60 protein-coding genes, 1 tRNA gene and 1 pseudogene (2 of these 62 cut by a window edge) are annotated in these 54,429 nt (G+C 62.9%); 19 read left to right on the top strand and 43 right to left on the bottom strand.

What is annotated here, in order from left to right:
• A protein-coding gene (gene mepA / locus AC27VQ_RS17955) for a penicillin-insensitive murein endopeptidase (RefSeq protein ID WP_488717341.1) crosses the window boundary here: on the bottom strand, nt 1-338 show its 5' end (the start). 733 nt of this gene lie to the left of the window's left edge; only the first 338 of its 1,071 coding nucleotides appear in the window; it begins with the start codon at nt 336-338; its stop codon lies beyond the left edge, outside the window.
• Nucleotides 339-520: 182 nt separating this feature from the next.
• On the opposite strand from mepA, the gene AC27VQ_RS17950 reads away from it, so the two are divergent.
• The 5 genes from AC27VQ_RS17950 (at nt 521) to AC27VQ_RS17930 (ending at nt 7,343) form a co-directional block, all read left to right on the top strand.
• On the top strand, nt 521-2,365 hold the full coding sequence (locus AC27VQ_RS17950) for an extracellular solute-binding protein (RefSeq protein ID WP_488717340.1): 1,845 nt from the start codon (nt 521-523) through the stop codon (nt 2,363-2,365).
• Between the two features lie 160 nt (nt 2,366-2,525).
• Complete coding sequence (locus tag AC27VQ_RS17945; protein WP_488717339.1) at nt 2,526-3,602, top strand: microcin C ABC transporter permease YejB; 1,077 nt, start codon at nt 2,526-2,528, stop codon at nt 3,600-3,602.
• Nucleotides 3,602-4,741 carry an ABC transporter permease gene (locus AC27VQ_RS17940; protein ID WP_488717338.1) on the top strand — a complete coding sequence of 380 codons (1,140 nt, stop codon included), beginning with the start codon at nt 3,602-3,604 and terminating at the stop codon, nt 4,739-4,741. The genes AC27VQ_RS17945 and AC27VQ_RS17940 overlap by 1 nt, the downstream gene beginning before the upstream one ends.
• Nucleotides 4,738-6,372, top strand: coding sequence for an ABC transporter ATP-binding protein (locus AC27VQ_RS17935; protein ID WP_313526529.1), 1,635 nt, complete (start codon nt 4,738-4,740; stop codon nt 6,370-6,372). The genes AC27VQ_RS17940 and AC27VQ_RS17935 overlap by 4 nt, the downstream gene beginning before the upstream one ends.
• Before the next feature lie 11 nt (nt 6,373-6,383).
• Nucleotides 6,384-7,343 (top strand): 2-hydroxyacid dehydrogenase, encoded by a 960-nt coding sequence (locus tag AC27VQ_RS17930; protein ID WP_488717431.1) that lies wholly within the window; start codon nt 6,384-6,386, stop codon nt 7,341-7,343.
• A 3-nt stretch (nt 7,344-7,346) separates the two neighbouring features.
• Here the strand turns inward: AC27VQ_RS17930 and AC27VQ_RS17925 are convergent, their stop codons facing one another.
• From AC27VQ_RS17925 to AC27VQ_RS17915, 3 genes are all read right to left on the bottom strand, one after another.
• The gene (locus AC27VQ_RS17925) at nt 7,347-8,201 is read right to left on the bottom strand and encodes a C40 family peptidase (protein ID WP_488717337.1); all 855 of its coding nucleotides are present in this window, start codon (nt 8,199-8,201) and stop codon (nt 7,347-7,349) included.
• A gap of 7 nt (nt 8,202-8,208) precedes the next feature.
• Complete coding sequence (locus AC27VQ_RS17920) at nt 8,209-8,559, bottom strand: MarR family transcriptional regulator (protein WP_298100124.1); 351 nt, start codon at nt 8,557-8,559, stop codon at nt 8,209-8,211.
• Nucleotides 8,560-8,670: 111 nt separating this feature from the next.
• Nucleotides 8,671-10,062 carry a leucyl aminopeptidase family protein gene (locus AC27VQ_RS17915; protein WP_488717336.1) on the bottom strand — a complete coding sequence of 464 codons (1,392 nt, stop codon included), beginning with the start codon at nt 10,060-10,062 and terminating at the stop codon, nt 8,671-8,673.
• 135 nt (nt 10,063-10,197) lie between these two features.
• On the opposite strand from AC27VQ_RS17915, the gene AC27VQ_RS17910 reads away from it, so the two are divergent.
• Complete coding sequence (locus AC27VQ_RS17910) at nt 10,198-11,013, top strand: tetratricopeptide repeat protein (protein WP_488717335.1); 816 nt, start codon at nt 10,198-10,200, stop codon at nt 11,011-11,013.
• A 99-nt stretch (nt 11,014-11,112) separates the two neighbouring features.
• Here the strand turns inward: AC27VQ_RS17910 and AC27VQ_RS17905 are convergent, their stop codons facing one another.
• The 9 genes from AC27VQ_RS17905 to AC27VQ_RS17865 form a co-directional block, all read right to left on the bottom strand.
• The gene (locus AC27VQ_RS17905; RefSeq protein ID WP_313526544.1) at nt 11,113-12,099 is read right to left on the bottom strand and encodes a type II secretion system F family protein; all 987 of its coding nucleotides are present in this window, start codon (nt 12,097-12,099) and stop codon (nt 11,113-11,115) included.
• Nucleotides 12,100-12,111: 12 nt separating this feature from the next.
• On the bottom strand, nt 12,112-13,122 hold the full coding sequence (locus AC27VQ_RS17900; protein ID WP_313526547.1) for a type II secretion system F family protein: 1,011 nt from the start codon (nt 13,120-13,122) through the stop codon (nt 12,112-12,114).
• A 9-nt stretch (nt 13,123-13,131) separates the two neighbouring features.
• Nucleotides 13,132-14,604, bottom strand: coding sequence for a TadA family conjugal transfer-associated ATPase (locus AC27VQ_RS17895; protein ID WP_488717334.1), 1,473 nt, complete (start codon nt 14,602-14,604; stop codon nt 13,132-13,134).
• A 34-nt stretch (nt 14,605-14,638) separates the two neighbouring features.
• A complete protein-coding gene (locus tag AC27VQ_RS17890; protein WP_421593182.1) occupies nt 14,639-15,922 on the bottom strand; it encodes a CpaE/TadZ family protein in 1,284 nt (427 codons plus the stop codon).
• A gap of 58 nt (nt 15,923-15,980) precedes the next feature.
• On the bottom strand, nt 15,981-16,679 hold the full coding sequence (locus AC27VQ_RS17885) for a CpaD family pilus assembly protein (RefSeq protein WP_488717333.1): 699 nt from the start codon (nt 16,677-16,679) through the stop codon (nt 15,981-15,983).
• Nucleotides 16,680-16,690: 11 nt separating this feature from the next.
• Nucleotides 16,691-18,265, bottom strand: a complete 1,575-nt coding sequence (locus tag AC27VQ_RS17880; protein WP_488717332.1) for a type II and III secretion system protein family protein — start codon at nt 18,263-18,265, stop codon at nt 16,691-16,693.
• Nucleotides 18,249-19,058: a Flp pilus assembly protein CpaB gene (cpaB, locus tag AC27VQ_RS17875; protein WP_488717331.1), complete on the bottom strand. Its 810-nt coding sequence runs from the start codon at nt 19,056-19,058 to the stop codon at nt 18,249-18,251. The genes AC27VQ_RS17880 and cpaB overlap by 17 nt, the downstream gene beginning before the upstream one ends.
• Before the next feature lie 194 nt (nt 19,059-19,252).
• Nucleotides 19,253-19,756 carry an A24 family peptidase gene (locus AC27VQ_RS17870; RefSeq protein ID WP_488717330.1) on the bottom strand — a complete coding sequence of 168 codons (504 nt, stop codon included), beginning with the start codon at nt 19,754-19,756 and terminating at the stop codon, nt 19,253-19,255.
• A gap of 108 nt (nt 19,757-19,864) precedes the next feature.
• Nucleotides 19,865-20,047 carry a Flp family type IVb pilin gene (locus AC27VQ_RS17865; RefSeq protein WP_488717329.1) on the bottom strand — a complete coding sequence of 61 codons (183 nt, stop codon included), beginning with the start codon at nt 20,045-20,047 and terminating at the stop codon, nt 19,865-19,867.
• Between the two features lie 390 nt (nt 20,048-20,437).
• Between AC27VQ_RS17865 and AC27VQ_RS17860 the strand changes: the two genes are divergently transcribed.
• From AC27VQ_RS17860 to AC27VQ_RS17830, 7 genes are all read left to right on the top strand, one after another.
• Complete coding sequence (locus tag AC27VQ_RS17860) at nt 20,438-20,782, top strand: pilus assembly protein N-terminal domain-containing protein (protein ID WP_488717430.1); 345 nt, start codon at nt 20,438-20,440, stop codon at nt 20,780-20,782.
• A gap of 123 nt (nt 20,783-20,905) precedes the next feature.
• Nucleotides 20,906-21,514, top strand: a complete 609-nt coding sequence (locus AC27VQ_RS17855; RefSeq protein WP_488717328.1) for a TadE/TadG family type IV pilus assembly protein — start codon at nt 20,906-20,908, stop codon at nt 21,512-21,514.
• Nucleotides 21,515-21,531: 17 nt separating this feature from the next.
• On the top strand, nt 21,532-22,125 hold the full coding sequence (locus AC27VQ_RS17850; protein WP_488717327.1) for a TadE/TadG family type IV pilus assembly protein: 594 nt from the start codon (nt 21,532-21,534) through the stop codon (nt 22,123-22,125).
• Nucleotides 22,126-22,236: 111 nt separating this feature from the next.
• A complete protein-coding gene (locus AC27VQ_RS17845; RefSeq protein ID WP_488717326.1) occupies nt 22,237-23,466 on the top strand; it encodes a phosphopentomutase in 1,230 nt (409 codons plus the stop codon).
• Between the two features lie 8 nt (nt 23,467-23,474).
• The gene (locus tag AC27VQ_RS17840) at nt 23,475-24,431 is read left to right on the top strand and encodes an adenosine deaminase (protein ID WP_488717429.1); all 957 of its coding nucleotides are present in this window, start codon (nt 23,475-23,477) and stop codon (nt 24,429-24,431) included.
• Between the two features lie 106 nt (nt 24,432-24,537).
• Nucleotides 24,538-25,167: a uracil phosphoribosyltransferase gene (gene upp, locus AC27VQ_RS17835; RefSeq protein WP_117367370.1), complete on the top strand. Its 630-nt coding sequence runs from the start codon at nt 24,538-24,540 to the stop codon at nt 25,165-25,167.
• A gap of 125 nt (nt 25,168-25,292) precedes the next feature.
• A complete protein-coding gene (locus tag AC27VQ_RS17830) occupies nt 25,293-25,832 on the top strand; it encodes a TIGR02281 family clan AA aspartic protease (protein WP_488717325.1) in 540 nt (179 codons plus the stop codon).
• Here the strand turns inward: AC27VQ_RS17830 and deoA are convergent.
• Genes deoA through AC27VQ_RS17795 form a run of 7 tightly spaced genes read right to left on the bottom strand, consistent with a single transcriptional unit; the run spans nt 25,822 to nt 32,739 of the window.
• Complete coding sequence (gene deoA, locus AC27VQ_RS17825; RefSeq protein ID WP_488717324.1) at nt 25,822-27,135, bottom strand: thymidine phosphorylase; 1,314 nt, start codon at nt 27,133-27,135, stop codon at nt 25,822-25,824. The genes AC27VQ_RS17830 and deoA overlap by 11 nt on opposite strands.
• 3 nt (nt 27,136-27,138) lie before the next feature.
• Nucleotides 27,139-27,900: a deoxyribose-phosphate aldolase gene (gene deoC / locus AC27VQ_RS17820; protein ID WP_421593112.1), complete on the bottom strand. Its 762-nt coding sequence runs from the start codon at nt 27,898-27,900 to the stop codon at nt 27,139-27,141.
• On the bottom strand, nt 27,893-28,705 hold the full coding sequence (locus tag AC27VQ_RS17815) for a purine-nucleoside phosphorylase (RefSeq protein ID WP_488717323.1): 813 nt from the start codon (nt 28,703-28,705) through the stop codon (nt 27,893-27,895). Before AC27VQ_RS17815 ends, deoC begins: the two co-directional genes overlap by 8 nt.
• Nucleotides 28,702-29,094, bottom strand: a complete 393-nt coding sequence (locus tag AC27VQ_RS17810) for a cytidine deaminase (RefSeq protein WP_117367381.1) — start codon at nt 29,092-29,094, stop codon at nt 28,702-28,704. Before AC27VQ_RS17810 ends, AC27VQ_RS17815 begins: the two co-directional genes overlap by 4 nt.
• A 4-nt stretch (nt 29,095-29,098) precedes the next feature.
• Nucleotides 29,099-30,070 (bottom strand): ABC transporter permease, encoded by a 972-nt coding sequence (locus tag AC27VQ_RS17805; RefSeq protein WP_313526592.1) that lies wholly within the window; start codon nt 30,068-30,070, stop codon nt 29,099-29,101.
• A gap of 3 nt (nt 30,071-30,073) precedes the next feature.
• Nucleotides 30,074-31,207: an ABC transporter permease gene (locus AC27VQ_RS17800; protein ID WP_488717322.1), complete on the bottom strand. Its 1,134-nt coding sequence runs from the start codon at nt 31,205-31,207 to the stop codon at nt 30,074-30,076.
• A complete protein-coding gene (locus AC27VQ_RS17795) occupies nt 31,204-32,739 on the bottom strand; it encodes an ABC transporter ATP-binding protein (RefSeq protein WP_488717321.1) in 1,536 nt (511 codons plus the stop codon). Before AC27VQ_RS17795 ends, AC27VQ_RS17800 begins: the two co-directional genes overlap by 4 nt.
• Before the next feature lie 152 nt (nt 32,740-32,891).
• Between AC27VQ_RS17795 and AC27VQ_RS17790 the strand changes: the two genes are divergently transcribed.
• Nucleotides 32,892-33,116 (top strand): SlyX family protein, encoded by a 225-nt coding sequence (locus AC27VQ_RS17790; RefSeq protein WP_313526601.1) that lies wholly within the window; start codon nt 32,892-32,894, stop codon nt 33,114-33,116.
• An 87-nt stretch (nt 33,117-33,203) separates the two neighbouring features.
• Here the strand turns inward: AC27VQ_RS17790 and AC27VQ_RS17785 are convergent, their stop codons facing one another.
• From AC27VQ_RS17785 to AC27VQ_RS17775, 3 genes are all read right to left on the bottom strand, one after another.
• Entirely contained in the window at nt 33,204-34,196 is a 993-nt protein-coding gene (locus tag AC27VQ_RS17785) for a BMP family lipoprotein (RefSeq protein WP_313526603.1), read from the bottom strand.
• 230 nt (nt 34,197-34,426) lie between these two features.
• Complete coding sequence (msrA, locus tag AC27VQ_RS17780; protein WP_488717320.1) at nt 34,427-35,077, bottom strand: peptide-methionine (S)-S-oxide reductase MsrA; 651 nt, start codon at nt 35,075-35,077, stop codon at nt 34,427-34,429.
• An 83-nt stretch (nt 35,078-35,160) separates the two neighbouring features.
• Nucleotides 35,161-35,478, bottom strand: a complete 318-nt coding sequence (locus AC27VQ_RS17775) for a hypothetical protein (RefSeq protein WP_313526609.1) — start codon at nt 35,476-35,478, stop codon at nt 35,161-35,163.
• A 231-nt stretch (nt 35,479-35,709) separates the two neighbouring features.
• On the opposite strand from AC27VQ_RS17775, the gene AC27VQ_RS17770 reads away from it, so the two are divergent.
• A tRNA-Ser gene (locus AC27VQ_RS17770) sits at nt 35,710-35,799 on the top strand.
• Nucleotides 35,800-35,829: 30 nt separating this feature from the next.
• On the opposite strand, the gene AC27VQ_RS17765 is transcribed toward AC27VQ_RS17770, so the two are convergent.
• The 9 genes from AC27VQ_RS17765 to AC27VQ_RS17725 form a co-directional block, all read right to left on the bottom strand.
• Nucleotides 35,830-36,831, bottom strand: a complete 1,002-nt coding sequence (locus AC27VQ_RS17765; RefSeq protein WP_488717319.1) for a tyrosine-type recombinase/integrase — start codon at nt 36,829-36,831, stop codon at nt 35,830-35,832.
• An 89-nt stretch (nt 36,832-36,920) separates the two neighbouring features.
• Nucleotides 36,921-37,109: a hypothetical protein gene (locus tag AC27VQ_RS17760; RefSeq protein ID WP_488717318.1), complete on the bottom strand. Its 189-nt coding sequence runs from the start codon at nt 37,107-37,109 to the stop codon at nt 36,921-36,923.
• Nucleotides 37,110-37,113: 4 nt separating this feature from the next.
• The gene (locus tag AC27VQ_RS17755) at nt 37,114-37,446 is read right to left on the bottom strand and encodes a phage head closure protein (RefSeq protein ID WP_488717317.1); all 333 of its coding nucleotides are present in this window, start codon (nt 37,444-37,446) and stop codon (nt 37,114-37,116) included.
• Nucleotides 37,443-38,651 carry a phage portal protein gene (locus AC27VQ_RS17750; RefSeq protein ID WP_488717316.1) on the bottom strand — a complete coding sequence of 403 codons (1,209 nt, stop codon included), beginning with the start codon at nt 38,649-38,651 and terminating at the stop codon, nt 37,443-37,445. The genes AC27VQ_RS17755 and AC27VQ_RS17750 overlap by 4 nt, the downstream gene beginning before the upstream one ends.
• Nucleotides 38,648-39,184: an HK97 family phage prohead protease gene (locus tag AC27VQ_RS17745; RefSeq protein WP_488717315.1), complete on the bottom strand. Its 537-nt coding sequence runs from the start codon at nt 39,182-39,184 to the stop codon at nt 38,648-38,650. The genes AC27VQ_RS17750 and AC27VQ_RS17745 overlap by 4 nt, the downstream gene beginning before the upstream one ends.
• On the bottom strand, nt 39,181-39,456 hold the full coding sequence (locus tag AC27VQ_RS17740; RefSeq protein WP_488717314.1) for a head-tail connector protein: 276 nt from the start codon (nt 39,454-39,456) through the stop codon (nt 39,181-39,183). The genes AC27VQ_RS17745 and AC27VQ_RS17740 overlap by 4 nt, the downstream gene beginning before the upstream one ends.
• Nucleotides 39,457-39,459: 3 nt before the next feature.
• Nucleotides 39,460-40,698, bottom strand: coding sequence for a phage major capsid protein (locus AC27VQ_RS17735; RefSeq protein ID WP_488717313.1), 1,239 nt, complete (start codon nt 40,696-40,698; stop codon nt 39,460-39,462).
• A gap of 197 nt (nt 40,699-40,895) precedes the next feature.
• Nucleotides 40,896-41,690 carry a hypothetical protein gene (locus tag AC27VQ_RS17730; RefSeq protein ID WP_488717312.1) on the bottom strand — a complete coding sequence of 265 codons (795 nt, stop codon included), beginning with the start codon at nt 41,688-41,690 and terminating at the stop codon, nt 40,896-40,898.
• Between the two features lie 151 nt (nt 41,691-41,841).
• Entirely contained in the window at nt 41,842-42,183 is a 342-nt protein-coding gene (locus tag AC27VQ_RS17725; protein ID WP_488717311.1) for a hypothetical protein, read from the bottom strand.
• A gap of 152 nt (nt 42,184-42,335) precedes the next feature.
• On the opposite strand from AC27VQ_RS17725, the gene AC27VQ_RS17720 reads away from it, so the two are divergent.
• Nucleotides 42,336-42,566: a helix-turn-helix domain-containing protein gene (locus tag AC27VQ_RS17720; RefSeq protein WP_488717310.1), complete on the top strand. Its 231-nt coding sequence runs from the start codon at nt 42,336-42,338 to the stop codon at nt 42,564-42,566.
• 3 nt (nt 42,567-42,569) lie between these two features.
• Complete coding sequence (locus AC27VQ_RS17715) at nt 42,570-43,010, top strand: type II toxin-antitoxin system PemK/MazF family toxin (RefSeq protein ID WP_488717309.1); 441 nt, start codon at nt 42,570-42,572, stop codon at nt 43,008-43,010.
• Between the two features lie 126 nt (nt 43,011-43,136).
• On the opposite strand, the gene AC27VQ_RS17710 is transcribed toward AC27VQ_RS17715, so the two are convergent.
• From AC27VQ_RS17710 to AC27VQ_RS17700, 3 genes are read right to left on the bottom strand one after another with little or no spacing between them, the layout of a single operon-like run.
• A complete protein-coding gene (locus AC27VQ_RS17710) occupies nt 43,137-44,762 on the bottom strand; it encodes a terminase large subunit (protein ID WP_488717308.1) in 1,626 nt (541 codons plus the stop codon).
• Entirely contained in the window at nt 44,762-45,193 is a 432-nt protein-coding gene (locus AC27VQ_RS17705; RefSeq protein WP_488717307.1) for an HNH endonuclease, read from the bottom strand. The genes AC27VQ_RS17710 and AC27VQ_RS17705 overlap by 1 nt, the downstream gene beginning before the upstream one ends.
• Complete coding sequence (locus tag AC27VQ_RS17700; RefSeq protein ID WP_488717306.1) at nt 45,186-46,010, bottom strand: helix-turn-helix domain-containing protein; 825 nt, start codon at nt 46,008-46,010, stop codon at nt 45,186-45,188. Before AC27VQ_RS17700 ends, AC27VQ_RS17705 begins: the two co-directional genes overlap by 8 nt.
• A gap of 13 nt (nt 46,011-46,023) precedes the next feature.
• Here AC27VQ_RS17700 and AC27VQ_RS17695 point away from each other — a divergent pair, with 13 nt between their 5' ends.
• Both AC27VQ_RS17695 and AC27VQ_RS17690 read left to right on the top strand, forming a co-directional pair.
• The gene (locus AC27VQ_RS17695; protein WP_488717305.1) at nt 46,024-46,350 is read left to right on the top strand and encodes a hypothetical protein; all 327 of its coding nucleotides are present in this window, start codon (nt 46,024-46,026) and stop codon (nt 46,348-46,350) included.
• Between the two features lie 93 nt (nt 46,351-46,443).
• The gene (locus AC27VQ_RS17690; RefSeq protein WP_488717304.1) at nt 46,444-47,613 is read left to right on the top strand and encodes a nucleotide sugar dehydrogenase; all 1,170 of its coding nucleotides are present in this window, start codon (nt 46,444-46,446) and stop codon (nt 47,611-47,613) included.
• Between the two features lie 4 nt (nt 47,614-47,617).
• Here AC27VQ_RS17690 and lhpI read toward each other — a convergent pair whose 3' ends face one another.
• The 8 genes and pseudogenes from lhpI to AC27VQ_RS17650 form a co-directional block, all read right to left on the bottom strand.
• Nucleotides 47,618-49,300, bottom strand: a complete 1,683-nt coding sequence (gene lhpI / locus AC27VQ_RS17685; protein WP_488717303.1) for a cis-3-hydroxy-L-proline dehydratase — start codon at nt 49,298-49,300, stop codon at nt 47,618-47,620.
• Nucleotides 49,301-49,344: 44 nt separating this feature from the next.
• Nucleotides 49,345-49,482 (bottom strand): annotated as a pseudogene (locus AC27VQ_RS17680) (aconitase X swivel domain-containing protein); the annotation flags it as partial.
• Nucleotides 49,483-49,492: 10 nt separating this feature from the next.
• Nucleotides 49,493-50,743 (bottom strand): NAD(P)/FAD-dependent oxidoreductase, encoded by a 1,251-nt coding sequence (locus AC27VQ_RS17675; RefSeq protein WP_488717302.1) that lies wholly within the window; start codon nt 50,741-50,743, stop codon nt 49,493-49,495.
• Between the two features lie 7 nt (nt 50,744-50,750).
• Entirely contained in the window at nt 50,751-51,473 is a 723-nt protein-coding gene (locus AC27VQ_RS17670) for an amino acid ABC transporter ATP-binding protein (RefSeq protein ID WP_488717301.1), read from the bottom strand.
• The gene (locus tag AC27VQ_RS17665) at nt 51,466-52,116 is read right to left on the bottom strand and encodes an amino acid ABC transporter permease (protein WP_313526623.1); all 651 of its coding nucleotides are present in this window, start codon (nt 52,114-52,116) and stop codon (nt 51,466-51,468) included. Before AC27VQ_RS17665 ends, AC27VQ_RS17670 begins: the two co-directional genes overlap by 8 nt.
• Before the next feature lie 11 nt (nt 52,117-52,127).
• Nucleotides 52,128-52,793 (bottom strand): amino acid ABC transporter permease, encoded by a 666-nt coding sequence (locus tag AC27VQ_RS17660; RefSeq protein ID WP_421593180.1) that lies wholly within the window; start codon nt 52,791-52,793, stop codon nt 52,128-52,130.
• Nucleotides 52,794-52,862: 69 nt separating this feature from the next.
• On the bottom strand, nt 52,863-53,672 hold the full coding sequence (locus AC27VQ_RS17655; protein WP_313526629.1) for an ABC transporter substrate-binding protein: 810 nt from the start codon (nt 53,670-53,672) through the stop codon (nt 52,863-52,865).
• A gap of 176 nt (nt 53,673-53,848) precedes the next feature.
• A protein-coding gene (locus AC27VQ_RS17650) for an aldehyde dehydrogenase (NADP(+)) (protein ID WP_488717300.1) crosses the window boundary here: on the bottom strand, nt 53,849-54,429 show its 3' end. 937 nt of this gene lie beyond the right edge of the window; the window shows 581 of its 1,518 coding nt (coding positions 938-1,518); its start codon lies beyond the right edge, outside the window; its stop codon occupies nt 53,849-53,851.

The following is a 54,429-nucleotide window of genomic DNA, read 5'->3' as shown; positions in this document are numbered from 1 at the left end:
TCGCCGAGCAGCAGGCCCGGCCAGCCGAGTTTCTGGGCATCCTGCGAGAACTGCTCCAAGAGCGCGATCATCTGCGGATGGCCCCAGCGCCGGTTGCGCGACAGGCGCATCGCCTGCCACGCCGGACCGTCCGTCGGGATCGCCACGGCGCCGGCGATGCAGCCCTTGGCATAGGAACCATAGGGGTTGGTCGCCATCTTCGCCGGCAGGCGCTTGGCGCCGAACAGCTCCTTGGCCGGCCGGTCCTCGGCGGCGGAGGGTGCGGCAAGGGCGGTCAAAGCGAGGCCGGCGGCCATCAGGCACGGGATGAGGCGGGTAAGCTTGGAAGGCAGGGGCATTGGCAGGTCTCGAAGTCGCAATCGCTCACGAAAGGTTAAAGGATCATCCTTTCGCGGAAATGAATCGTCGTGCCGGATAGGGGCGGCAAAAACCGCCGCTTTCATGGCAGGCCTGTCAATTGCCCGGATTTTGCCTATTCTCCGCTGCATGCTTCGGCAAACGCATCGGAAAGGGAATTGGCATGCAGGCAGCCTTCGGGAAAACTCTGGTCACGGCGGTTTTGGCGCTCGCGCTTGCAACGGGAGCCGCCGCTCAGGATGCCGCAAGCCCGGTCTGGCGCAGCGGCATTTCCACCATCGGCGAACTGAAGCATCCCAACGGCTTCGAACGTTTCGACTATGTCAATCCCGATGCGCCGAAGGGTGGCGAGCTGAAACTCTCCGAAACCGGCACCTATGACACGTTCAACCTCATCCTTTCCAAGGGCGAGGCGGCGACGGGCGTCGGCTCGCTCGTCTTCGATACGCTGCTGAAATCGGCCGAGGACGAGATCACCGCCTCCTACGGCCTGCTCGCCGAAGGCGTCTCCTATCCCGACGATTTCTCGTCCGCGACCTTCCGCCTGCGCGCGGAAGCGAAATGGGCGGATGGAAAGCCCGTGACGCCGGAGGACGTCGTCTATTCCTTCGAAAAGCTGAAGGAGCACAATCCGCTTTATGCCAACTATTACCGCCATGTGATCTCGGCGGAAAAGACCGGCGAGCGCGACATCACCTTCCGCTTCGACGAGAAGAACAACCGCGAACTGCCGAACATTCTCGGCCAGTTTCCGGTCATCCCCAAACATTGGTGGGAGGGAACGGACGACAAGGGTAACAAGCGCGACATCAGCCGCACAACGCTGGAGCCGGTGATGGGCTCCGGGCCGTACAAGATCGGCGCATTCCAGGCCGGCGCCTCCATCCGCTTCGAGCGGCGCGACGACTATTGGGGCAAGAACCTCAACGTAAATGTCGGCCAGAACAATTTCGGCACGATCATCTACACGTTCTTCGGCGACAGGACCGTCGAATTCGAAGCCTTCCGCACCGGCAATGTCCAGTTCTACCAGGACAACAGCGCGAGCCACTGGGCGACGGCATACGATTTCCCGGCCGCCAAGGACGGGCGCGTGGTGCGGGAGGAGATCGAGAACCCGCTGCGCGCCACCGGCATCATGCAGGCCTTCGTGCCGAACCTGCGCCGCGACAAGTTCAAGGATCAGAAGGTGCGCGAGGCGCTGAACTATGCCTTCGATTTCGAGGACCTGAACCGCAGCCTCGCCTATAACGCCTTCCAGCGCGTCGACAGCTATTTCTGGGGTACGGAGCTCGCCTCCTCCGGCCTGCCGGAAGGGCGCGAGAAGCAAATCCTCGAAGAATTGAAGGACAAGGTTCCGCCAGAAGTCTTCACCACGCCCTATACCAATCCCGTCAACGGCGACCCGCAGAAGGTGCGCACCAACCTGCGCAAGGCGTTGGATCTCTTCAAGGAGGCTGGCTACGAACTGAAGGACCGCAAGCTCGTCAATGTGAAGACGGGTGAGCCCTTCGGCTTCGAAATCCTGCTCTCCAATCCCTCCTTCGAGCGCACGGTCACGCCCTTCGTCAACAGCGTGAAGAAGATCGGCGTCGATGCGCGCATCCGCACCGTCGATGCCTCGCAATACACCAACCGTACCCGCAGCTTCGATTATGACATGATCTACGGCATCTGGGCGCAGACGCTGGTGCCGGGCAACGAGCAGAGCGACTATTGGGGCTCGGCCTCGGCCAACCAGCAGGGCTCGAAGAACTATGCCGGCATTTCCGATCCGGCGATCGACGACCTCATCCGCCGCATCATCTTCGCGCCGAACCGCGATGAGCTGATCGCCGCCACCCACGCGCTCGACCGCGTTCTGCTTGCCCATCACTATGTCGTGCCGCTGTTCTATGCCAAGGCGCAGCGCATCGCCTATTGGAACAATCTCGCCCGTCCGCAGGAGCTGCCCTACTACGGGCTCGGTTTCCCGCAGGTCTGGTGGTCGAAGACCGCTGCGAAATGAGGCGGGGCTTGCGCCGCAAAGCCGGCTGGGCTCCATATAGCGGCAGCGAATCACCGCTGCCGGCAGTGGCGGCTAAACGAGAAGGTCTGGGTTTGATCGACTGGATATCGAAGCGGCGGCGTGCCGCGGATGCGCACGTCCTTCCGGCGAGGCGTCGCTGATGGGCGCCTATATCCTGCGTCGTCTCCTGCTGATGATCCCGACCATCTTCGGCATCATGGCGATTTCCTTCGCCATCGTGCAGTTCGCACCGGGCGGCCCGGTGGAGCAGGTCATTTCCGACCTCACCAACCAGGGCGCGGGCGACCGTCTCTCCGGCGGCAGCGACATGCTGCAGAATGCCGGCGGCGAGGGCGCCTATCGCGGCTCGCAGGGGTTGGATCCCGAATTCATCGCCAAGCTGGAAAAACAGTTCGGCTTCGACAAGCCGCCGCTCGAGCGCTTCTTCACGATGATGTGGGATTACATGCGCTTCGATTTCGGCGAGAGCTTCTTCCGCAACACCTCGGTCGTCGATCTCATCGCCGAGAAGATGCCGGTCTCCATCTCGCTCGGCGTGTGGATCCTGATCTTCTCCTACGCCATCTCCATCCCGCTCGGCATCAAGAAGGCGGTGTCGGACGGATCGGCCTTCGACGTCTGGACCTCGGGCATCATCATCATCGGCTATGCGGTGCCGAGCTTCCTGTTCGGCATCCTGCTCATCGTGCTCTTCGCCGGCGGATCCTTCCTCGACTGGTTCCCGCTGCGCGGCATCGTCTCCGACAATTTCGACAGCCTCGCCTGGTGGCAGAAGCCGCTCGACTACATGTGGCACATGACCCTGCCGCTGATCACGCTGCTGCTCTCGGCCTTCGCGACCACGACGCTTTTGACCAAGAACTCGTTCATCGACGAGATCAAGAAGCAATATGTCACGACGGCCCGCGCCAAGGGCCTGAACGAGCGCCAGGTGCTCTACGGCCACGTCTTCCGCAATGCCATGCTGATCATCATCGCCGGCTTCCCCGGCGCCTTCATCTCGGCCTTCTTCACGGGATCGCTGCTCATCGAATATATCTTCTCGCTCGATGGCCTCGGCCGCCTCGGCTACGATTCCATCGTGCGGCGCGACTATCCGATCGTCTTCGCCACGCTCTTCATCTTCTCGCTGATGGGCCTCGTCGTCAGCCTCATCTCCGACCTCATCTACACCTGGGTCGACCCCCGCATCGATTTCGACCGGAGGGACGTGTGATGAGCGCCGTGACGGATGCAAAGCCGGTCGCGCCCCCGCGCAAGGGGCTGCTCAATCCGACCAATCTTCGGCGCTGGGAGAATTTCAAGGCGAACCGGCGCGGTTACTGGTCGCTGTGGATATTCCTCGTCATCTTCGTTCTCTCGCTCTTTGCCGAGGGCATCGCCAACGACCGGCCGATCATCGCCTCCTACAAAGGCGAACTGCTGTTCCCCGTCGTGGTCGATTACCCGGAAGAAAAGTTCGGCGGCTTCCTGGCCGAGACCGATTACCGCTCGGATTTCATTCAGGAAGAGGTCAACGCCAACGGCTGGATGATCTGGCCGCCGATCCGCTATTCCTACAGTTCGACCAATTCCAACATCCCGCATTCCGCCCCGACGAAACCCTTCTGGCTGATGTCGAAGGAAGAGCGCTGCGCCGGTTATCCCGGCGGCGTGAACGATCCGAACTGCACGATCAGTAACCTTAACTGGCTCGGTACCGACGATCAGGCGCGCGACGTGCTCGCCCGCGCCATCTACGGCTTCCGTATCTCGGTGCTGTTCGGTCTGGCGCTCACCATCGCATCCGCCATTGTCGGCGTGACGGCGGGGGCCGTGCAGGGCTATTTCGGTGGGTGGACCGATCTTCTGATGCAGCGCTTCATCGAAATCTGGTCGTCGATGCCGGTGCTCTATATCCTGCTGATCATCGCCGCCATCCTGCCGCCCGGCTTCTGGATTCTGCTCAGCATCATGCTGCTGTTCTCCTGGGTCGGTTTCGTCGGCGTGGTGCGCGCCGAATTTCTGCGCGCCCGCAATTTCGAATATGTCCGGGCGGCGCGCGCGCTCGGCGTCGGCAATGCCACGATCATGTATCGGCACCTGCTGCCCAACGCGATGGTGGCGACGCTGACCTTCCTGCCCTTCATCCTCTCGGGCTCGATCACCACGCTCACCTCGCTCGACTTCTTAGGGTTCGGCATGCCGCCGGGCTCGCCGTCGCTGGGCGAACTGATCGCGCAGGGCAAGAACAACCTTCAGGCGCCGTGGCTCGGCATCACCGCCTTCGTCGTCATGTCCGTCATGCTGTCGCTTCTGATCTTCGTCGGTGAAGCGACGCGCGACGCCTTCGATCCGAGGAAGACCTTCCGGTGAGCGCTCGCGAAATCCTCCTGTCCGTCAAGGATCTCTCCGTCGCCTTCCACCAGGGCGGCAAGACATCGCTTGCCGTCGACCGGGTGTCCTTCGACATCCACCGCGGCGAGGTCGTGGCGCTGGTCGGCGAATCCGGCTCCGGCAAGTCGGTGACGGCCAACTCCATCCTGAAGCTGCTGCCCTATCCGGCCGCCAGCCACCCCTCCGGCGAAATCCATTTCAATGGCAAGGACCTCTTGAACGCGTCGGATGCGACGTTGCGCAATGTGCGCGGCAACGACATCACGATGATCTTCCAGGAGCCGATGACCTCGCTCAATCCGCTGCATTCGATCGAGCGGCAGATCGGCGAGATCCTGAAGCTGCACCAGGGCATCGAAGGTGTGGCCGCGCGGGCAAAAATCCTGGAGCTGCTCAATCAGGTCGGCATCCGCGAGCCGGAAAAGCGCTTGGCCGCCTATCCGCATGAACTCTCCGGCGGCCAGCGCCAGCGCGTCATGATCGCCATGGCGCTCGCCAACCGCCCGGAACTGCTGATCGCCGACGAGCCGACGACGGCGCTTGATGTGACCGTGCAGGCGCAGATCCTCGAACTCCTGAAAAAACTCAAGGAAGAGCACGGCATGTCCATGCTCTTCATCACCCATGATCTCGGCATCGTGCGAAAATTCGCCGACCGGGTCTGCGTGATGACCAAGGGCAAGATCGTCGAGACCGGTCCGGTCGAGGAAATCTTCTCTAATCCGCAGCATGCCTATACGCGCCACCTGCTCGCCTCCGAGCCGAAGGGCGAGCCGCGGCCGGGCGATGCCGGCCAGCCCGTCATCATGGAGGCTGACGACGTCAAGGTCTGGTTCCCGATCAAGGCGGGCTTCATGCGCCGTGTGGTCGATCATGTGAAGGCGGTCGACGGCATCGACCTGACGCTGCGCGCCGGCCATACGCTCGGCGTCGTCGGCGAATCCGGTTCTGGCAAGACGACGCTTGGTCTCGCGCTGACGCGGCTCATCGCCTCGCAGGGCCGCATCGCCTTCATCGGGCAGGACATTGCCGGCCACTCCTTCGCAGAAATGCGTCCGCTGCGCCGGCGCATGCAGATCGTCTTCCAGGATCCCTTTGGCTCGCTGTCGCCGCGCATGTCGGTCGCCGATATCGTCGCGGAGGGGTTGAAGATCCACGAGCCCGCGCTGTCGGAAGCCGAGCGCGACCATCGTGTGGCCTCGGCGCTTGAGGAAACCGGTCTCGATGCGTCGACCCGCTGGCGCTATCCGCATGAATTTTCCGGCGGCCAGCGCCAGCGCATCGCGATTGCCCGCGCCATGGTGCTCAAACCCGAATTCGTCATGCTCGACGAGCCCACCTCCGCGCTCGACATGAGCGTGCAGGCACAGGTGGTCGAGCTTTTGCGCGATCTTCAGGCCAAACACAATCTCGCCTATCTCTTCATCAGCCACGACCTCAAAGTCGTGCGGGCGCTTGCCAATGACATCATCGTCATGCGCGCCGGGCGCGTCGTGGAGAAGGGGCCGGCGAAAGACATCATCGAGCGTCCGACGGAAGCCTATACCAAGGCTCTCATGGCCGCCGCCTTCAATCTCGAAGCCGTCAGGGCCGAGAGCATCCATCAGTAGCCAAGAAGAGACTGCCCATGAAAAGCCCTGTGATCATCGATCTGAAATTCGATCAGGAGGAGGTCGCGGCGGCGTTGAAGGGTGCCTTTCCGGACCGCGAGGTCGTCAACCTCCTGCATCCGGGCAATCGCAAGCGCGATCTCTCCGGCATCGACTATGCCGTGGTCTGGAAGCCGGGCGCCGATCTCTTTTCGCGGGCGAAGAATCTCAAGGTCGTATTTTCAGGCGGCGCGGGGGTCGATCACGTGCTGACACTGCCGGGCCTGCCGGATGTGCCGCTCGTCCGCTTCGTCGACGAGACGCTGACGACCCGCATGAGCGAATGGGTCGTCATGCAGTGCCTCCTGCACATGCGCCAGCACCGTCTCTACGAGGCACAGCGCGACAAGCGCATCTGGCGCGAGCTTTCCCAGCCCGAGGCGAAGGATTTTACCGTCGGCGTCATGGGCTTCGGCGTGCTCGGGCAGGATTCGGCGAAAAAGCTGAAGACACTCGGCTTCAACGTCATCGGCTGGTCGAAGAGCGGCCGCAAGGTCGAGGGTTTCGAGACCTTCGGCGACAGCGGTCTCGATGCCTTCCTCGGCAGGAGCGACATCCTGGTCGGCCTGCTGCCGCTGACGCCGGATACGAAGGGCATCTTCAACACCGGCCTCTTCACCCGTCTCAGCCGCAAGGGCCCGTTCGGCGCGCCCGTCTTCATCAATGCCGGGCGCGGTGGCAGCCAGGTCGAAGCCGATATCGTCGCGAGCCTCAACGACGGCACGCTCCACGGCGCCTCGCTCGACGTGTTCGAGCAGGAGCCGCTGCCGCTCGAAAGCCCGCTCTGGTCGATGGACAAGGCCTTTTTGACGCCGCACGCCGCGGCGGCTTCGGACGTCGCAGCGCTCTTCCGCCATGTCGAGCAGCAGGTCGAGCGCCTCGAAAGCGGCAAGCCGCTGGAGCATCTCGTCGATCGAAACGCGGGCTACTAAGGTTCAGGGCCGGCGGTAGCCCGTCGGCCGCTCATAGAGCCAGCCGATGCGTTCGATGGCGGCATCCAGCCCCTCGCGGGCCACGCTCATCGTGTGGCCATTGGCGTGGATGATGGCCGCATCGTCTTCCATGATCGCCACATGGCCCTTCCAGAAGACGAGATCGCCGCGGCGCAACTCCTCGCGAGTGATCGACGTGCCGAGGCCGGTGGCCTGCATGTCGGAATCACGCGGGGCCGTGCGGCCGGCCATCATCATCGAGAGCTGCACCAGCGCCGAGCAATCTAGCCCGAAGCCGGAGCGGCCGCCCCAGAGATAGGGCGCTTCGAGGAAGCGGGTGGCGATGGCGACATAGTCGTCGCTGGCGGCCTCTCCAATGGGCAGGCAATGGCCGGCGACGACGGATTGCCCGCCCGCCAGCGTCAGGTAGCGCGTGCCGCGCGTTTCGTTCTCGCCGACGACCGTTAGCCGGCTTCCGATCGAAAGCGCAAAGGCGGCGGGTGTTCTGAGATCCGCGCCGCTATAGGCGAAGGTGCGGGGCACGGCGACGATATGGGTGGGGGCGGGCACGTCCGAAGACAGTGCTATCTCCCCGATATAGCCGACATAGCCGTCGAAACCGGATTTCACCCAGGCCCAGCCATCTGCCCGGTCGAGCACCTGCACGGTCTCGCCGAACAGCACCTGCGTATCGATGCCGGCGGCCGCGTCCGGCCGGGGCCGGAGCGACGCGACGGGCACGGCGACATGCGCGGGCGTGCCGGACACGTAATGCGGCGCCTCCACGCTGCCGCGCAGCGCTTCCTCGGCGAGGTCGGGACGATAGGCATTGAGGCGGCGATCGGGCAGGGCGTTCATGGGTGTCTCACGGAACGAGCGTATGGCCCCTGGCGATGATGAGGTCGCCGAGCCGTTCGAGATAAAGCGCACCCTCGACGGTGCGCTTGATGATGACATTGCGGCGGTCGCGGTCGTCGCGCATGCGGGTAACGAGACCCTGTTCGCCCATCGTGTCAAGAGCGCGCGTAATGACGGGCTTGGTCACGCCGAGCTTGGCGGCAAGCCCGCGCACGGTGTGCGGCGGCGGCACGAGATAAATTTCGAGCAGGATAGCGAGCTGGCGCAGCGTCAGGTCGCGACCATCGGCATGCACCTGCTGCACGGTCACCTCGTGCCAGAGGCCGAGCGCCTGCGATGGGGTCAAGTCTACCGGCACGGCGCCTCCGGGGATGAGCCTGTCCGCCCGGTAAAAGGGCGGCTCAGGCAGTTGTCCCGCATTTGCGTTAGCGTTTCGTTACGCTACCGTATCGGTTCCCCAAAAAGGAAGTTAGGCGGTGCTCGTGCGCAGGTGGTGATAGAGCGCGCGAATGGCCTGCGCCTCGCCGCCGACGGGTGAATGCGGTCGCTCGGCCTGCGCCCACGCATAGATGTCGAAATGCGCCCAATGCTTGTTGCGGGTGACGAAGCGCTTGAGGAAGAGGGCGGCCGTGATCGAGCCCGCCATGCCGCCCGAGGGGGCATTGGTGAGATCGGCGATGCGGGCGGAGACGTCCTTGTCATAGCCCATATAGAGCGGCATGCGCCACATCGGGTCGTCCACCGTCAGGCTCGCTTCGGTGAGATCCTGCGCCAGATCCTCGTCGTCGGTGAAGAAGGGCGGTAGGTCGGGGCCGAGCGCCACGCGGGCCGCTCCCGTCAGCGTCGCCATGTCGACGATCAGATCGGCCTCTTCCTCGTCGGCATAGGCCAGCGCGTCGGCCAGGATCAGCCGGCCCTCGGCGTCGGTGTTGTCGATCTGGACGGTCAGGCCCTTGCGGCTCCTATAGATATCGCCGGGGCGGAAGGCGTTGGACGAGATCGAGTTCTCGACGACGGGCAACAGCACGCGCAGGTCGACCTTCAGCTTGGCGTCCATGATCATCAGCGCGAGGCCCATGACATTGGCCGCACCGCCCATGTCCTTCTTCATCAAGAGCATGGAAGAGGCCGGCTTGATGTCGAGGCCGCCGGTATCGAAAGTCACGCCCTTGCCGACCAGCGTCACGCGCTTGTGGCCCTTCTTGCCCCAGCGCAGTTCGAGCAGGCGCGGCGCCTGTTCGGAGGCGCGGCCGACCGTATGCACGAGCGGGAAATTTTCCTTGAGCAGGTCGTCGCCCGAAATGACCGACACCTTCGCCTTGTAGTGTTCTCCAAGCGCGCGGAAAACGTCTTCCAGCGCGTCCGGTCCCATGTCGTTGGTGGGCGTGTTGATCAGGTCGCGCGCGAGGAACACGCCGGCGAGCTGGCGTTTGATATCGGTGGCGTCGGCATCGGAGGGGATGAGCAGCGTCGGCGCTTCGGAGGCGGAGGCCTTGTAACGCTCGAAGCGGTAGCTGCCGAGACCGTAGCCGAGCGCCAGGCGGTTTGCCGTCAGCGGCGCGGTCTCGACATGCCAGTCGCCGGCCGGCAGTGCGCGGGCGAGCTTGCCCGCCAGGAAGGGCGCGTCGGACGGGTTCTTGCCCAGCCCGAACAGCGCGCCGCCGAGATGGCCGTCCGCGGTCGGTACCATCAGGAGCGCGCCCGAATCCGCCTTGAAGCCCGCCTTCTTCGCCCAGTCCAAGGCAATCGGGTCGATCGTGCCGGTCTCGATATGAGCAGGCGTGATCGCAAAGATCGGCAGCGTCTTTCCGTTCTTCGTGTTGAAGGGAGAGGGCCGGTCGATGAACTGGAAGGGGGCCATGGGGAACCTTTGGAGAAAGCCGGGAGAATCGGCCAATTAACACTCTGTTAGGGTTAACAGATTATTGCTGGTGCGGAGATTGCGGCGTGATTCCTTAACCGCCGCGTCATGCGGAAATCGCTTCGGGGACTGATCATGACCGCTTACCGCACGCGCTCGTCACTTCGCAAAGGGCTCCTGAGGGGTGCAGCCCTGCTTGCCATCGCCGTGGCGGTGGCCGGTTGCGCGGGCGGCAAGAGCAACCTAACGACGGGCTCCATTTCGCGCGGCGGAAAGCCCATCGACCAGATGAACGCGACGGAGCTTCGCGGCGCCGCCGACAGCATCGGCCAAGCCTATGCGAAGAACCCGAAGGACCGCAATATCGGCCTCAACTACGCCAATGTGCTGCGCATGAACGGCCGCAACGACCAGGCGCTCGCCGTCATGCAGCAGGTCGCCATCAATTTCCCGAGCGACCGCGACGTGCTCGCCGCTTACGGCAAGGCGCAGGCCGCCGCCGGCCAGCTGGAGCAGGCGCTGAACACCATTGGCCGCGCCCAGACGCCCGATCGCCCCGACTGGCGTCTGAAATCGGCCGAAGGCGCCATTCTCGACCAGCTCGGCCGTTCCGGCGAAGCGCGCCAGCGCTACCGCGAGGCGCTCGACATCAACCAGAACGAACCCTCGGTCCTCTCCAATCTCGGCATGTCCTATCTGCTTGCGAAGGATCTGAAGACGGCCGAAACCTATCTGCGCTCGGCTGCCTCGCAGCCCGGCGCCGACAGCAGCGTGCGCCAGAACCTGGCACTCACGGTCGGCCTGCAGGGTCGATTCCAGGAAGCGGAAAACATCGCGCGGCAGGAACTGACCGCCGATCAGGCGGAAGCCAATGTCAAATATCTGCGCTCCATGCTCGCTCAGCAGAATTCCTGGAAGAAGCTCGCCGCCGACGACAACGGTACGAACTGAGACCGGATATCGAGATTTCGAATAGTCCCTCCCAAGGACGCCTTCGCCCCGGCAGGATTTCTCCTGACCGGGGCGTTTTCTGTTCAGGGGCAGGAGGCGTTACTTGAAGGTGTCGGAAACCTGGATGCCGGCGGGGCCGAGAATGACGGCGACCAGCACGGGAAGAAAGAACAGGATCATCGGCACGGTGAGCTTCGGCGGCAGGGCGGCCGCTTTCTTTTCGGCTTCGTTCATGCGCTGGTCGCGGCATTCCTGGGCCAGTACGCGCAGCGCCTGCGCCAGCGGCGTTCCGTAGCGTTCAGCCTGGATGAGCGCCTGTGCGACGGCCTTCACCGTATCGAGGCCGATACGCGTGCCGAGATTTTCATAGGCTGCGCGCCGCTCCTGCAGGAATGAGAGCTCGGCCGTCGTGAGCACCAGCTCTTCGGCGAGTTCCGGCGAGGCCATGGCGATTTCATCGGCCACGCGCTTGAAGGCAACCTCGATGGAAATACCCGATTCCACACAGATCAGCATGAGGTCGAGCGCATCCGGCCAGGCACGACGGATCGAGCTCTGCCGCTTGTTGACCTTGTTGGAGATGAAGATGTTCGGCGCATAGAAGCCGAGATAGGCGCTCAGAAGGGTGGCCAGCAGCCGCATGAAGAACGGCTTTTCGCCGAGATAGCCGAGATAGAAGATGTAGAAGGCGCCCACCGCGCCGAAGAGGAAGGGCAGCACGAAGCGTGCGAACAGGAAGATGTTGAGGGCGTTCTGCGAGCGATAGCCTGCCTGGCGCAGCCGGTTCATCGTGTTGGCGTCGACGAGCGCCTCGCGCAGGTTCAGCCGCTCGACGATCTGGCGCACCGAGGTGTTATGCTGGGCGCGCAGCGAGGCCTTGCTCTGCACGGCCTCGGCATTGAGGCGCGCGCGCTCGCGGGCGCGCATCTGCTCGCGTTCGAGCGCCACCGATTTCATACGTTTGTCGAGATCGCCGCGGTCGAGATAGGGCACCGCCAAAGTGTAGATGGTTGCGAGCACCGCCATCATTACGAAGGCCGGCAGGAGAACGGTCGGGTCGGTGAGAGTGGTGACGAGTCCGGACATGCCCGCGCGCTCCTAGATGTCGAAGTTGATCATTTTGCGCATCATGAGGATGCCGATGGACATCCAGCCGAGGCCGAGGCCGAGGATCAGGTGACCGCGCGGATCCGTAAACAGGATCATGATGTAATCGGGCGAGGTCAGGTAGACGAGCAGGGTCACGATGAAGGGCAGGGCGCCGATGATGGCGGCTGACGCCTTCGCTTCCATCGAGAGCGCCTGCACCTTGTCGCGCATCTTGCGCCGTTCGCGCAGCACGCGCGACAGGTTGCCGAGCGCTTCGGAAAGATTGCCGCCGGCCTGGCTCTGGATGGCGATGACGATGGCGAAGAAGTTGGTTTCCTGCAGCGGAATGCTGGTGAACATCCGCGCACAGGCTTCCGGCACACTCAAGCCCACCTGCTGGGCTTCGACGATCTTGCGGAATTCCGTGCGCACCGGCTCCTGCCCTTCCGCGGCGATGAGGCGAAGCGCGTCCGTCAGCGGCAGGCCCGACTTGATGGAGCGCACCATGACATCAAGCGAATTCGGAAATTCAGCCAGGAACCGTTTCAGGCGACGTTTGATCATGAAGCCTACGAACCAGCGCGGCACGCCGAGCGCCGCGATGACGGCAACGCCAAAGCCGACGAACAGCCCGGCGCCGGCAATCAATGAAACCACGAAAGCGAAGAGGCCGAAGATGCCGCTATAGACATAGAACCGCGAAACCGTGATCGACAGGCCCGCCTGGACGAGCTTGGCCTTCAGCGTCGTGGCGATGCGCTTCGTCTGCTCCTGCTGCTTCTTTTCCAGGTCCTTCAACGAATCCTGCACGGATTTGCGGCGCTTGGACAGTTCCTGCATGCGGTCGCGGGCGACCTTGGCCTTGGACTGGTCGGTTTCTGCCGCCTGAACCCGCCGCACGCGGCTTTCCGCCTTCTTCTCCGTCTCGATGCGCGAGAAGAGGACGCCGTAGGTGAGCCCCGCCGTGGCGATGGCTGCCAACGCGAAGATGGCGACGATGGTGATATCCAATCCGAACATCGTCTGCCTCTACGGTTTTTCCATCGCGTCGAGCGCCGCCGCCAGGCGCTTGTCCTCGTTGAAATAGCGGGCGCGGTCCCAGAAATGCGGCTTGCCGATGCCCGTGCCCGAATGGTGGCCGATGAGACGCCCGTTGGCGTCCTCGCCCTGGATCTCGAAGCGCATCAGGTCCTGGGTAACGATGACGTCACCTTCCATGCCGACGACTTCGGTGATGTGGGTGATGCGGCGCGAGCCGTCGCGCAGGCGCGAGGCCTGGATGATGACGTCGATGGAGCCCGCGATGATTTCGCGCACGGTCTTGGCCGGCAGCGTGTAGCCACCCATGGCGATCATGGATTCCATACGGGAAAGGCATTCGCGCGGCGTGTTGGCGTGGATGGTGCCCATCGAGCCGTCATGGCCGGTGTTCATCGCCTGCAGGAGGTCGAAGACCTCGGGTCCGCGCACTTCGCCGACGATGATTCGTTCAGGACGCATACGCAGGCAGTTCTTGATGAGATCGCGCATGGTGATCTCGCCTTCGCCCTCGATGTTCGGCGGGCGGGTTTCGAGACGCACGACATGCGGCTGCTGCAACTGGAGTTCGGCGGAGTCTTCGCAGGTGATGACGCGCTCGTCGCGGTCGATATAGTTGGTCAGGCAGTTGAGCAGCGTCGTCTTGCCCGAACCGGTACCGCCGGAGATGACGAGGTTGCAGCGCACGCGGCCGATGATCTGCAGAAGCGTCGCGCCTTCAGGTGTGATCGAACCGAACTTGACGAGCTGGTCGAGCGTCAGCTTGTCCTTCTTGAATTTACGGATGGTGAGCGCGGTGCCGTCGATGGCGAGCGGCGGGGCGATCACGTTGACGCGCGATCCGTCGGGAAGGCGCGCGTCGCAGATCGGGCTCGATTCGTCGACACGGCGGCCGACCTGGCTGACGATGCGCTGGCAGATCGAGAGCAGCTGGGCGTTGTCGCGGAAGCGGATTTCCGATTCCTGCACCTTGCCGGCCACTTCGATATAGGTCTTGCCCGCACCGTTGACCATGATGTCGGCGATGTCGTCGCGCGCCAGAAGCGGTTCCAGCGGACCGTAGCCGAGAACGTCGTTGCAGATGTCGTCAAGCAGTTCCTCCTGCTCGGAGATCGACATCGCGAAGTTCTTGATCGTGATGATGTCGTTGACGATGTCGCGAATTTCCTCGCGCGCGCTCTCGGTGTCGAGCTTGGCGAGCTGCGACAGGTCGATCGTGTCGATCAGCGCGGAGAAGACCTGGCTTTTCGTGTCGTAATAGTCCTCGGTGCGCGGCGTGCGGCGGCGCGCGGTTGCGGCGGGCGCTATTACGGGGGCAGGCGCAGGCTCGAAAACCGGCTGCGCCGGTGCCGCGCTGACCGGCCGCTCCGCCGTCACGGTCTGGGTGGCGTGCGCCATGGCATGCACCGGTTGGCCAACCGGGCCGCCCTTGCCTGAACCTTCATTGCCGCGTTTGCCGAACATGCCTTGTCATCCAGTCTGTTGTTGCCCTGAGGCCTTACTTTCGGCCGAGCAGGCCCAGCATCTTGCCGAGGCCGGCCTTCTTGGCCTTCTTGACCGTCGAGCGGCCCGTCACGATATGGGCGAGCTGCGAGAAGGTCTCCGCCGTCGGCGACTTCTTGTCCATTTCCGCGATCATGCGGCCGCTGTTGGAGGCCGTGCCGAAAAGCTGCGCGTCGAAAGGAATGACCGCAATCGGCTGGATGCCGAGCGGCTCGCAGAAGTCGTCGGGCGCGATTTCCGGGCGCTTCGGCAAGCCGACCTGGTTGAGCACCAGATGCGGCGGCTTGTCGTTGGGCCGAAGCTTCTTCAGGGCGTCCAGCATGTTCTTCGCATTGCGCAGATTGGCGAGGTCGGGAACGGCGGTGATGATCACCTCGTCGACTTCCGACAGCAGTGCGCGCGTCCATTCCGACCAGGCATGCGGCACGTCCAGCACGGTGACCGGAGCGCTGCGTTGCAGCACCTCGACGATCGGCTGGAAGGAGCCGCGTTCGAGATCGTAGGCGCGGTCCAGCATGGAGGGGGCGGCGAGCAGCGACAGATGTTGCGAGCACTTCGTCAGAAGGCGGTCGAGGAACACCTCATCGAGCCGTTCCGGTGCGCTGATCGCCTCGGAAATGCCCTGCGGCGGATCCTGGTCGAAGTCGATATTGGCCGTGCCGTAGGGCAGGTCGAGGTCGGCGAGGATGACCTCCGTCTGGAAGAGATTGGAAATGTCGAAGGCGCAGTTGTGCGCGATCGTCGAGGAGCCGCAGCCGCCCTTGGCGCCGATGAAGGCGATAGTGCGGCCGAGCGGCTCGGCTTCCGGATCGACGAAGATCGCCGTCATGGCGTTCAGCACCTCGGCCATGCCGACGGGGCCGACCATATATTCGGAAATGCCGTTGCGGATGAGGTCGCGGTAGAGCGGAATATCGTTGTAGCGGCCGACGATGACGACCTTGGTGCTGGGGTCGCAAACCTGGGCGAGCGGGGCAAGCTCGTCCATGATGCCGCCGGGCTCGGTCGAGGTTTCCAGGATCAGGAGATTGGGCGTCGGTGCGGAAGCGAACATGTTGGCGGCCGCTGCGATGCTGGCGCTTGAAATGCGCAGGCTCACCTTGGCCATGCGGCGGTCCTGGCCGCAGCGTTCCATGGTGCGCAGCATCGCTTCGCTTTCGCAGAAGGCATGCACGGAAATGCGCGGCAGCGGCCGCACGGTCTCCATCTCGGTCGGCCGAACCGCTTCGTCCGCCATTCCCTCGCCGGCACGCTCAATGGTGTAGTCTACTGTGCTCATCGTCATGCCCGTTCCTGGTATCCGGCGGACCGGTGGGAGTGGTTCAACGCGCCTGCCGTCAGAAATCCGGCTGGCCGTTCTTGCGGTAGTCCTGGATCACCACATTGCGCTGCTCGGCGTCGATCGCGCTCATGCCGCGCGGCTGGACGAGATCCATCGGATTGGCGACCTGGGCGGCCAGGTTGGCCTGCGTCGCGCAGCCGAAATTGTGGTAGTTCTTGTTTTCCATCGTGTTTTCGACGAGATCCTCCGGCCATTCGCCGCAGGGACCTGCCTTGGCGGTGATGGCGAAGAAGGCGAGCCGGATCGGCGCGTTCGGGCCGTAGGCGGCGGCGTCATAGGCCGTCTCGATCAGCATGTCGCGCTTGACGCCGGCCGCAATGAGGGTCGCGCGGATTTGCTTGCGCATATGGTCGGCCGTGGCCGCATTGGCCGAGCCGCGCGGCAGCATGATCTGCACGGCGCTGCGCGATTTAGCGGCATGGTCGGAAGCGAAGCCGCGGATGTTGTCGCGCACACCCGTTGTCAGCGACCGGTCGCCGGTGGCGATCGGGATGTCGAGCGTCTGGGCGTCCTCGGCCAGCACGATCGGGTGGCGCGTGCGGTAATCGTCCGGGATCGAGCCGGTTGCATTGCGGTCCGGCTTCGTGCCGCAGCCGGAAAGGGCGACGGCAGTGAGGACGAGGGTGGCGGCGAGCGCGATGCGCATCGGGCGGCTCCTTGCGGAAGGACGGAAGTTCTGGATCGTTTCGCTCATGGATCTGTCCGTCATTTGTAGATGAAGCCGATGGAGCCGTGATAATTGCCGGCGGGCATCGCATCTTCCTTGCGGCCGTAGACCTTGTTCACCTTGCCGAGGAAGAAGCTCGCAGCATCGTTGGTCGCGTTGAAATTGTCGTCGGGACGCGACAGCGCGGTGCGCGCGACCGGCCGCACGAGATAGGGCGTGGCGATGATCACCATTTCCGTCTCGTTCCGCACGAAATCCTTGGATCGGAACAGCGTGCCGAATATCGGGATCTTCGAGAGGCCCGGCAGACCCGACATCGCCTGGCGAATATCGTCCTGAACGAGGCCAGCGATGACGATGGAGCCGCCGGAGGGCAACTCGACGCTTGTCGTGGCCTCGCGGCGGCGAATGCCGAGCGCGGTCAGGCCGTTAATGGTGTTGTTACCGCCCCAGGTCGTCGATCCCTGGAAGGTCGGTTCCGACACTTCCGTCTGAACGCGCAGACTGATGCGCCCCGGCGAAAGGACGACCGGTCGGAAATTCAGCCGGATGCCGTATTCGACCTCTTGGACGGTGCGTTTGACCGTGTAGCGGTCTTTACCGGTAACGTCGTCTTTCTCCGTGCCGATTTCCTGCTCGGTCGGCAGGCGGAAATCGCCGCCGACATAGAACTTGGCCTCCTCGCCGGAGATGGCGGTGAGGCTTGGTTCGGCCAGCGTGCGCATGACGCCGGCCTGCTCCATGGCGCTGACATAGCTTGCAAGGGTAAGCCCGCCGACGCTGCCGCCGAGGGCTCCACTGACGTTCCAGTCTGCGGCGCCGCCGAGATTGGTCGGATTGCGGAAGGAGATACCGCCCGCCGATCCCAGGGCTGAGCCGTTGAACCCGAGCTGCTTGAGCACCTGCCGGCTGACTTCGGCAACCGTCACTTTCAGGGTGACCTGATCTTCGCCGTCGATCTTCAGCATGTTCACGACCTGAGAGCGCTGACGGTCTTCGCCGAAGATCGCCGCGTCGCCGTTGTTGCCCTGGGCCGTGATGTTGCGCGTGGTCGCCTCGCCGCCCTTCAGGAAGATTTCGGCCAACCGTGTCGCCTGGGCGGCATCCTGCGGCGTGCGCACCGTGCCGTTCAGCACGATGTTGTCGGAGATGATTTCGACCTGGATGTCGGAATCCGGGATGAAGCGGCGCAGGTTCGCCTGCAGGCCGTCGATGTCGCGCTCGACGGTCAGGTCGATGCTGACGATCTCCTCGCCGTTCGGCCCGAAGATGAAGATATTGGTCTGGCCGACTTCCTTGCCGAACAGATAGATGCGGCGCGAACTACGCGTCACGGCATCCGCCTTGACCGGGTCTGCGACGAGGATGTCGTGCGCATCGGACGGCAGATCCACCACGATCGCCTTATTGAGGCCGAGCTTGACGGCCTTGCGGGCACCGGGCCCGCTCTCGCTGATGCGGATGACAGAGGCGGTTGCCGCCTCGGCGACTGCAACGGGGGCAAGCGGAAAGCCGGAAAAAGCGAGGCAGACACTCAGCCCGCCGGCGACAGAAGCCCGAAAAGTCTTAGCAAGTCCAAACACGGTCAGCTCCTGGTCACTGCTTTGCGGCATTCGTGCCGTTGACGATTTCGCCGCTTTTGATCACCGTGACGAGCGGCACGCCGTCGCCGCCGGAAAGCAGGTAGTCGGCGGCAGTCGTATCGGGTTCCTGGGCATCGGCGACACTGCGCAGCGCCAGCTGCAGCCGTTCGGCCATCTGCTGGGCGACGGTGATCACCTTGGTCTGGTCCGGCGTCAGTTCCAGCGTGGCGGTGGTGCCGACGGCCGATTTGGAGCCATCGGGATTTTCCTGGATTTGCTGGTCGATGGCGAGCACGCGCACGTTCGACAGTACGGTTTCCGTCAGAAACGAACCAATGTCGTTCTTGCGCACCATGATCACGTCGACGCGGTCGTTCGGCAGGATGAAGCCACCGGCGCCAGTCGCAACGGAGATTTCGGTCGCAACCGCCCGTTTGCCGGCCGGCAGCAGCGAAGACATGATTCGGTTGCTCGAATCCGCGATCTTTTCCTGGCGGATCGGCTCGCCGTCGAAAATCGGCATGCGGGCGATAGCGCCATCAAGGCTTTCCATCGCATCCGGCCGGTTCTGATCGGTGATGAAGCCTTCCACGACGGAGCCTTGCGGCCACGCCGCCCAGCTGAGCGAATCGGGCTTGAGGCGGGAGCCGACCGGCAGGCTTTCACGAGCGACAAGCACGTTGACGGTCGGTTCGCGTTCGATGACGGGATCGCCCTGGACGATGGTCGCCTTGCCACCACGCGCGACCTGCAGTGCAAGTAGGCCTGCAACGCCAGCCGACACGACGGCCACTGCCAGAATGATGATTCGCGCCGGTCTCATATGGATTCCCTGGGGCTGCGGACAGTTCTATCCGCCCACATTGACCGGCAATGGTATAATTATGGTTAATAAGCGCCTTACGGGTATGGTTAACGTCCGGCTAACAGGGCGAGCGACGCAATGCGTCGCCAGCTCAAAGAAAAACCGGGGCAAGACCCCCGGTCGATCCATAGCCCTCATCAAGAAGGGAATTGTCAGCTCAAAGCGGCGAGCATCAACGGCGAAGAGGGGTAGACGAAAAAGGCCGCCGCACCGATGGCAATCCCGTAAGGCACCTTCTTGGCGAGGAGCAAGTGGCCGGGAACCGGCAGGCCCGATGCCAGAATCGCATTGGTCTGCGAGCGTAGCAGGAGAATGCAGAGCGTCAGCAGGCCGCCGAAGACGGAGACGGTGACGACAAATTCAAGGAGGGAAGCATTCAGACCGAACCAGACCGCACTTGCCGTCAACAGCTTTGCATCGCCGCCGCCCATGACGTTCATGGCGAAAAGTCCAAAGCACACCGCGAAGACGACGAGGCCCGCCGCGAGATGCATTGCGATCGCCATCGGGCCAAGACCGGCAAGCGGCGCGACGATCAGGAAAGCCGCAACAAGGATCGCGGAGACCCGGTTCGGGATCGTCATGGTGAAAAGGTCGCAAAACGCGGCTATCGCCAGACAAAGCGGAAAGACGACGAAGATTGCAGCCTGGGTCACGAAAATCTCCTTTTGGTGGAAGATAAGCTCGATCCGTTTGGAAAAAGATAACACCAGAAAACAGAAAGCCGCCCCAGGGGCGGCTTTCGTCTTGGAAATGTGAGAGGATCACATCCCGCTCTGCGCGGTCGACATTTTGGTCGAAAGGCTGCTGAAGATGTCGCCCAGCGAGCTGCCGAGGGTCGTGGCGCCGCCGATGAGGGCAACGGAAATCAGGGCGGCGATCAGGCCGTATTCAATGGCGGTTGCGCCAGATTCGTCCTTCATAAGGCGAGCAAAAATCTTGGTCATGGTATTCTCCTAGCTCCACGAGTGTTGGTTCAGCACGTCCGCCAACTGTTTCCGTTGTTCGGATGACTGCAACCTAACGTCGGGCGATTGCCATCGGCTTAAGGAAGTCGGTTAATTTTTCCTCTATCTTTGGCTGTCGGAAATAGGGTGTGAAAAGTGTTAATCCTCTTACGCGCGTATTCTTCCCTGTTTGCAGGGATCTGTTCCGCGACCGTGTGTCATCCTGCTGCGCTCCTTAGCCGAAACATCGCGCTTTGCCTTAAGCCTTCATTCACCATTCCCGGCGATGCTGGTCCGATATTCTTGCCGGGATGATTGATTATGGGACGCGACTGGAATTTTGCCGCGGGGGCCGCAAGGCTTGTGACGGCCGCTTGCATTGTGCTGCCGATGGCCGGGGCGGCGGTCGCAGAGGAACCATTCATGCGCGTCTACATGGATCACGCACGGGTGCTCCGTTTGGATCGCCCAGTTAGCAAGGTGATCATCGGCAATGCGAAAGTGGCCGATGCAACGGTGGCCGATGCCAAGACGATCGTCCTGACGGGCCGCAGCTTCGGCACCACCAATATCGTTCTGCTCGACACCGACGGCAATGCGATTGTCGATGAACGGATTCTGGTGTCCATCGATGAAGGCAACACCGTGCGCGTTTTCCGTCAGACGGAACGGTCCGTGCTTTCCTGCACGCCCAATTGCGAAGAACACGCCACCAGCAACAAGACGGATGGCTGACCCGGTGTGCCGCTTCGGCTGGCCGAAAGCGGGAAACCATTCAATTCTTCGCACGCGTACACACGAAAAATAAACGGTCGGCGGTCTAGTCTTCCTCTATCCAGTATATGGGAATGGATCGCGATGACGCTCGATCATACGACAGATATCCGGCGGCGGTCGATGAAGGGCCTGTTCCGTCGCTTCCTCGTTCGGCGCGATGGCGCGACGGCGATCGAATTCGCGGTGCTCAGCCTGCCGTTCTTCCTGATCGTCGCTGCTTCACTCGAGACATTCATTGCCTTCTCGGCCGAGCAGCTCCTCGCGAACGCCACCGATACGATGGCGCGCAAGATCCGCACTGGCGAAATCACTTACGAGCTCGGCAAGGTCGCCACGGATAAGACCCCGGCGGAGTTTCGCAAACTTTTCTGCGACGAGATCGCGCTCCTGATGCCCTGCTCGGCCAACGAGCTGAAGACGCCGGACAAGCTGTATATCGACGTGCGCACTTTCGCGAAGTTCACGGACATCCCGAAAACGATCCCGTATAGCGGCGCAGATTTGAATATTAATGATTTCAAGTTCGCGCCCGGCGGCAAGAAGTCGATCAACATCGTCAGAGCCTATTATCGCTGGGATATCGTTACGGACCTCGTTCGCCCCTATCTGTCGAACATCAAATCGGCGGACGGTTCGCGGCAGAACTATCTGATGGTCGCAAACGTCGTGATCCAGAACGAGGATTACTAGGGATGGAAAGCCTGGCCTTGCACAAGGATACCCTCCGCAACGAACAGCCGGTCAAAGGGGGCATGCTTTGCGGATTGCGCCGTTTCGTCGGGGATCGCCGGGGGGTCGGCACCATCGAATTCGCGATTGCCGCCCCGCTCCTGATCATGTTCTATGTTTGCGCCTTTGAGATTTCCGTTGGCGTAACGATGTCGCGCAAGGTCAACCGCGCTTCGGCGACGGTGTCCGACCTTCTCACGCAGAACCAGACCACGAATAAGGCAACGCTCGACACGATGAAAACGGTCACCAAGACCGTGATTGCACCCTTTCCTGAGGACGGCTATTCGCTGAAGATTACTGGCATCACCGTTGCGGCGGACGGTAAGGCGACAGTCGCCTGGTCGCGGGACCAGAATGCGCAGCAGCCCTATGCGCCCGGCCTCGTCGTTACGCTGCCCTCGAGTTTGGAAGCCAAGGGCACCTTCATCGTTCGCACGGAGCTGAGCGTGCCCCATACGCTGCTCTCGATGATGCCCAGTCTTGCTTCCTCCCTGAACAAGTTCAATCTTGCCAAGACAAGCTATTTCCGCCAGCGGACTGGCGACAAGATCACCTGCAGCGATTGCTGAGGCGCTGGCTTCTTTCGCGATTTTTCTTGAACCCGTCTTGCCGCCCGTGCCATGTCTGGCGGTTAATTCCCGTCGCCTCGCGAGGGGATGCGGACAGACGGCAGGTGATTCATGGCGCGAGCCTTTCTCTTCGTTCTCGACAGTTTTGGCATCGGCGGTGGCCCGGATGCTGCCGCCTTCGGCGATCTCGGTGCCGATACGCTCGGCCATATCGCCGAATTCTGCGCCGCCGGCGTTGCGGACCGGCCGGGCCTCAGGCAAGGCCCGCTGAAATTGCCCAACATGTCGGCGCTTGGCCTGCTGCATGCCGCGCGTGCCGTGACCGGCCGTTTTCCAGAGGGCATGGACGTGCCGCCGCGCGTCTTCGGCTATCACGGAGCGGCGAGCGAGGTCTCGAACGGCAAGGACACGCCGTCGGGCCATTGGGAGATCGCCGGCACGCCTGTATCGTTCGACTGGGGCTATTTCCCGTCGGAGGGTGACGCCTTCGAACCCGAGCTGGTGGAGGCGATCTGCGCGGCCGGCAAGGTGCCCGGCATCCTCGGTAACTGCCACGCTTCCGGCACGGACATCATCGCCCGGCACGGACAGGAACACAGACGCAGCGGCAAACCGATCTGCTACACGTCTTCCGACAGCGTCTTCCAGATCGCCGCGCATGAAGGCACGTTCGGCCTCGACCGTCTGCTTTCCTTCTGCGAGACCGTGCGCAAAATCCTCGACGAGCGGCCAGGCGGGCGCATCGGCCGCGTCATCGCGCGGCCCTTCATCGGCGAGACGCCCGAGACCTTCGAGCGCACCGGCAACCGGCGCGACTATTCCGTGCTGCCGCCGGAGCCCACCCTGCTCGACCGGCTGACGGAGGCCGGCCGCACGGTGCATGCCGTCGGCAAGATCGGTGATATCTTCGCCCATCAGGGCATCGGCACGCTCACCAAGGCGAACGGCAATATGGCGCTGTTCGATGCGACGCTTAGCGTCATGGATGAGGCCAAGGACGGCGATCTCGTCTTCACCAATTTCGTCGATTTCGATATGCTCTACGGCCACCGGCGTGATGTCGCCGGCTATGCAGCGGCGCTCGAAGCCTTCGACCGGCGCCTGCCGGAGGTGGACCGCAAGCTGAAGCCGGGCGATATCGTCATCCTCACCGCCGATCACGGTTGCGATCCGACCTGGCGCGGCACGGACCACACGCGCGAGCGCGTGCCGATCCTGAGCTTTGGACCGGGCCTACGCTCGCGCCTCATCGAAACCCGCACGACCTTTGCCGATATCGGCGAAACCGTTGCCCGCCATCTCGGCATCGCGCCCGGCCCGCACGGAAGGAGTTTTTTGTGACCAGATCCATGCCCAAGGCCGAGCTGCACTGCCATATCGAAGGCGCGACCCCGCCGGCGCTCGCTGCCGCCCAGGCGAAACGCTACGGCATCGACACGTCCTCCTTCATCAGGGACGGCGCCTATTCCTGGCAGGATTTCACCAGCTTCGTGCAGAGCTACGACGCGACCGCCAATCTCTTCCGCACGGAGGAGGATTATGCGCTGCTCGCCGAGACCTATCTGACCGAGATCGCCGCGGCCGGCGCCATCTACAGCGAACTGATCGCCTCTCCCGACCAGGGCGATGCCGTGGGCATCGGCGCGGATGCCTATATGCGCGGGCTTGCCGAGGGTGCCGAACGCGCCAAGGAGAAGACCGGCATCGAGACGCGCCTTCTCGTCGTCGGTATCCGCCATTTCGGCCCGGAGCGCGTGGTGAAGGCGGCGGAATATGCCGCGCGCCGGCCGCATCCGCTGATCACCGGCTTCAACCTCGCCGGTGAAGAGCGCATGCATCGCGTCGCCGATTTCACCCGCGCCTTCGACATTGCCCGTGATGCCGGCCTCGGCATCACCATTCATGCCGGCGAACTCTCCGGCGCCTTCAGCGTGCGCGATGCGCTCGATCATGTCAGGCCGTTGCGCATCAGCCACGGCGTGCGCGCCATCGAGGATGCCGATCTCGTGAAACGTCTGGCGGACGAGGGCACGGTGCTGGAAGTCTGCCCCGGTTCGAATGTAGCATTGAGCGTTTTCAAGGATTTCGACAGCCACCCACTGCGCGCCCTTCACGCGGCCGGCGTGCGCGTCACGCTCAATTCCGACGACCCGCCGTTCTTCCACACCTCGCTTGCCCTTGAGTACGAGGTCGCCTCGGCCGTGATGGGCTTCAGCGACGCTGAGATCCTCGGTATGACGCGCACCGCCATCGAGGCTGCTTTCGTCGACGAGCCGACGCGGCAGAAGCTGCTGGCTAAGCTGTAAGCGACAAGCCGGCTGTGGGGATGTTGCCTGCGCCCGGCTGTCTTCTCTTGCAGGTCCCGGCCGTTCCGTGGAAAAAGAGGGATTACTCATTTTCGGAAGGTTGGCCATGGACGGCGTTACAGTCATCAATCACCCGCTCGTGCAGCACAAGCTGACCATCATGCGCAAGGAGGAGACGTCCACCGGGAGTTTCCGCCGCCTGCTGCGTGAAATCTCGACGTTGCTCTGCTACGAAGTCACGCGCGATCTGGAGCTGACGACCGCGCGCATCAAGACACCGCTCGAGGAGATCGATGCGCCTGTTCTCGAAGGCAAGAAGCTGGTCTTCGCCTCGATCCTGCGCGCCGGCAATGGCCTGCTCGAAGGCATGCTGGAGCTGGTGCCGTCGGCCCGCGTCTCGCATATCGGCGTCTACCGCGATCACGAGACGCTGGAGGCGGTCGAATATTTCTTCAAGGCGCCCGACAGCATCGACGAACGCCTCGTCATCGTCGTCGATCCGATGCTGGCGACCGGCAATTCGGCGATCGCCGCTATCGACACGCTGAAGAGCCGAGGTGCGACGAATATCCGCTTCCTCTGCCTGCTCGCCGCGCCTGAAGGCATCAAGAGTTTCCGTGCGCATCATCCGGACGTGCCGGTCTACACGGCCTCCATCGATCGCCAGCTCAACGAGAAAGGCTATATCGTGCCCGGCCTCGGCGATGCCGGCGACCGCATGTACGGCACGAAGTGAGCCGTTAACCGGCCGTTCACCAAGCGAAGCGAAGATCGTGGAGAGGGGCGCCGTCGAGCGCCCCTTTTGCCGTCCGTTAGCCGCAAGCGTGTTATTTCGGGACAGATCCTTCCGGAGATTTGTCCATGTTCGTTCGCAGCCTCGTTTTTCTCGTCGGCTCCGTTGTCGTTGCCGCCACCTTCGTGCCCGGCGTGGCGACCCGTTATCTCGAGGGAACGAACAGCAAGACACCGGAAGCGACGGTCGAAAAGGCGTCCGTGCCGGCGGGCCAGGATGCTGCGCGCTACACGGGCAATCGCAGCGCCGTGATCGACGCCGATGCCAATGGTCATTTCACCGGCCTGTTCTCCATCAATGGCCGCAAGGAAGAGGGCCTCGTCGATACGGGCGCCAGCATGATCGCGCTCAATGTCACGACCGCCCAGCGGCTCGGCATCGACAAGACCGACCTCAATTTCCGCTATGCCGTGGATACGGCGAACGGCCGGGCGCGCGCCGCTTATGTCAAGCTCGACAAGGTCGAGATCGGGCCGATCAAGGTCGAGAATGTCGGCGCCATGGTGATGGACGACAAGGCCCTGTCGGGCACGCTGATCGGCATGAGCTTTTTGAAGGGCCTCGCCTCCTACAAGGTCGAGGACGGCCGCCTGCACCTCACGCGCTGATGCGCGTCAGGATATCCGGCGACAAGGCTGGAGCCTCCGGTGCAATCGTGTAGATCGTGGCAAGCCGTTCCGCCGCCCGCGCCGCAGCGTCGGCATCGGCGGCATGTACGCGGCCGATCTCGTCGCCCTTTTCCACCTTCGTACCCAGCGGAAGAAGCCGGTCGAAGCCGACACGGTGATCGATTGCGTCGTCCGGCCGGCTGCGTCCGCCGCCAAGCTTGATGACGGCAAGGCCGACGCCGCGCGTATCGCAGGCGCTCAGATACCCGGCCTGCGAGGCGATGACCGGGCGGATGACCGGTGCCGGCTTCAGGTAGCTGTCCGCCTTCTCAACGATATCGGCGGGGCCGCCGAGCGCGTGCACCATGCGCCCGAAAACATCAGCCGCCACGCCGCTGGAAAGGGCCTTCGCCGCCTGTATTTCGGCAGCCGGCCTGTTCGGTTCCAGGCCCGACAGCACCAGCATCTCCGCCGCGAAGGCCAGCACGATGCGCTCCAGCCGCGTGCCGGCCTTTTCGCCCTTCAGGAAGGCGATGCAATTGGCGATTTCGACGGCATTGCCGGCGGCGTCGGCCAGCGGCTGGTTCATGTCGGTGATGAGGGCGGAGGTTTTTACCCCCGCACCGTTCGCCACCTCGACCAACGAGCGGGCGAGCGTCTCGGCTTCTGCCGCGTCCGTCATGAAGGCACCGTTGCCGATCTTCACATCCAGCACCAGGGATTGCAGGCCGGCGGCGAGTTTCTTGGAGAGAATGGAGGCGGTGATCAGCGGTACGGAATCGACCGTCGCCGTCACGTCGCGGATCGCATAGATGCGCTTGTCGGCGGGGGCGAGCGCGGTGGTCTGACCGATGATCGCGCAGCCGACATCCTTGACCGTGCGCCGGAAAAGCGCAGCTGAGGGCATGATCGTATAGCCTGATATCGATTCCAGCTTGTCCAGCGTGCCGCCGGTATGGCCGAGGCCACGCCCCGAGATCATCGGCACGGCCAGGCCGCAGGCCGCCGCGATCGGCGCCAGCATCAGCGAGACGTTATCGCCCACACCGCCGGTCGAGTGTTTGTCGCCGATCGGCCGGTCGATATCCGACCAGTCGAGCACATCGCCCGAATCGCGCATGGCAAGCGTCAGCGCCACCGTCTCGTCGCGCGCCATGCCGTTGAACCAGATGGCCATGGCAAGTGCGGCCACCTGGCCCTCGGAGACGCTGCCATCCGTCACGCCGGCGATGAAGCGGGCGATCTCCTCACGGGTGAGGGGCTCGCCGCTGCGCTTGCGGAGGATCGTCTCCTGCGGCAGCATCGTTCAATAGCTCGCAGGTGCCGACGGCGCGGCCTGGCCGCCGAGCACGGAGAGGATATCGCCGAGCAGGCCCGAGGCGCCGAAGCGGAAGGTTTTGGGCGTCGCCCATCCCTCGCCGAGGATCTTGGCGGCGAGCGCGAGATAGTCGGCGGCATCGCCCACCGTGCGCACCCCGCCGGCCGGCTTGAAACCGACAGGCTTGCCACTGGCCTTGATGGCATTCAGCATGATCTCGGCAGCCGGCAGCGTGGCGTTGACGGCAACCTTGCCGGTCGAGGTCTTGATGAAGTCGGTGCCGGCGGCAATCGCAAGGTCCGAGGCCTCGCGGATCAGTGCGGGATCCTTCAATTCGCCGGTTTCCAGAATGGTCTTGAGACGGACGGGCGGCGTGCAGGCAGCCTTGACGGCTTCTACCATCTCCGTGACGGCGCCTTCGTCGCCGGCAATGAAATCGCGGTAGGGAATGACGAGGTCGATCTCGTCGGCGCCGTCGGCGATCGCCTGTTTCGTTTCGGCAATCACTTCGGCAACCGCCAGGTCCCCGGCGGGGAAGTTGACGACGGTGGCGATCTTCACCGCATGGCCCTTGCCGAGAATGCCGCGCGCCTGCGCGACGAAGCGCGGCCAGATGCAGATGGCGGCGGTGGTGCCGAAGGGCGTCTGGGCCTGCGCGCAGAGCTTTTCGATGGCTGCCGCGTCGCAAGTGTCCGTGAGGTCGGTCAGGTCGAGCAGGGAGAGCGCTTTCTGCGCGGTGTCCTTAAGCATGGTCGTTGCCTCCGCCCGCGATCATTTCAGCGAGGATGGCGGCAAGCCGCTTTCCGCCGATCGGGGCCATGTCCTTGGTTTCGTGATGGCTGAGCTCGCCGCCCGTCATGCCGGCGCCGAAATTGGTGATGACCGAGGCGGCCGCGACCTTCAGGCCTATATGGCGGGCGATCAGCACTTCCGGCACGGTCGACATGCCTACGGCATCCGCGCCGAAGACGCGCGCCATGCGGATTTCCGCCGGCGTTTCGAAGCTCGGTCCGGAGAACCACATATAGACGCCCGACGACAGCGGGATATCGAGTTTCTGAGCAGCCGCTTCCATGCGCGCGGCGAGTTCCGCGTCATAGGCATTGGTCATGCCGACGAAGCGGTCGTCGCTGTCCAGGCCAACAAGCGGATTGGTGCCGGAAAAATTGATGTGGTCGGAAATGCGCATCACCGAGCCGGGCGGCATGTCCTCGCGCAGGGAGCCAGCCGAGTTGGTGAGGATCAGCGACGTCACGCCAAGCCCCTTGAGCACCTCGATCGGCGCGCGCATGGCATTCGCATCGCCGCTCTCATAGTAGTGCACGCGGCCGGACAGCATGATGACAGGCACGGCACCGAGATAGCCGATGACGAGTTCGCCGGCATGGCCCGAGACGGAACTGACCGGAAAGCTCGGCAGGTCGGCATAGGGAATGCGCAGCGGGTTCTGCACGGCCTCCACGAGGGAGCCCAGGCCGGAGCCGAGCACGATGCCGTAGCGCGGCAGAACACCGGCAAGGCGCGAGATCAGGAAGTCCGTGGTCTGAACGCTCATCCGAGAATATCCGTCGCGAAGCTGTGCGGCAGAAGCTCGTCCATGGTCATGGTCTTCTTCACGCCGGTCTCGTCGCACAGATAGATCGGCGTCTTTGCCGTCGCGAATTCCGCGATCTTCTGGCGGCAGCCGCCGCAGGGCGGGCAGAGCGGCAGCTTTTCGGCGATGACCGCCATTTCGACGATCTTCTTGTTGCCGGCCATGATCATATGGCTGATCGCGGTCGGTTCGGCGCACCAGCCCTGCGGAAAGGACAGGTTTTCGATATTGGCGCCGGCATAGATCTTTCCATCCTCGGCGCGGATCGCCGCGCCGACGGGGAATTTGGAATAGGGCGCGTGCGCGAAGGCCATCGCCGCGCGCGCCGCCTCGAAGAGGTCGTGGGACATCTTATTATCGCTCCTTGACGTAGGGCACGCCGCCGGCTTTCGGCGGAATGGCCTTGCCGATGAAGCCTGCAAGCAGGATCACGGTGAGGATATAGGGCAGCGCCTGCATCAACTGTACCGGCACCTTGCCGATCAGCGGGAAGGCAAAGCCCTGGTAGCGGATGGCGAAGGCATCGAGGAAGCCGAAGAGCAGGCAGGCGAAGAGGATGTTCTTCGGCCGCCACTTGGCGAAAATGAGGGCGGCGAGCGCGATATAGCCCTTTCCGGCCGTCATGCCCTTGGTGAAGCCGGCGCCGGCTGAAAGCGACAGATAGGCGCCCGCAATGCCGCAGAGAATGCCGCAGCAGATGACGGCTCGGTAGCGCAGCCAGATGACCGAGATGCCGGCCGTATCGACGGCACCCGGATTTTCACCGACGGCGCGAAGGCGCAGGCCGAAGCGCGTGCGGTAGAGGATCCACCAGCTCGCCGGCACCATCAGGAAGGCGAGATAGGTCAGCGGCGAATGGCCCGACAGCAGGCCGGAATAGATCGGGCCGAGGATCGGCACGTCGCGCAGGGCATCGGCGAAGGGCAGATGGATTGTGCCGAAACGACCGTCGTCGGAGAGAGCCGGCGTGCGCCCGCCCTGCTTGAACCAGGCTTCGCCGAGGATAACGGTGGAGCCGGCGACGACGAAGTTGATGGCGACACCTGAAACGATCTGGCTGCCGCGCTGGGTGATCGAGGCATAGCCATGCACCAGCGAGAGAAGCACGGACACGACGATCGCAGCCAGCAGGCCCATGTAAACGGACTGGGTGATATAGGCGACGCAGCCGGCGGCGAAGGCCGCGCCCAGCATCTTGCCCTCAAGGCCGATGTCGAAGACGCCGGCACGCTCGGTGAAGAGACCGGCAAGGGCGGCGAGGATCAGCGGGGTCGAGACGCGGACGGTCGATTGCGCGAGTTCGATGAAGACCTGAAAGAAATCCATGGATCAGGCTCCCTTGGTGGCGGCGACGTCGCGCGTCTTCGGCGAAAGGCCGATGACGAGACGGGTAATGGCGGGGCGGAACATATGTTCGAGCGCTCCGGCAAACAGGATCACCAAGCCCTGGATGATGACGATCATGTCACGCGAGATGGAGGGCATCTCGAAGGAGATTTCCGCACCGCCCTGATAGAGCATGCCGAAGAGCAGCGCGGCCGGGATGATGCCCGCCGGATGCGAGCGGCCCATCAGCGCCACCGCGATACCCACGAAGCCCGCGCCCTGGACGAATTCGAGCTGCATGCGGAACTGCTCGCCCATGATCGGGTTCAGCGCCATCATGCCGGCAAGGCCGCCCGAGATCATCATGGTGATGACGATGATCTTGGCTTCCTTGATGCCGGCATAGCGCGCGGCGGCGGGGCTGTGGCCCATCGTGCGCATCTCGTAGCCGAGTTTCGTGCGCCAGATCAGCACCCAGACGCCGAAGGCGGCGACGAGCGCCAGCAGAAAGGAGATGTTGAAGGGGGCATTGCCGACGGAAAGCCCGAAGATCGACATCAGCCAGTCGAGCTTGGGCAGCTGGCCACCGGCATCGAAAGTGCGGGTTTCCAGCGACATCGAGCCGAGCGGCTTGAACACCTTGTTGAGCAGGTAGTTCATCAGGCTGGCGGCGATGAAGTTGAACATGATCGTCGTGATGACGATATGGCTGCCGCGCTTGGCCTGCAGCCAGCCGGGGATCATCGCCCAGAGCGCGCCGAAGAAAGCGGCGCCGATGATGGCGATCGGGAAGACGAGATACCAGGGCAGCGTCCGGTCGAGCGCAAGGCAGGCGAGCGCCACGCCGATGCCGCCGACATAGGCCTGGCCTTCGCCGCCGATGTTGAACAGGCCGGCATGGAAGGCGACCGCCACGGCAAGGCCGGTGAAGATGAAGGTCGTGGTGTAGTAGAGCGTGAAGCCGATATATTCGCCGCGGCCGAAGGCGCCGTTGATCATGTGATAGGCGGCTTCCAGCGGGCTTTCGCCGACGATCAGCACGACGAGGCCGGAAATCAGGAAGGCGACGGCGAGATTGACGAGCGGGATCAGGCCATATTCGGCCCAGGCCGGCAGTTTCGCATAGGGAACACTCATTCCGCGGCCTCCTTCGGGCCTTCCACACCGGCCATCAGCAGGCCGAGTTCACCTTCGGTGGCATCCGGGGCACGCTCGCCGACGACGCGGCCGGCAAACATCACGAGAATGCGGTCGGACAGCGCGCGGATCTCGTCGAGCTCGACGGAGACGAGCAGCACGGCCTTGCCCTGATCACGCATCTCGATGATGCGTTTGTGAATGAATTCGATGGCGCCGACATCGACGCCGCGCGTCGGCTGGCCGATGATCAGCACATCGGGATTGCGCTCCATCTCGCGCGCGAGCACGATCTTCTGCTGGTTGCCGCCGGAGAAATTGGCGGTCTTCAGCCGCGGATTCGGCGGGCGGATGTCGTAGGCCGCGATCTTCTCTTCAGCTTCGGCCCTGATGGCGTCGATGTCGAGGGTCAGACCCTTCCGGTATTTCGGATCGTCGTGATAGCCGAGAATGGCGTTCTCGCTCTCCTCGAATTTCAGGACGAGGCCGACATGGTGGCGGTCTTCGGGCACATGGGCCAGCCCACATTTTCGCAGCTCCGCCGGGTCGGCAGTGCCGGTCACATCGACGGGGCGACCGTTGAGCAGCACGGTGCCGGATTTGGCGCGGCGGATGCCGGAAATCGCCTCCAGCAGTTCCGACTGACCGTTGCCGGCCACGCCGGCGATGCCGACGATCTCGCCGGCCCTGAGGTCGAAGGACACGTCGTCCACCATGGTCACGCCGCGGCTGTCGCGCACCGTGAGGTTCTTGACCGAGAGCTTGACGTCGGCGGGCTTGGCCTCACCCTTTTCGACGCGCAGCAGAACACGGCGACCGACCATCAGCTCGGCCAGTTCCTCGACGGAGGTGTCCTTGGTCGTGCGCGTCGCCACCATCTCGCCGCGGCGCATGACCGAGACCTCGTCGGTGATCGCCATGATCTCGCGCAGCTTGTGGGTGATGAGGAGAACGGTTTTGCCTTGGTCCTTCAGCTGGCCGAGAATGCGGAACAGGTGATCGGCCTCGGCCGGTGTCAGAACGCCCGTCGGCTCGTCGAGAATGAGGATATCAGCCTTGCGGTAGAGCGCTTTGAGGATTTCCACGCGCTGCTGGATACCAACGGGCAGTTCCTCGATCACGGCGTCCGGATCGACCTCCAGCGCATATTCCTTCTCGAGCCGCTTCAGCTCGGCGCGCGCCTTTGTGATGCCGGCATTGAGGATCTGGCTTTCCTCCGCGCCGAGCATGATGTTTTCCAGCACCGTGAAGTTTTCCACCAGCATGAAGTGCTGGTGCACCATGCCGATGCCGGCGGCGATCGCCGCATTGGGATCGCGGATTTTGATCGTCTTGCCGTCGATCACGATGTCGCCGTGGTCGGCCTGGTAGAAGCCGTAGAGGATCGACATGAGGGTGGATTTGCCGGCGCCGTTTTCGCCGATGATACCGTGAATGGTGCCTTTGCGGACCTTCAGGTTGATATTCCGGTTGGCGTGGACGAGGCCGAAGCTCTTGTCGATGCCCTTCAGTTCGATTGCCAGTTCGCTCATGACGATCCACTCTTACGGGGATTTAGGGCCGGCGGGCCGTTTTTCGGCCTGCCGGGTCGTAGTCTTGTTGCTTCCGTTGCACTTGTCCAGCCCGATTGCGGGCCGGGGGCTCCCCCGCTATAGCTCAGGCTTGCCGCATGACGAGGACAGCCATGACAGATCTTCCCGAAGACACCGACGCCGCGCGCATCGCCCGCCTGGAAGAGCATGTCGCCCACCAGGCCGTTACGATCGAGGAGCTCTCCGACCAGCTCGCCGAACAATGGCGTGTGGTCGAGCAGGTCAGGACGAAGCTCGACCGGCTGACGGAACGGTTTCTCTTGCTGGAGGAAGGGGCCGGCGAAGCCCCGGCCATTACCCGCCCGCCGCATTACTGAACGGGCAGCGCCGCAGGCCAAACAGGGTGAACGCGCCGGAAAACGGAATCGGCCCGTCTGCTTTCGCAAACGGGCCGTCAATGCCGCTTAGTAGGGGCAGGTCTCGTCCGTCATGTAGTCATGGACCTTCACCGTGCCGGCGATGATGTCGGCGCGCGCCTTGTCGATGGCGGCCTTCATTTCCGGGGTGATCAGCGGTGCGTTGTTGTCGTCCATGGCGACGTCGACACCGTTTTCCTTCAGGCCGAGCACGTTGATGCCGGGCTTGAACGTGTCGTCCTTGGCCGACATGAAGGCGTCGTAGACGGCGACGTCGACGCGCTTGACCATCGAGGTCAGGACCTTGCCCGGATGCATGCCGTTCTGGTTGGAATCGACGCCGATGCCGAGCTTGCCGGCGTCAGCCGCAGCCTGGAGAACGCCGACACCCGTGCCGCCGGCAGCGTGATAGACCACGTCCGAGCCCTGGTCGAACTGGGACTTCGCGATTTCGCCGCCCTTGACCGGGTCGTTCCAGGCATCCGGCGTCGTGCCCGTATAGGCTTCGAGCACCTTGTAGTCGGCGCCGAGCGACTTCACGCCGCCCGTATAGCCGCAGGCGAATTTGTGGATGAGCGGGATGTCCATGCCGCCGACGAAGGAGACGGTCTTCGACTTGGAAGCCATGCCGGCGAGGATGCCGGCCAGCCAACCGCCTTCTTCTTCCTTGAAGACGACCGAGCGGACGTTCGGCTTGTCGACGACCATGTCGATGATGGCGAACTTGGTGTCGGGATATTCGGCGGCAACCTTCTCAAGCTGCGCTGCCCAGGAGAAGCCGGCCATCACGATCGGGTTGTTGCCGTCGCCGGCGAAGCGGCGAAGCGCCTGCTCGCGCTGGGCGTCGTTGGCGATTTCGAATTCGCGGTATTCGATGCCGGTCTCGGTCTTGAACTTTTCCGCGCCGTTATAGGCCGCTTCGTTGAACGACTTGTCGAACTTGCCGCCGAGGTCATAGATGATCGCCGGCTTGATATCCGCGGCGAGCGCGCTGGCCGACATGGCAGCAGTTGCAAGAAGGGTGAGAAGGGTTTTTTTCATTGTGCAGCCCTGTTCGCTATTGATCTTATAGGGACCTTCCGCGCGGGCGCTGACAGGCGCGCGGCGGAGCCACCGACCCGTTCCCTTGGGTCAGGCTGGCGGCATCCTTGCATGCCTCCGGGAAAAATTCACCAGAAATTTTTCAGATGGTAAAAAATAGAAGCCGCCGCCAACAGGAAGATAAAACCCTGTTCGCGACGGCGCGGATTTCCCCGAATTTTCGAGCTTTTTCAGCCGATGGCGCAGGCCACGCCCGTGCCGCGAAGGCCGCAATAGCCGCCGGGATTCTTGGCGAGATACTGCTGGTGCACATCCTCGGCGAAGTAGAGTGGCCCGGCCTTGGCGATCTCCGTCGTGATGCGGTCAGTGCGCCCGGCTGCCGTCAGGGCCGCCTGGTAGGCGTCGCGCACACGCCGCGCCGTCGCAAGGTCGGCCTCATCGTCGAGATAGACCGCCGAGCGGTAGGTCGTGCCGATATCATTGCCCTGGCGCATGCCCTGCGTCGGGTCATGCGCCTCGAAGAAGACCTTGAGCAGCGCCTCGAGCGTCACCGTGGCGGGATCGTAAACGACGAGCACGACCTCGGTATGACCAGTCAGGCCCGTCGTCGTCTCGTGATAGGTCGGGTTGGGCGTGAAACCGCCGGAATATCCTGCCGCCGTCACGAAGACGCCGGGGATTTTCCACAGCAGCCGCTCGGCGCCCCAGAAACAGCCCATGCCGAGCAAAGCGGTCTTGAAACCTTGCGGGTAGGGGCCCTTCAGCGGGTTGCCGTTGACGAAATGGGTTTCCGACGTCGGGATCGGCTGCTCACGGCCGGGAAGCGAGGCTTCCGGCGCGGGCATGACGGTCTTCTTGTTGAACATATCGATCAGGAACATGGATGGCCTCCTGGCCGGTTAAAGCAATTCCAGCAAAAGTGTGAAGCGGTTTTGCGTCCGGAATTGCGCGGGAATAAATTTTATCAGGCGGTGAAGCGGCCCGCGACGGGCGGACGCCGGTAGGCGATCACCCAGAAGAACAAGGATACGGCGAGCAGCACGGCGAAGGCCGGCTGCGACAGCACCCAGAGCGCCGCAGGATCCCACGCATAAGGGAACTTGCGCATGATGCCGTCGGCGACGAGCGCGATCGTATCCGGGCTTGCCGTGCTCCAGGCAACGGCGAGCGGGGTCAGCACCGGCTCGGAGGCCGAGACCGACTGGATCGCATCGATCGTGCCGGCCATGACCGCAACGACGAGGGCGAAGAGACTGATGGCCTTCAGGACGAACCGTATCATGCGCACCCTCCCGGTGCCCTTGGGAGCCGAAAACCGCTCCACTTCATTGCTGCCTATAGATAGGAAGACGCGCGGCACTCTGCAATCCTTCGCCGCGATGCGGCATATCCTTCAAAAAACTGTCAGAAAGCGGTTGATCCCGCGCCAAACCTCGGTATATATCGCGCCGTCTCGCCGGAATGGAAACAGGAAGGCGACCCGCGTCGGATTAACCACCGGCAGCGAGCGGACGGACAGGTGGCCGAGTGGTTGAAGGCGCACGCCTGGAAAGTGTGTATAGGGGAGACTCTATCGCGGGTTCGAATCCCGCTCTGTCCGCCATCCAATTCAACAAGATGTTGATTTTTCATATTATTCGCCTTTCTCTTGTCCAACTTTGCGCTTCGGTTGGACAGAATTCGTTCGCTTTTTCTTCCCAGCGATGGCCTTGAGACCCTTCTCTGCGAGGGCGGCTTGGTTGGCTGCGGCCGTATAGACCGAGACCTGTTTGAGGTCGGTATGGCCTGTCACGGCCTTGATGACGTCGCCGCTCATCCCGCCTTCCGCCATCCGGCGTGCTGCCGCCTTGCGGAGGCCATGCGCCGAGCAATGGGATAAGCCAGCTTCGTTGCAGCGATCACGGAACCAGTTCCCGAAACCGGCCGGAGTGAACGGTTTCCCAAATTCCGTGGTGAGGAAGGTCGGCTTGTCGCGCGGAAGCGCCCGGATGGCATCGGTAAGGGCGGGGAGCATGAACAGGTCCAACTCGGCATCCGTCTTCACCTGCTTTACCTCGATGTATTTGCCCTTGATCTTCTCCCAGCCCATCGCAACCACATCGCTGCGGCGCTGCGCGGTGTAGAGAAGCAAGACGAGGGCGAGGCGGGCCTTGGTCCCTTCCGGGTGCCGCGCCTCATAGGCGGCGATTTCCGCCTCGGTCCATGTGTGGAAGCCCTTCGTTTTCTTCGAGAAGCCCTTGACGCCCTGCGCCGGATTGGCGGCAATCCAGCCGTTGTCTAGACCGTGGTCGAGCATGATCTTGAGAAGCGACAGGAGGCGGTTTGCGGCCTGCGGCCGGTCCGCCATGTCGCCAATGATCGCCTTGACGTGCTCGCGCCGAAGATCGCGCATCATCCGCTTGCCATGGTTCTCGCGGAAATTCTCGATGATCCGGCGATAGGTCTGTTTCGTGCTGTCGCGAAGCCCCTGAAACTGCGGCGAGCGATAATAGGAGACGGCCAAGGCGTCGAACGATCCCGGCCGCGTCTTGCTCGCGCCGATGTTTGCCCGCCACTCCGTCACGCCAGCCAGCGCGGCGGCATATGCGTTCTCGAAGTCCGGCCCGACCGGCGGATACGGCAGATAGGTATCCACTCCCTTTGCCCGGAAGCGAATGCGCCGTTTCTTGTGCCGGTCGATGACCAGCGAACAATGCTTCGGAAGGCCGTTGCGCCGCTTACCCTTCATTTCAAAACATCATCCCAGGTATTGCCACCGATGGACTTCGCGGCGGTTTCAGAGAGGGAGGCGCTGGCCTCGATGCGCCCATCGGGATGCACGATGATGCGAGCTGCTTCAAAGCCAGCTTCGAGCGCCGCCTTGAAGAGGCGCTTCGCGTCGGCCTGTTTGATCGCTGCAACACGGTTCGCCATTGTCTCAGCTCTCCGCCTTCGCCGTGATTTCGAGGAAGCGGTTGCGACCGTCGCGCGTTTCCTTGACGCCGACGATGTTCCACACCAACCCGCCGTAGAGCAGCCGATCGTCGCTGCTCACGCTTGCCTGCGGCCCGATCGCGCGAATGACGAAGCGGCGGAGGGTGTCAGAGACAATCCCGCCATAGGCAAACCGCTCGCTGTCCGAAACATCGTGGCGAGACGCCGCGACCGTCGCGAGCGTCTGCCATTCGACAATCTGGCTTCCGTGCTCATTGCCCACCACAATGTAACGCTCGAGGACGATGCGGCGGTCAAGGTCGCTGCCCGTCGTCATTCGGACACCTCCCCCGCTCCGGCCTCGGTCATGTTGAGCGGCGAAAGATACTCGTCGCCACCGTCGATCTTCGGCATATTCTCCCAGCCGCGAATTTCGTTGACCGAGAGCCAGCCGCCGTTCCGGCCGACGCTATAGGCGTCGTAGCGGGCCTTCATGTCGCCGCGCAGCAAGCCTGCCAGATCATGCTCGATGAAGAGCGTCTTCCGGCTCTCCACGGTCAGCAGCGAGGCGTTCATGGCCTGCTCGACGCGGCGCGCCATGGGAGCCAGGCACCGCACGACGAGAGCGCGGCTCTCCTGATCGCTGTTCGAATAGGTCGCGTTATCGGTGATGCCCGCGACGGTCGGCGGCACGCCCCAGATGCGGCAGATATCCAGATTGGTGAGCTTCCGGCTTTCCAGAAACTCGGCGTCCTTCGAAGAGAAGGAGAACGATTTCCAATCGGTCCCGCCGTCGAGGACGAGGACGCCGCGCGTCGAGAGGTCAGAGTTGACCTTGGTTTCCAGCTTGTCGAGGACGGTCTGGCGTTGATCCTTGCCGATCACGTTGGGGAATACCAATGCGCCTTCCGGCAGGAAGCTTTTCGCCGCCTGCTTTCCGGCCGTGTCCTGCTGGGTGAGGGCGAGGTTGAACGTCTCGCGGGCAATCTGGATCGGGGAAAGCCCCATCACGCCGTCACGGGCAAGGCGATAGCGCAGGTGAAGGATTTCTTCCTGCAGGTAGACGCGGACGCCGCCGCCGTCGCCCGAAACGCGGTAGCGGAGACGGCCGCTCTCCAGCCGCTCGACGGCAACCTTGCCGGGATCGAGGGGACGGAGCGCCGAAACCTGCCCGCGCCCGTTCCATTCAAGGCGGGCGAAGGCGTTGCCTGCGACCATGAGCGAGGCAAGCAAAGCCTCGCGGGCCTCGAATGCTGTCATGGTCGGGTTCGCCATGTCGTGCAGCACAGCGTAAAGCGGATGATCGGCGGCACGCTCGCGCCCGCCATTGTCGGCGCGACGGTAGAGGTTCAACGGCATCGCCGCGAGGTTCTGGCTCACGATGGCGATGCAGGCATGAGCAACAGCGATACCGCTGGCGCGGCCCGGATCGACATAGCCGCCGATACCGCCGCGAAGGCCGAACCATTCAGCAAGATAGGGGTCATCGGACTGGATTGCGGCACGCTTTTCGCGGCCGAGGATGCGGTCAATCAGGCTCATTTGGACAGCTCCAGCAGGCGCAAGGCGCGATCCGCATAGGAGCGGAAGGGCGAGGGAAAGGAGAGTGCGCGGGCCTGAATGACCGTGCCGTCATAGGCGGGCCACGCAAGCACGACGCTGATTTCGTGAAGCTCGACGGCGCGCAGCTCGCGACGGTCGCCGTCGCGTTTCTCGTCCAGCGCCGTGAAGCCGAAGGACATGCCGCCGAGGTCGCCACGTTCCGCAAGGGCGAGCACGTCGCGGCCTACCGCCGTATCCGGCACGTCGAGGTCGAAGGCGAGCCCCCGGCTATCTTCCGAAAGGCGAAGCGTACCGGAGCGGGTGCGGGCGAGCACGCGGCCCGGATCATGGTCGACCAGCGCCAGCACGTCCGCCTTGGAACGAAGCGAGCCGGAGAAGGCCCCCGGCGCGATGGTCTCAATGAAACGCCCGCCGATATCGGCGGACTTGGAGAAGGTGGCCGCGTATCCTTCGAGACGACGGCCTTTTGCGCGGACTTCGATGGTGAAGCCGCGCTTTTCAAAGCTGCTCATATGCCTTGCTCCCGGTGAGGGGCAATCAGCCGGTCAACGCCGAAGTCGATTGCGGCGTTGGTGGTCGGTCCGGTTGCTTCGCGGTTTTCGTACAAGTGGCCGATCAGGAGGTATTGGGCCTGTTCGACCGATGGGGGCAGCGGCGCGGCTTCCATGTCCACGCCGATGGAAGCGAGGTGGTCGCTCGCCGCCGCGATCAGGCGTTCAACCACCGCGTCGTCATCATCGGCGTCAATGCGAAGAAACGCCTTCGCGTCAGCGAGCGAGACCATGGCTCAAATCTCCGCGTAGGCGAATGCCTTCGGGTGACGCACAGCAACGTCGGCGTCGAGGAAGGCATGGAGAAGAGCACCGCCGTTCGAAGCAACGTCGGGGTGGTACGGGTTGATCAGGATATCGACCGCGCTCCAGTAGCCCAGGTACAGCTCGCCCCACTGGCCGTAGATCAAGGCGGACTTGTCATCGTCGTCGCCGATATTGGCCGGAACCTGCGTCGAGACCTCGACACGGCCGTTGTGGAACAGCTCGGCGGCGGGGATGACGTGCTCGTCGGCATCCTTGATCTTGCGAACCGCCTTCATCACCGTCGGATTGGTGAGGAATGCGGCCGTGCCTGTCACATCGTCCAGCTCCAGTTCGGAAATCAGGTTCGCCGTGGTGTCGGAGAAGGCCGTTTCCGTCGTGACCTTCGCCACGCCTGCGGTGTTGAGGATGCCGCGCGGCTCCGGCGCGGTCCCGCTGCCGTTGATTGCGGCGAGGTCGAGAGCCTGCGCCAGAAGGAAGCCCAGATCGCGGCGAAGCAGGTCTTCGATAGCCGTGTTGGACTGGAGCATGAGGCGACGGGACAGGCGGTATTCCGCCGTGACCGTCTTCGGCGCCATGGACACCTTTTCGAAGGTGACGGCCGAACGGGTCGCGTTGCCGTTCTCCGCAACCCAGCTCACCGTGCCGCTCGCGGCGAGGTTCGGCAGGTCGAGGAAGCCGGTCAGGTCGCGAAGCACGGTCGCGCCCATGCTTTCGACCTTGAGCGCGGGACGGAAGCGGTCAGCAACCGCCGCGAGGTTCGTGGCGACGGTATAGCCGCCCGCCGCCGCCGTGCCGACAGTCTGGTTGCGCTGTTCGATGCCGCCGCCAAGCAGGATCTCGGAAGGTACAGCCAGGTGGATGCCGGAAGCGCCCGAACGGCCTTCACGGCCGCGCTTCAATTCCTGGTCGATTTCGGCTTCACGGCCGGTCAGGCGACCGGAGAGAGCGCCGTTGATGGCGGCTGCGAGCGAGTAATTCCGCAACTCGCGGTCAAACTCGCCGCTGACCGTCTCGCCGCGCTGTTCTTCGCGCTCGAAAGCGGCCATCCGCTCTTCGCGGGCAATCTGCCCGTCAATGTCGGTGACTTCGGTTTCCAGCGCCTTGAAGCGCTGTTCTTCCGTGTCCTCCATCTTGTCCTTCTGATGGAGGGTGCGCATTTCGGCCACCTTGGCGGCACGCTTTTCGCGCAGTTCGATAAGCTTTTTCATGGGTAACTCCGTTGGGTTGATGGCCGTCCGGAGGAAATCAAGCGGTAGTCGGTTAGAGTGATCGGAAGGGTTGAGAAAATCGCCAGCATGTGCCCCTTGACTGGTCCTTTAGGACACCCCGCGCCTCCAGAGAGGCACTTTCCAACTTTCGTCCCGGCCCGCTGGCGGAGCCGTTGCTTGATGGCGCGGGGAATTGGCTAGTGCTCGGTAGCGGCCTCCTGATCATCGGAGGCACCGCGAAAGGCGGAGGCAATCGCCTCGACCTGCAAAGCGCCGAAAAAGCGCTCGAAACCGATGCCGCGCGCATTGCGCTCGGCAACAACGCGGATCACATTCCCAAAACTTGCGACACTCTGCATGTCGCCGTTCTCCTCCGCCTCCACCAGAAGGGAGAAGAAATAATGGGCGAAGGGGATTTCCTTCACGCCCAGCAGCGGCTCGACATCGATGCCCTGCGCCTCTAGCTTGTTGAGGATCGCGTGCGAAAGCATGAAGCGGATGCCACCGGCAGGGTTCGGTCCCTTGATGCGGACTTCGATGTTGGGACCGCCGTAAACCTCATCGTCCCCGTGAAAGCCTTCCGGGTCCGGGCTGTGGAAGATGATGCGATCCGCTGTGCCATCGATGTAGCGCGAGAGAAATGCCGCGATGAAATCGAGAAAGCCCGCCTTCTTCTCCAGTCCCAGCTCATCCATGACGCAGCGAACCCACGGCTCGTTCACGACGTTCGGCTCAACGCGCAGGTTGGCATAGTCGAGAAAAAAGCATTCGACGCCCGCTTCGTGGCTGGCAAGCTCGCTGGGACCGTTCGAAAGGATGGAAAGCAGCAGTTTGCTGCCGTCCATCACGGAGCGGGAAACCGCACCGCGACCGCGCTTGTTGCGGCTCCACCAGCCATGCTTGCTCAGAGCAAGGCCATACGCTTCGACGCTGGAGAACGGGCGATTGAGGCTTTCAGACAGTTTTTCGAACATTTTTGCGGCCGTCGTCATTGGCGTTTCCTAACTACAACGCGCATAACCTATCTTATCAGGTTATGCGCGTCAAGTTATTACCCAGCACGTCATGTTTATGGCAGTCTATCCATATTCTACGCGCGACCGTGACGCCGGGGAAATTTTTCGGACTGCGCCCATCGGCGCTTCAGCGCGAAAAATTTGCTGCGGCAACCATTAAACGCACTTCGGCCGACCTCAGCATCGAAATTAAGCTTTCGTATCTCTCTGCGAGATCGCCAATACTCTCGACAAGATTGATAAAGGCGTCTTCATCTAGTTCTTTCATGCCTTCTACGAGCTGTTCTTTAGTTCTATTGAGAGTTACGGCGGCAAGCCTGACTACGACGATATCGGTTTCGGCCCGCGAAAGCCAAACCTTGTTGTTAGGGATTTCTCGAAGATCAATCTCTAGTGGAAAAAACTCCATCTCGGAAAGATCTTCTATTGTAACAGTTTGTTTTGAAGTTTTCACAGCGTCGTTTTTCATCTCAATCTCCATTGAAATTTGGACAAGCTTCTGCCACATGCGAAATGCATCGGCATTCCACGTTGCGCTTACTAACCGTAGATGTTAATAGACATGATATGTGCAATGTTGCATTATTAATGTCAACATAAAAAGTGCAATTAGGTTTTTTGATGATCACACCGGCACAATGTAGAGCCGCACGCGCGCTTATAGAATGGTCTCGCGAGCAACTGGCGGAAGCGTCAAAAGTTGCCCTTCGTACCGTTGTCGATTTCGAGCGTGGTGCTCGTGAACCAAGGACGGTGACGCTAGAAGCTATTCAGCGCGCGCTAGAAAAGGCGGGAGTTATTCTTGTGGCAGAAAACGGCGAAGGCCCCGGCGTCCGGTTGAGGAAGTCTTGAAGCATGGGTTTGAAGTTTCCGCCTCAGCTTGGCCTTGTGGTGATTTGCGACTATTCGACCGGCTTCCGCAAACCTGAAATGGTCAAGGAACGGCTCGCTGTGGTCGTCTCCAAACGCCTGCCGCATCGCGATGGCCTATGCACCGTCGTTCCTCTCAGCACCACGCCGAGCCGTTCCGGCATCAAGTATCAATGCAAGGTCGAATTGCCGACTGAAGCGCCGGCTCCTTATGCCGGAAACGTGAAGTGGGCCAAGGCCGATATGCTGGCTACCCTTTGCTATGAACGCATGGGGCTCCCATATACAGGTCGCGACCCGGTAACTGGTAAGCGCAAGTACCTCAAGATCATTCTGGAGCCTGCCGAGCTGCTAAAAATACGCCATGCGATGTTACATGCGCTGGACCTCGACATCTTGACAAATCACCTCGGAAGCGCCACTTGATTCTATGATTGCACTCGCGGGAAACCGTGGTGTGCCTCAAGTCCACCGAAAGGTGGCGAACCTATGTAGGACGAAACCAAGTCCGAATGGTTGACAGCCCTGCCTCCCGAGGCAGGGCTTTATTTTTTAGTCAAGCAGTTCGAGAAGGCACGACGGCAATTCCTCCGGTTCGTGCCGCCCACTCACCTGCAACGCCATAGCCAGCGCCACAAGGCCGTCAATGCGGCCCGTCGCCTTGCTCTTGTCGAGCTTCCGGCTCCCGGCCGGATCGCGCGTGATGACTGCATTTGCGGCACACATGTTCAGCACCGGATTGCCACCGTGGCGGAGCTGCCGTTCCGCAACGCAACGCTCCAGCATATCGACGGCGGGCGACATATCCTTGAAGCCCTGCCCGAACGGCTCCAGCGGTACGCCGCCGCCGAATATGCCCAGTTCGCGCTTGAAGTCCTCGATGCGCCAGCGGTCATAGGCCACGGTGCGCAGATCATAGGTTTGCATGGCATTGAAGACATGCATGGCGACAAAGCTCGGATCGATGGTTGAGCCGGGAATGAGCGTGATGAAGCCTTGCTTCGCCCACAGATCGTAAGGCACGCGGTCCTCGTTCGACCGCTCGGTAATGTTCGCCTCCGGCATGAAAAACTGGCAGACGATATCGAAGCTGCGGCCCTCGCCGGGGAATGCCAGGACGAATGCGGTCAGGTCGCGCGACCCGGAGAGGTCCAGCCCGCCATAGCACTCGCGGCCCGCCAGCGCCGCCAGATCGGGCGCAGCGTTGCAGCGATCCCATTCGGCCTTATGGATGAAGCGGGAGACGGCCGAAACGCGCTGATTGAGGATCAGGTTGCGGAACGCGCTTTCCTTCGACGGAACAAGCCGCGCCTGCGCTGCCTGTCGCTCTACGTCCTCGAGCGAGCGAAAGTCAGCGAGGGCGGGATTGGCGGCAATCCACGCCTCGCGGCTCCATGGGTCCGCGTCCTTCGGTGCGGCGTAGAGGGTCAGGTGGAATGTTGCGTCCTCGATCTCGCCGGAGTTGACGCGCTCGCCGTAGTCAATCAGCTCGGAAAACACATGATGGTCGGCGGCGGCTTGCGTCGAGATACAGACCATCAGCGGATTGTCGCGCGCGCCGGTCGCCGTGTCGAGCGCGTCGAACAGGTCGCGGTTCGGAGCGCTGCCCAGTTCGTCATAGACGACGAATGAGGGCGAGAGCCCCATCTTGGAACCCGCATCCGCCGACAGCGCCGCATAGATCGAGCCCGCGCCGTCGCCGGTCAACACCTCGATTTGCTTGTTGAAGCGGATGATGTTCGCGCGGTCATCAAGCTCCGGATGCGCGGCGAGGATGGCGCACATTTCCTGAAACAGCTTCGCGGCCTGATCGCGCGTGAGGGCGGCGGAATAGACTTCGCCGCGCGGCTCGGCTTCCGGTCCCATCAGGTGGCAGAGGGCGAGACCCGCGGCGAGCTGGGTCTTGCCGTTCTTCCGGGCCATCGAAAGGACGGCGGTGCGCACCGGCCGCCGCCCTTCGGCGTCCTCGGCATAGACGGCTTCGATGAAATCGCGCTGCCATGGCCGCAACGTCATCGTGGTGCCGGCGAGCTTACCGGCTGTGATCGGCAAATCCTCAAGAAAGGCGATCACGCGGCCGGCGCGGGACAAGCCCGGCTCTTCCCACGGCTTCACCTGCCGAACTTCGATCTTGCCGCGCTGTGAAAGCGCCTTCGCTCCAATGCCTCTAACCGCCATTATGCAAACCCAAAATCATCAGCTTCATCAATAGCTTGAGTACCTGAAACTAAGTATATTCCGCTCTCCCACGTCGGTCCGGGAGCGGAGCCGTTTTCGTGATTTGACCCGCCCCCACCCCTGTGCCAGGCATCCGAAGTGTCGAATGGGTTGCCGTTCGCATCGAAACCTTTGACCTTCCGGGCGAATGGTTTCTTATGCTGCCGGTCGTTCGCCGCCGTCTTCTCATTGTGGCAGCGCTCGCACATGGACATGAGGCCATCGAGCGGCGGAAAGGGATCGCCTCCGGCGTTGATCGGCGTTACATGGTCAATCGCGTTGGCAACCGTCACGTCGCCCCTCGCATTGCAGGGCTCGCACAACGGCTTGCTCGCCAGTTTCGCCAATCGGAGCTTCTGCCACGCGCTGGTATTGTACGGCCAGTCAGCCATAGGCCCGCATCCTTTCGTTCTGCATCCCTGCCACGATGAAGGCTATACCGCCGCCCTTCCGCTGCATCTCGGCTTGCGTAGTCGCCTCCTGCCTGTCCCACGTCATCCACTCCAGCACGTCGGCTTCTGCCTTCAAGCCGAGCGCATGAACCTGCGCATACCACCGCCGTTCGGCTGCTGCCCTTGCCGCATCCGCATGGCTGGGGCTCCTGCCTCCGCTGATCGGCAAGAGCATGGAGTGCTGCGCTCCCGGCTTATTCCCCTTCCAGAGCCCATGCTGCGCTTTCGGCGGGCTGTGAGCCTGCGGCTTCTCCGGTGGTTTTTCTGCGCGTTCCCCTTCGACGGGTTTATTCGATGGGTTACTTCGAAGGGTTTGTGTCGCAGCCGTGCGACCTTTAACGTCGCATCCCTGCGACCTTGAACGTCGCACGCTTGCGACCTTTGCCGGGGGCGGAGCATCACCTGTTACGGCCCTCCCCGGGCCATCGCCGGTCTTCATGCGTGCATCCCAGTCTTCCACGATGGAGCGGAAACGCTCCCAGTTCGGCAGGTAAGCGGCGCGATGGGCCTTGCCGCCATGGCTGATCTTTTCGATGAAGCCGAGTTCGTGAAGCTTCTCCGTGGCGCGGATGACGGTGGCACGGTCGATACCGAGCAAGGTTGCAAGCCGCTCAATGCTGGGGTCGCATTGGCCGGTGCGCTTGTTGAAATGGTCGATAATCGCCCCCGCAACGCGCTTGGTCGCTTCGGTCAGGCCCGCCATGATGTTGAGCGCCTTATAGGCGAACAGGATATCGTTCTCTTCGAGGATCGCCATATCACGCCCCCGAATGACCGTTCTTGCCACCCTCAATCACATGGAGACGACCGACGGGCTCCGGGGGCGGGTTGTCGCCGAAGAGGATCGCATGCGCCTGTTTGCAGGCTTCGATGGCTTCAAGGTTACGCAATCCGAAGCGCCGTTTCATCTCCGCGATGATGGAACCTTCGACAGTTTCACGAGACTGAGTAAGCCAAAGAGCGGCCAACTTTATCCGGTTGGCCGCTGCGTCGATTTCCTCAGTCTTTTCAAATCCGCCTTTGCCGGAGTTGGACAAGGTAGCGGACTGATTTTCAAGGTTGCTCGCACAACCGCTCTGTCCGCCATCCTTTTGTAACCCTCCCCCCATAATATCTGCCGGATTGTCGCCGGACCTGGCTTTCGCCGCGCCCGCAGCATCTGTTTCAACGGCGTTGCCGACGGGATTTTCATGGTTACGATTGCGGTTGCCGGTATCGGCTATGTCGGGCTTTCCAATGCGGTGCTGCTTGCCCAGTACAATGATGTCATCGCCTATGACATTTCCGCGGAACGGGTGGCGAAGGTCAATCAGCGCCTTTCGCCCATCGTCGATGCCGAGATCGAAGACTATCTTGCGACGAAACCGTTGCGGTTGAAGGCGACGACGGACAAGGCGGAGGCGTTTACCGGGGCGGATTTTATTCTCGTGGCGACGCCGACCAACTACGATCCGCAGTACAATTATTTCGATACGAAAAGCGTTGAGGCGGTCATCGACGAGGCGCGGGCACTCAATCCGGATGCCACTGTTATCATCAAGTCCACCGTGCCCGTCGGCTATACCCAGGCGCTGCGCGATGAGCGCGGTGACGCGCGCATCGTCTTCTCGCCGGAATTCCTGCGTGAGGGTAAGGCGCTGCATGACAACCTCTACCCGTCGCGCATCGTCATGGGGGCGGATACGCCGGAGGCGCGGCTCTTTGCGAGCCTGCTGCAGCAGGGCGCCGTCAAGGACGACGTGCCGCTGCTCTTTACCGGCTCGGGCGAGGCCGAGGCTATCAAGCTCTTCGCCAACACCTATCTCGCCATGCGCGTCGCCTATTTCAACGAACTCGATTCCTACGCCATGACGCATGGCATCGATACGCGAGAGATCATCGACGGCGTCGGGCTCGATCCGCGCATCGGCAAGCACTACAACAATCCCTCCTTCGGCTATGGCGGCTATTGCCTGCCGAAGGACACCAAGCAACTCCTGTCCAATTTCTCCGATGTGCCGCAGAACCTCATCCGCGCCATCGTCGATGCCAACACGACGCGCAAGGAATTTCTGGCGCTCGATATCGTCGCGCGGAATCCTGACGTGGTCGGCATCTATCGTCTCGCGATGAAGAAGGATTCGGATAATTTCCGTGAATCCTCTATCCAGGGCATCATGAAGCGCATCAAGGCCAAGGGCATTCCGGTCATCATTTACGAGCCGGATTTCGAGGACGACACGTTCTTCCGCTCGGAAATCGTGCGCGATCTCGACGCGTTCAAGCGCCGCGCCGACCTCATCGTTGCTAACCGCCTTTCCGCTGAACTCGAAGACGTCAGGGATAAGGTTTATACGCGCGACGTTTTCGAGCGGGACTGAGGCTTCAGGCGAGCCATGCCGGCAGGCGTGGCGGCACGCGGCCGGTCAGCGCCGCCTCGATGCAATCGGCGAGATTACCGAAGCGCACGGTGCGGCCGGAGAGGCCCGGGCCGTAATGGGCGTATTTGCCGGAATTGGTGATGAGCGCGCGTGTCTTCGTCGGGAAGACCGGTTCGGAAATCGAGCACCAGCAGAGATCCGGCAGGACCTGAACGCCGCTCGCCCTGAGCCGGGTCAGGACGTCGCCCGATTGCGCCATGACATCGCGGCCGGCCGTGACGATGACGGTGACATCAGGGTGGCGTTTGCGGTCGCCGAGCGCATCGGCCAGCGCCCGGCATTCGGACGCCGAGGCGTGCGGGCTGCCGATGGCGACGAGCTCGACTTCGGCGGGGCCGTCGTTGAACATGGTCCAGACGTCGATCATGTCAGCGCGGGTGATGACCGTATGGTCGGCATTTTGGGCGGCGCTGCCGTCGGCCTCGGGCGTCACGCCCTCGATATGCAGCATGGGGGCGGCCGAGGTGGTGCCGAAGGCGGCGCACAGCGCCTTGAGGTCGTCCTGCTTCGGCTTGGCGGTCGCAAGGCCGCGCAGCAGGGGGATGCGGTCGGGTGCGGCGCGGCCGGCGAGATAGCCGACGATCGGCCAGAAGGCGTCGTCGATCGTGTCGGGCAATTCCACGTCGATGACGCGCCTGGCTTTGCGGTGTTCGTCGAGATAGACGCCGGAGAGTGGTGCACGGCCGGTCAGCGCGATGCAGAGATCGAGGAAGTCGGGATGTTTGGCCGTGCGGGCGCCGAGCACCGTGTTGGCGAAGATCACGGCGTTGGATTCGGCCCAGGCGATGGCCTCGCCCGTCTTCGGCGCGCTGTCGAGCAGGTAGGGCGAGCAGGTAAAGGTCGGGCGGCAGCCCATGCGCACATAGGCATCGGCAAGGCGGGCGGCCGGGTCGCCGAACTCCTGCGGCACACCCTGCTTCTCCCAGTTGGCGCGGTCGACGGAGATGGCGTTCATCGTGGTCGGCACGCGCACCTTGGCGCCCATGTCGGCCATCTTTTCCGCGAAGGTCAGGTTGGCCGGGCTGGCATAGATGCAGCCGTCGATATGGCCCTGCACCACGTCGATGAGCTTTTCCGCACCCTGTTGGGCGGCCATGGCGATGGTGATGCGCAGCGCGAGCTGCACCGCGACGCCGTCGCGGCCTTCCAGCATGGCACGGTCGTCTGCTGTGAGGTCGAGCGCGGATGTGGCCGGCGGGGAGATGGGGATGGTCAGGCCGTCGGCTTCGATTGCGGTGTCGCTGATCGTCGCCGTCCTGGCACGACAGAGCGCGTCATAGGCGTCATGCGAGAGGCGCAGTACCGGCAGCGACTTGCCGAACATTTCCGCGGCGATCAGCGCGCCGAGTGTCAGTACGTCCTCCGCCTCGCTGAAGATCAGGGCGGCGGGGGCGCGGCCGGTGAGCGCCAGATCGAGCAGCACGCCGGAGCCGGTGCAGGAGCCGCGGCTCGAGGGCATCATCAGGATGCCGCCGGTGATCGTCACGCCATGCAGCGGATGGTGCACGTCGATGACGCGGCCTGTCGCCGGATCGACGCCGCCCCAGAAGCTCAGCGCCTCGCCCGCGGCGATGATCGGACCGGAGGCTGTTCCGGAAAGAATGCTGCGGGCGGAGAGCGCTGTCATGGGATGGTTCCTAGAAACGTTGCGGCGAGAAGGATGCGATGTCGATGCAGCGGATGGTGCACGTCGATGACGCGGCCTGTCGCCGGATCGACGCCGCCCCAGAAGCTCAGCGCCTCGCCCGCGGCGATGATCGGACCGGAGGCTGTTCCGGAAAGAATGCTGCGGGCGGAGAGCGCTGTCATGGGATGGTTCCTAGAAACGTTGCGGCGAGAAGGATGCGATGTCGATGGTGGTCGGCCGATCCGTCAGCAGGTCGGCGACGAGACGGGCGGTGCCGGCGGATTGCGTGAGGCCGAGATGGCCGTGACCGAAGGCATAGATGACCTTGGGCGTGGCACGGGCGCGGCCGATCGCCGGCAGGCTGTCCGGCAGCGACGGGCGAAAACCCATCCACTGCACACCGCCCTGGGGCTTGAGGCCCGGCAGGAAGGCGCGCGCCTTTTCGAGCATGGCTTGCGACCTCTGGAAGTTCGGCGGTAGCTTCAGTCCGCCAAGCTCCACCGCGCCGCCAACGCGGATGCCGGTCGAAAGCCGGGTAACGACGAAGCCATGACCACCGAAAGTCACCTGCGTGCGCAGGTCGAAAGCGTCGAGTGGCAGCGTCGTGTTGTAGCCGCGCTCGGTTTCGAGCGGGATGGTTTCGCCAAGCGAGCGCGCGACCTGATGCGAGAAAGCGCCGGCCGACAACACGACCTTCTGCGCCCGCAGCGTGCGTCCGTCGGTCGTGCGGATCTCGATGCCACCCTCGATCGGGTGCAGGCCGGAAACCTCGGCACGCTCGATTGTGCCGCCCTTTGCGCGAAAATGGTCGGCAAGCGCCAGCGTGTAGAGTTTTGGATCGGCGATGGAATACCAGCCGGGCGTGAACGTGCCGTGCGTGAAGCGCGGCGCGAGGCCGGGCTGGATCGCCGCCATGGCATCGGCGTCGAGATGGTGGAATTCGACGCCGTGCTGTTCGCGGGCCTTCCAGCCGGGCAGCGAGGCATTGAGCTCAGCCTGGCTTTCATAGACCTGCAGGTTGCCTTCCTTGCGCAGCATGCCGAGCGTGTCGGTCTGGGCGAGGAACGGTTCCAGCTCGGCCTTGGAAAGGTCCATCAGCGCGGTCTGCGCCGCCGTGGAATGAGCGACGCGGCTTGCCGAACAGGCACGCCAGAAACGGAACATCCACGGCGCGATCTTGATGGCGTAGGACGGCGGAACGCTGAGCGGCCCGAGCGGATCGAGCAGCCATTTCGGCGCCTTCTTCAGGATGCCCGGCGAGGCGAGCGGCAGGATGTCGGTGAAGGCGAAGGCGCCTGCATTGCCGGCAGATGCGCCGGCTGCCGGGGCCTCGCGTTCCAGAACGGTGACGGTGAGGCCGCGCGCCTGAGCGGCAATGGCCGCCGACAGGCCGACGACGCCGGCGCCGATGACGACGACGCCGGGCTGAATGTCTGTGTTCATCACGGTCTCAATGCGTCGCGGCGAGGAAGTTTTGCAGCTCGGGATCCTTCGGCGTGCCGAACAGCGCTTCCGGCGGCGCGATCTCGGCCATCACGCCCTTGTGGAAGAAGGCGACACGGTCGGAGACTTCGCGGGCGAACTTCATTTCATGCGTGACGCAGATCATCGTCATGCCCTCGGACGCCAGCATGCGCAACGTGTCCAGCACTTCGCCGACGAGCTGCGGGTCGAGCGCCGAGGTCACCTCGTCGAACAGCATATAGGCCGGCGACATGGCAAGCGCCCGGGCAATCGCCATGCGCTGCTGCTGGCCGCCCGACATGCGGCTCGGATAGACCTTCAGTTTGTCGCCGAGACCGACATGGGTCAGCTGCTTGACGGCCATGGCCTCGGCTTCGGCCTTCGACTGGCCGAGCACCTTGACCGGCGCCAGCATGACGTTTTCCAGCACGGTCAGGTGCGGGAAGGCGTTGAACTGCTGGAAGACGATGCCGAGCTTGCGGCGCAGCTTGTTGAGGTCCGTGCCCTTGGCATGGACGTCGGTGCCGTCGACCACGATGCGGCCGGCATCGATGGTCTCCAGACCGTTGATGCAGGTGAGCAGCGTCGACTTGCCCGAGCCCGAGCCGCCGATGATGGTCAGCACTTCGCCCTTCTGGACGGTGAGGTTGATCCCCTTGAGAACTTCGAGCTGGCCGAAGGACTTGCGGACGTTTTCGATCTCAATCATTGGACCACCGTTTTTCGAGATAGCCGCCAAGCCGGGCTATGGGGAAGCTGATGATGAAGTAGATGGCGCCGCAGATCAGCAGGATGAACAGCGGTTCCTGCAGGCGCGTGACGAGGATCTGCGAGGCGCGCAGCAGCTCGATGAGGCCGAGCCAGAGCACCAGCGCCGAATCCTTCATGACGCCGAGCGTCAGCCCGATCCAGGCGGGCAGCGACACGCGGGTGGCAAGCGGCGCCACGATGTAGCGCATGTCCTGCCACCAGGTCATGCCGAGCGATCGGGCCGCGCGGCGCGTCGTGGTGGGCACGGCGGAGATGCCGCCGCGCACGATCTCGGTGCAATAGGCAGCCGTATAGAGCGACAGCACCACGCAGGAGGTTGTGAAGGGCGCCCAGCCGAGCTTCATGATCGATTGTGCCGCATTCCCGAGCACGAGCTGGATGAGCAGCGGAACGGAGCGGAAGATATCGAGCAGGAAAGTGATCGGCAGCGACCAGTAGGTGCCGAGCTGGTTGCGCAGCACGCCGAAGACGACGCCGAGAATGGTGCCGGCGATGACGGAAACGGCCGTGACGGCCAGCGTCATCAGCGCGCCTTGCGCGAGGAAGCCGAGATCGGCAAGCGTGAGAGCGGTATCGAACATGGGTTACCCTCTCAGTAGCGGAACATGCGCGTGGCGGCGAGACGCGCAGCCAGCGTCACGGCCTTGGCGATCAGATAGTAGATGACCGCCGCCAGCGCGAAGAATTCGAAGGTCCGGAAGGACACCGCATTCAGCGCCTGGGTGACGCCGGCGAGATCGGTGTTCATGCCGACGGTGACGCCGAGCGAGGTCATCAGGATTGCCCAGACCATCTGGTTGGTGGCCGGCAGGAAGGCGATGCGCAGCATTTGTGGCATGACGATATAGCGGAAGGCCATGAGCGGCGTCATGCCGAGCGAGCGGCCGGCGCGGGTCTGCGTTTCCGGGATCGCCTTCAGCGCGCCGCGGAAATTCTCCGCGAGATAGCCGGCATTGTTGAAGGCGATGCCGACGAGCAGCGCCGTATAGGGGCTGAGATGGATGCCGAAGCTGCCCAGCCCGAAATGCGCCATGTAGATCTGGAAGAGCGCCGGCGTGTTGCGCGCGATCTCGACCCAGACGGTCGCAAAGCCGTTCAGGATGCGGTTGCCGGACAGCCGGAAGAGCGTCAGCGCGAGCGCGACGACAAGGCCGATGGCCATGGAGGCGAGGGCGATCTGGAGCGTGACCAAAGCACCGTCCAGCATCTGCGGCAGGGCCTTGAACGCCTGATTCCAATGGAAATTATAACTGAACATTGCCGTCTCACCCTTCGGAAACGATCGGCGGCGCGGAAGAGGCTTCCGCGCCGCCTTCAAAACGGCAGATTAGCGATAAACGCCGTTGACCGAAAGCGACGGAACTTCGCCGCCGACCCACTTTTCGTAGAGCTCGTTGTAACGGCCGGTGCGAACCTGCTGGTTGATGAACAGGTTCAGGTAGTTGATCAGGCCGTATTCTTCGCGGTTGGTGAAGAGCGCGACATAGTCGATGTCATAGGGCGCCTTGCCGACGACGGAGATGCCGGGGAACTTGCCGCTCTTGACGGTGGCCTGGGCGACCGTCGAGGTGGAAACCGTGGCGTCGATCTGGCCCTGGCTCAGCGCCAGGAAGACATCGGCCTGGGTCTGGTACGGACGGAATTCACCCGCGCCGAATTCCTTCATCGTCTTTTCGAGCGCGATGGCCTCGAACGTGCCGGCGGTGGCGCCGACCGTCTTGCCCTTCATGTCCTCGAAGGACTTGATGCCCGACTTGTCATTGGCCGTGACGGCCATTTCGAAGGCGAAGTAGGGGATCGTCATGCCGACGGTCTTGGCGCGTTCCAGCGTGTCGGAGGTCGAGGCGACGCCGACATCGACGCGGCCGGACATCAGCGCCGGGATGCGTTCCGGGAAGGGCGTCTCGACGATTTCGGCGGTGACGCCGAGCGCCTTTGCGAGATCGTTGCAATAATCGACGTCGAAGCCGATCGGGTTGTTGCTCTCATCGCGCGAACCCATCGGCGGGAAGTCGAGAACGACGGCGCAGCGCAGCGTGCCGGACGAGATGATGTCGTCCAGCTTGTCGGCCTTGGCCGGGCTGGTGAGGGCGGTGGCGGCCACGAGGCCGAAGGCGAGGACCGAGGTCTTCTTCATTACTCTCTCCCTGGATTGGTCTGGACGATTCACTTGGGCGAGGTCCGTCCTGCCCGTGATGTAAATCGTCCTCTAAAATACAAATAATATGCAAAAAGTATATAGCTCGTATGCAAAAAAATGCCGAGCCTCCCTTTCGGAAGGCCCGGCCCTATCAGGCAAGCTTCAGGCTTGAATCAATTGAGGAAATCCTCGGGCAGCAGGCCTTCGGGGAAGTTCTGGTAGGACACCGGACGCAGGAAACGGCGGATCGACATCGTACCGACGCTCGTCGCGCCGAAATTCGTCGAGGCCGGGTAGGGGCCGCCATGCACCATGGAATCGACCACCTCGACGCCGGTCGGGAAACCGTTGACCAGCACGCGGCCGGCCTTGCGTTCCAGGAACGGCCGCAGGCGCTTGGCGTCTTCGAGGTCGCCGGCATCCATGTGGATCGTCGCCGTCAGCTGTCCCTCGAAGTTGCGGGCAAGCTTTACCATCTCATCGACTGAGGAGACGCGCACGACGAGACCGAGCGGGCCGAAGACTTCTTCCGAAAGCGCGTGGTCGGCGAGGAACTGGTCGCCCGAGATTTCGAAAAGGTTCGGCAGGGCGTTGCGGCCGGTGGATTCGGTCGTCAGCAGCGACTTGACGGTGTTGCGGCCTTCAAAGCGCGCCTGACCGTCCTGATAGGCCTTGGCGATGCCGTCGGTCAGCATGGTCTGCGGCGCGACCTTGGCGAGCGCCTCGACGGCAGCGGCCGTGAAGCGGTCGGCGT

It is taken from the genome of Shinella sp. 20P9.1.1, assembly GCF_057798995.1.
This window is presented reverse-complemented; position numbering and strand designations above follow the sequence as displayed.

Bases quoted from the DNA above. Each gene is read 5' to 3' on its own strand.
- AC27VQ_RS17725 (WP_488717311.1), bottom strand. From the start codon at position 42,183: ATGAAAAACGACGCTGTGAAAACTTCAAAACAAACTGTTACAATAGAA.
- AC27VQ_RS17855 (WP_488717328.1), top strand. From the start codon at position 20,906: ATGACGCTCGATCATACGACAGATATCCGGCGGCGGTCGATGAAGGGC.
- AC27VQ_RS17760 (WP_488717318.1), bottom strand. From the start codon at position 37,109: ATGGCGAACCGTGTTGCAGCGATCAAACAGGCCGACGCGAAGCGCCTC.
- AC27VQ_RS17890 (WP_421593182.1), bottom strand. From the start codon at position 15,922: ATGAGCACAGTAGACTACACCATTGAGCGTGCCGGCGAGGGAATGGCG.
- AC27VQ_RS17675 (WP_488717302.1), bottom strand. From the start codon at position 50,743: ATGAACACAGACATTCAGCCCGGCGTCGTCGTCATCGGCGCCGGCGTC.
- AC27VQ_RS17900 (WP_313526547.1), bottom strand. From the start codon at position 13,122: ATGTTCGGATTGGATATCACCATCGTCGCCATCTTCGCGTTGGCAGCC.
- AC27VQ_RS17735 (WP_488717313.1), bottom strand. From the start codon at position 40,698: ATGAAAAAGCTTATCGAACTGCGCGAAAAGCGTGCCGCCAAGGTGGCC.
- AC27VQ_RS17665 (WP_313526623.1), bottom strand. From the start codon at position 52,116: ATGTTCGATACCGCTCTCACGCTTGCCGATCTCGGCTTCCTCGCGCAA.
- AC27VQ_RS17925 (WP_488717337.1), bottom strand. From the start codon at position 8,201: ATGAACGCCCTGCCCGATCGCCGCCTCAATGCCTATCGTCCCGACCTC.
- AC27VQ_RS17950 (WP_488717340.1), top strand. From the start codon at position 521: ATGCAGGCAGCCTTCGGGAAAACTCTGGTCACGGCGGTTTTGGCGCTC.
- AC27VQ_RS17655 (WP_313526629.1), bottom strand. From the start codon at position 53,672: ATGAAGAAGACCTCGGTCCTCGCCTTCGGCCTCGTGGCCGCCACCGCC.
- AC27VQ_RS17750 (WP_488717316.1), bottom strand. From the start codon at position 38,651: ATGAGCCTGATTGACCGCATCCTCGGCCGCGAAAAGCGTGCCGCAATC.
- AC27VQ_RS17700 (WP_488717306.1), bottom strand. From the start codon at position 46,010: ATGGCGATCCTCGAAGAGAACGATATCCTGTTCGCCTATAAGGCGCTC.
- AC27VQ_RS17945 (WP_488717339.1), top strand. From the start codon at position 2,526: ATGGGCGCCTATATCCTGCGTCGTCTCCTGCTGATGATCCCGACCATC.
- deoC (WP_421593112.1), bottom strand. From the start codon at position 27,900: ATGCTTAAGGACACCGCGCAGAAAGCGCTCTCCCTGCTCGACCTGACC.
- lhpI (WP_488717303.1), bottom strand. From the start codon at position 49,300: ATGACAGCGCTCTCCGCCCGCAGCATTCTTTCCGGAACAGCCTCCGGT.
- cpaB (WP_488717331.1), bottom strand. From the start codon at position 19,058: ATGAGACCGGCGCGAATCATCATTCTGGCAGTGGCCGTCGTGTCGGCT.
- AC27VQ_RS17845 (WP_488717326.1), top strand. From the start codon at position 22,237: ATGGCGCGAGCCTTTCTCTTCGTTCTCGACAGTTTTGGCATCGGCGGT.
- AC27VQ_RS17790 (WP_313526601.1), top strand. From the start codon at position 32,892: ATGACAGATCTTCCCGAAGACACCGACGCCGCGCGCATCGCCCGCCTG.
- AC27VQ_RS17745 (WP_488717315.1), bottom strand. From the start codon at position 39,184: ATGAGCAGCTTTGAAAAGCGCGGCTTCACCATCGAAGTCCGCGCAAAA.
- AC27VQ_RS17715 (WP_488717309.1), top strand. From the start codon at position 42,570: ATGGGTTTGAAGTTTCCGCCTCAGCTTGGCCTTGTGGTGATTTGCGAC.
- deoA (WP_488717324.1), bottom strand. From the start codon at position 27,135: ATGCTGCCGCAGGAGACGATCCTCCGCAAGCGCAGCGGCGAGCCCCTC.
- AC27VQ_RS17775 (WP_313526609.1), bottom strand. From the start codon at position 35,478: ATGATACGGTTCGTCCTGAAGGCCATCAGTCTCTTCGCCCTCGTCGTT.
- AC27VQ_RS17755 (WP_488717317.1), bottom strand. From the start codon at position 37,446: ATGACGACGGGCAGCGACCTTGACCGCCGCATCGTCCTCGAGCGTTAC.
- AC27VQ_RS17740 (WP_488717314.1), bottom strand. From the start codon at position 39,456: ATGGTCTCGCTCGCTGACGCGAAGGCGTTTCTTCGCATTGACGCCGAT.
- AC27VQ_RS17815 (WP_488717323.1), bottom strand. From the start codon at position 28,705: ATGAGCGTTCAGACCACGGACTTCCTGATCTCGCGCCTTGCCGGTGTT.
- AC27VQ_RS17915 (WP_488717336.1), bottom strand. From the start codon at position 10,062: ATGGCCCCCTTCCAGTTCATCGACCGGCCCTCTCCCTTCAACACGAAG.
- AC27VQ_RS17690 (WP_488717304.1), top strand. From the start codon at position 46,444: ATGGTTACGATTGCGGTTGCCGGTATCGGCTATGTCGGGCTTTCCAAT.
- upp (WP_117367370.1), top strand. From the start codon at position 24,538: ATGGACGGCGTTACAGTCATCAATCACCCGCTCGTGCAGCACAAGCTG.
- msrA (WP_488717320.1), bottom strand. From the start codon at position 35,077: ATGTTCCTGATCGATATGTTCAACAAGAAGACCGTCATGCCCGCGCCG.
- AC27VQ_RS17660 (WP_421593180.1), bottom strand. From the start codon at position 52,793: ATGTTCAGTTATAATTTCCATTGGAATCAGGCGTTCAAGGCCCTGCCG.
- AC27VQ_RS17705 (WP_488717307.1), bottom strand. From the start codon at position 45,193: ATGGCTGACTGGCCGTACAATACCAGCGCGTGGCAGAAGCTCCGATTG.
- AC27VQ_RS17940 (WP_488717338.1), top strand. From the start codon at position 3,602: ATGAGCGCCGTGACGGATGCAAAGCCGGTCGCGCCCCCGCGCAAGGGG.
- AC27VQ_RS17865 (WP_488717329.1), bottom strand. From the start codon at position 20,047: ATGACCAAGATTTTTGCTCGCCTTATGAAGGACGAATCTGGCGCAACC.
- AC27VQ_RS17895 (WP_488717334.1), bottom strand. From the start codon at position 14,604: ATGTTCGGCAAACGCGGCAATGAAGGTTCAGGCAAGGGCGGCCCGGTT.
- AC27VQ_RS17860 (WP_488717430.1), top strand. From the start codon at position 20,438: ATGGCCGGGGCGGCGGTCGCAGAGGAACCATTCATGCGCGTCTACATG.
- AC27VQ_RS17720 (WP_488717310.1), top strand. From the start codon at position 42,336: ATGATCACACCGGCACAATGTAGAGCCGCACGCGCGCTTATAGAATGG.
- AC27VQ_RS17805 (WP_313526592.1), bottom strand. From the start codon at position 30,070: ATGGATTTCTTTCAGGTCTTCATCGAACTCGCGCAATCGACCGTCCGC.
- AC27VQ_RS17785 (WP_313526603.1), bottom strand. From the start codon at position 34,196: ATGAAAAAAACCCTTCTCACCCTTCTTGCAACTGCTGCCATGTCGGCC.
- AC27VQ_RS17885 (WP_488717333.1), bottom strand. From the start codon at position 16,679: ATGAGCGAAACGATCCAGAACTTCCGTCCTTCCGCAAGGAGCCGCCCG.
- AC27VQ_RS17670 (WP_488717301.1), bottom strand. From the start codon at position 51,473: ATGATTGAGATCGAAAACGTCCGCAAGTCCTTCGGCCAGCTCGAAGTT.
- AC27VQ_RS17910 (WP_488717335.1), top strand. From the start codon at position 10,198: ATGACCGCTTACCGCACGCGCTCGTCACTTCGCAAAGGGCTCCTGAGG.
- AC27VQ_RS17840 (WP_488717429.1), top strand. From the start codon at position 23,475: ATGCCCAAGGCCGAGCTGCACTGCCATATCGAAGGCGCGACCCCGCCG.
- AC27VQ_RS17800 (WP_488717322.1), bottom strand. From the start codon at position 31,207: ATGAGTGTTCCCTATGCGAAACTGCCGGCCTGGGCCGAATATGGCCTG.
- AC27VQ_RS17795 (WP_488717321.1), bottom strand. From the start codon at position 32,739: ATGAGCGAACTGGCAATCGAACTGAAGGGCATCGACAAGAGCTTCGGC.
- AC27VQ_RS17880 (WP_488717332.1), bottom strand. From the start codon at position 18,265: ATGCCGCAAAGCAGTGACCAGGAGCTGACCGTGTTTGGACTTGCTAAG.
- AC27VQ_RS17710 (WP_488717308.1), bottom strand. From the start codon at position 44,762: ATGGCGGTTAGAGGCATTGGAGCGAAGGCGCTTTCACAGCGCGGCAAG.
- AC27VQ_RS17730 (WP_488717312.1), bottom strand. From the start codon at position 41,690: ATGACGACGGCCGCAAAAATGTTCGAAAAACTGTCTGAAAGCCTCAAT.
- AC27VQ_RS17830 (WP_488717325.1), top strand. From the start codon at position 25,293: ATGTTCGTTCGCAGCCTCGTTTTTCTCGTCGGCTCCGTTGTCGTTGCC.
- AC27VQ_RS17695 (WP_488717305.1), top strand. From the start codon at position 46,024: ATGACCGTTCTTGCCACCCTCAATCACATGGAGACGACCGACGGGCTC.
- AC27VQ_RS17810 (WP_117367381.1), bottom strand. From the start codon at position 29,094: ATGTCCCACGACCTCTTCGAGGCGGCGCGCGCGGCGATGGCCTTCGCG.
- AC27VQ_RS17905 (WP_313526544.1), bottom strand. From the start codon at position 12,099: ATGTCCGGACTCGTCACCACTCTCACCGACCCGACCGTTCTCCTGCCG.